Origin of the sequence: Saccharibacillus alkalitolerans (assembly GCF_011090185.1) — a bacterium.
Lineage (GTDB): Bacteria > Bacillota > Bacilli > Paenibacillales > Paenibacillaceae > Saccharibacillus > Saccharibacillus alkalitolerans.
Genome location: NZ_JAAFGS010000010.1, coordinates 53,740 through 111,410, shown reverse-complemented (window position 1 = coordinate 111,410; position 57,671 = coordinate 53,740). Strand labels below are relative to the sequence as shown.

At 56.0% G+C, this 57,671-nt stretch carries 49 protein-coding genes and 1 other annotated feature (1 of these 50 running past the window's edge); of the genes, 42 read left to right on the top strand and 7 right to left on the bottom strand.

Annotation, left to right across the window (positions count from 1 at the left end; all coding sequences use genetic code 11):
- From GYN08_RS20935 to GYN08_RS20890, 10 genes are all read left to right on the top strand, one after another.
- Positions 1 to 818 carry the final stretch of an ATP-dependent DNA helicase gene (locus GYN08_RS20935; RefSeq protein WP_166278759.1) on the top strand. 1,138 nt of this gene lie to the left of the window's left edge, so 818 of the gene's 1,956 nt are visible here — the last part of the coding sequence; the start codon falls outside the window, past its left edge; its stop codon occupies positions 816 to 818.
- Positions 815 to 1,111, top strand: coding sequence for a DUF6509 family protein (locus GYN08_RS20930; RefSeq protein WP_166278756.1), 297 nt, complete (start codon positions 815 to 817; stop codon positions 1,109 to 1,111). The genes GYN08_RS20935 and GYN08_RS20930 overlap by 4 nt, the downstream gene beginning before the upstream one ends.
- A 216-nt stretch (positions 1,112 to 1,327) precedes the next feature.
- Positions 1,328 to 3,730 carry an ABC transporter ATP-binding protein/permease gene (locus GYN08_RS20925; RefSeq protein ID WP_166278753.1) on the top strand — a complete coding sequence of 801 codons (2,403 nt, stop codon included), beginning with the start codon at positions 1,328 to 1,330 and terminating at the stop codon, positions 3,728 to 3,730.
- Positions 3,731 to 4,123: 393 nt separating this feature from the next.
- Positions 4,124 to 4,618, top strand: coding sequence for a MarR family winged helix-turn-helix transcriptional regulator (locus tag GYN08_RS20920; protein WP_166278750.1), 495 nt, complete (start codon positions 4,124 to 4,126; stop codon positions 4,616 to 4,618).
- 106 nt (positions 4,619 to 4,724) lie between these two features.
- Positions 4,725 to 5,678, top strand: coding sequence for a ring-cleaving dioxygenase (locus GYN08_RS20915; RefSeq protein WP_166278747.1), 954 nt, complete (start codon positions 4,725 to 4,727; stop codon positions 5,676 to 5,678).
- 86 nt (positions 5,679 to 5,764) lie between these two features.
- Complete coding sequence (locus GYN08_RS20910) at positions 5,765 to 6,376, top strand: alpha/beta hydrolase (RefSeq protein ID WP_166278744.1); 612 nt, start codon at positions 5,765 to 5,767, stop codon at positions 6,374 to 6,376.
- A gap of 206 nt (positions 6,377 to 6,582) precedes the next feature.
- Entirely contained in the window at positions 6,583 to 7,374 is a 792-nt protein-coding gene (locus GYN08_RS20905; protein ID WP_166278741.1) for a sulfite exporter TauE/SafE family protein, read from the top strand.
- A 131-nt stretch (positions 7,375 to 7,505) separates the two neighbouring features.
- Positions 7,506 to 8,714, top strand: coding sequence for a DNA glycosylase AlkZ-like family protein (locus tag GYN08_RS20900; RefSeq protein WP_166278738.1), 1,209 nt, complete (start codon positions 7,506 to 7,508; stop codon positions 8,712 to 8,714).
- A gap of 128 nt (positions 8,715 to 8,842) precedes the next feature.
- The gene (locus GYN08_RS20895; RefSeq protein WP_166278883.1) at positions 8,843 to 9,811 is read left to right on the top strand and encodes an iron-hydroxamate ABC transporter substrate-binding protein; all 969 of its coding nucleotides are present in this window, start codon (positions 8,843 to 8,845) and stop codon (positions 9,809 to 9,811) included.
- Between the two features lie 301 nt (positions 9,812 to 10,112).
- Positions 10,113 to 11,357 carry an S-layer homology domain-containing protein gene (locus tag GYN08_RS20890; RefSeq protein ID WP_166278735.1) on the top strand — a complete coding sequence of 415 codons (1,245 nt, stop codon included), beginning with the start codon at positions 10,113 to 10,115 and terminating at the stop codon, positions 11,355 to 11,357.
- 98 nt (positions 11,358 to 11,455) lie between these two features.
- Here GYN08_RS20890 and GYN08_RS20885 read toward each other — a convergent pair whose 3' ends face one another.
- Positions 11,456 to 12,175, bottom strand: coding sequence for a YoaK family protein (locus GYN08_RS20885; RefSeq protein WP_166278732.1), 720 nt, complete (start codon positions 12,173 to 12,175; stop codon positions 11,456 to 11,458).
- 257 nt (positions 12,176 to 12,432) lie between these two features.
- Here GYN08_RS20885 and GYN08_RS20880 point away from each other — a divergent pair, with 257 nt between their 5' ends.
- The gene (locus GYN08_RS20880; protein WP_235946423.1) at positions 12,433 to 13,011 is read left to right on the top strand and encodes a class I SAM-dependent methyltransferase; all 579 of its coding nucleotides are present in this window, start codon (positions 12,433 to 12,435) and stop codon (positions 13,009 to 13,011) included.
- A gap of 80 nt (positions 13,012 to 13,091) precedes the next feature.
- Complete coding sequence (locus GYN08_RS20875) at positions 13,092 to 14,072, top strand: aldo/keto reductase (protein WP_166278726.1); 981 nt, start codon at positions 13,092 to 13,094, stop codon at positions 14,070 to 14,072.
- Positions 14,073 to 14,490: 418 nt separating this feature from the next.
- Here GYN08_RS20875 and GYN08_RS20870 read toward each other — a convergent pair whose 3' ends face one another.
- On the bottom strand, positions 14,491 to 15,168 hold the full coding sequence (locus tag GYN08_RS20870; RefSeq protein ID WP_166278723.1) for a DUF559 domain-containing protein: 678 nt from the start codon (positions 15,166 to 15,168) through the stop codon (positions 14,491 to 14,493).
- Positions 15,169 to 15,404: 236 nt separating this feature from the next.
- On the bottom strand, positions 15,405 to 17,567 hold the full coding sequence (locus GYN08_RS20865; protein ID WP_166278720.1) for a 5'-nucleotidase C-terminal domain-containing protein: 2,163 nt from the start codon (positions 17,565 to 17,567) through the stop codon (positions 15,405 to 15,407).
- Between the two features lie 189 nt (positions 17,568 to 17,756).
- Positions 17,757 to 18,004 (top strand) — a binding site (T-box leader).
- 72 nt (positions 18,005 to 18,076) lie between these two features.
- Here GYN08_RS20865 and tyrS point away from each other — a divergent pair.
- From tyrS to GYN08_RS20845, 4 genes are all read left to right on the top strand, one after another.
- On the top strand, positions 18,077 to 19,375 hold the full coding sequence (gene tyrS, locus GYN08_RS20860) for a tyrosine--tRNA ligase (RefSeq protein ID WP_166278717.1): 1,299 nt from the start codon (positions 18,077 to 18,079) through the stop codon (positions 19,373 to 19,375).
- Between the two features lie 376 nt (positions 19,376 to 19,751).
- The gene (locus tag GYN08_RS20855; protein WP_166278714.1) at positions 19,752 to 22,862 is read left to right on the top strand and encodes a glycoside hydrolase family 2 TIM barrel-domain containing protein; all 3,111 of its coding nucleotides are present in this window, start codon (positions 19,752 to 19,754) and stop codon (positions 22,860 to 22,862) included.
- Between the two features lie 188 nt (positions 22,863 to 23,050).
- Positions 23,051 to 24,007 (top strand): cysteine synthase A, encoded by a 957-nt coding sequence (gene cysK, locus GYN08_RS20850; protein ID WP_166278711.1) that lies wholly within the window; start codon positions 23,051 to 23,053, stop codon positions 24,005 to 24,007.
- A 46-nt stretch (positions 24,008 to 24,053) separates the two neighbouring features.
- On the top strand, positions 24,054 to 24,590 hold the full coding sequence (locus GYN08_RS20845; protein WP_166278708.1) for a DinB family protein: 537 nt from the start codon (positions 24,054 to 24,056) through the stop codon (positions 24,588 to 24,590).
- A gap of 139 nt (positions 24,591 to 24,729) precedes the next feature.
- On the opposite strand, the gene GYN08_RS20840 is transcribed toward GYN08_RS20845, so the two are convergent.
- Complete coding sequence (locus GYN08_RS20840; RefSeq protein ID WP_166278705.1) at positions 24,730 to 26,994, bottom strand: sigma-70 family RNA polymerase sigma factor; 2,265 nt, start codon at positions 26,992 to 26,994, stop codon at positions 24,730 to 24,732.
- A 228-nt stretch (positions 26,995 to 27,222) separates the two neighbouring features.
- Here GYN08_RS20840 and GYN08_RS20835 point away from each other — a divergent pair, with 228 nt between their 5' ends.
- From GYN08_RS20835 to GYN08_RS20825, 3 genes are all read left to right on the top strand, one after another.
- Positions 27,223 to 28,242, top strand: coding sequence for an acyltransferase family protein (locus GYN08_RS20835; protein WP_166278702.1), 1,020 nt, complete (start codon positions 27,223 to 27,225; stop codon positions 28,240 to 28,242).
- A gap of 91 nt (positions 28,243 to 28,333) precedes the next feature.
- Positions 28,334 to 29,398 (top strand): LLM class flavin-dependent oxidoreductase, encoded by a 1,065-nt coding sequence (locus GYN08_RS20830; protein ID WP_166278699.1) that lies wholly within the window; start codon positions 28,334 to 28,336, stop codon positions 29,396 to 29,398.
- Between the two features lie 322 nt (positions 29,399 to 29,720).
- A complete protein-coding gene (locus GYN08_RS20825; protein ID WP_166278696.1) occupies positions 29,721 to 29,972 on the top strand; it encodes a YolD-like family protein in 252 nt (83 codons plus the stop codon).
- Positions 29,973 to 30,571: 599 nt separating this feature from the next.
- On the opposite strand, the gene trhO is transcribed toward GYN08_RS20825, so the two are convergent.
- Positions 30,572 to 31,453, bottom strand: coding sequence for an oxygen-dependent tRNA uridine(34) hydroxylase TrhO (trhO, locus tag GYN08_RS20820; protein ID WP_166278693.1), 882 nt, complete (start codon positions 31,451 to 31,453; stop codon positions 30,572 to 30,574).
- A gap of 173 nt (positions 31,454 to 31,626) precedes the next feature.
- Here trhO and GYN08_RS20815 point away from each other — a divergent pair, with 173 nt between their 5' ends.
- The 4 genes from GYN08_RS20815 to GYN08_RS20800 all read left to right on the top strand — a co-directional run bounded on the left by GYN08_RS20815 (position 31,627) and on the right by GYN08_RS20800 (position 38,098).
- Entirely contained in the window at positions 31,627 to 32,649 is a 1,023-nt protein-coding gene (locus tag GYN08_RS20815; protein ID WP_166278690.1) for a UDP-N-acetylmuramate dehydrogenase, read from the top strand.
- A gap of 185 nt (positions 32,650 to 32,834) precedes the next feature.
- Positions 32,835 to 35,681 carry a chitinase N-terminal domain-containing protein gene (locus GYN08_RS20810; protein WP_408015080.1) on the top strand — a complete coding sequence of 949 codons (2,847 nt, stop codon included), beginning with the start codon at positions 32,835 to 32,837 and terminating at the stop codon, positions 35,679 to 35,681.
- Positions 35,682 to 35,825: 144 nt separating this feature from the next.
- Positions 35,826 to 36,794 carry a hypothetical protein gene (locus tag GYN08_RS20805; RefSeq protein WP_166278687.1) on the top strand — a complete coding sequence of 323 codons (969 nt, stop codon included), beginning with the start codon at positions 35,826 to 35,828 and terminating at the stop codon, positions 36,792 to 36,794.
- A gap of 176 nt (positions 36,795 to 36,970) precedes the next feature.
- Entirely contained in the window at positions 36,971 to 38,098 is a 1,128-nt protein-coding gene (locus tag GYN08_RS20800; RefSeq protein ID WP_166278684.1) for a nucleotidyltransferase domain-containing protein, read from the top strand.
- A gap of 186 nt (positions 38,099 to 38,284) precedes the next feature.
- Here GYN08_RS20800 and GYN08_RS20795 read toward each other — a convergent pair whose 3' ends face one another.
- On the bottom strand, positions 38,285 to 39,340 hold the full coding sequence (locus tag GYN08_RS20795) for a LacI family DNA-binding transcriptional regulator (protein ID WP_166278877.1): 1,056 nt from the start codon (positions 39,338 to 39,340) through the stop codon (positions 38,285 to 38,287).
- 271 nt (positions 39,341 to 39,611) lie between these two features.
- Here GYN08_RS20795 and GYN08_RS20790 point away from each other — a divergent pair, with 271 nt between their 5' ends.
- The 12 genes from GYN08_RS20790 to GYN08_RS20735 all read left to right on the top strand — a co-directional run bounded on the left by GYN08_RS20790 (position 39,612) and on the right by GYN08_RS20735 (position 51,678).
- On the top strand, positions 39,612 to 40,661 hold the full coding sequence (locus GYN08_RS20790) for a 2,3-butanediol dehydrogenase (protein ID WP_166278679.1): 1,050 nt from the start codon (positions 39,612 to 39,614) through the stop codon (positions 40,659 to 40,661).
- 234 nt (positions 40,662 to 40,895) lie between these two features.
- A complete protein-coding gene (locus GYN08_RS20785; RefSeq protein ID WP_166278675.1) occupies positions 40,896 to 41,279 on the top strand; it encodes a GntR family transcriptional regulator in 384 nt (127 codons plus the stop codon).
- Positions 41,276 to 42,148 (top strand): ABC transporter ATP-binding protein, encoded by an 873-nt coding sequence (locus tag GYN08_RS20780; protein WP_166278672.1) that lies wholly within the window; start codon positions 41,276 to 41,278, stop codon positions 42,146 to 42,148. The genes GYN08_RS20785 and GYN08_RS20780 overlap by 4 nt, the downstream gene beginning before the upstream one ends.
- Entirely contained in the window at positions 42,141 to 42,779 is a 639-nt protein-coding gene (locus GYN08_RS20775) for an ABC-2 transporter permease (RefSeq protein WP_166278669.1), read from the top strand. The genes GYN08_RS20780 and GYN08_RS20775 overlap by 8 nt, the downstream gene beginning before the upstream one ends.
- 268 nt (positions 42,780 to 43,047) lie before the next feature.
- Complete coding sequence (locus GYN08_RS20770; protein WP_166278666.1) at positions 43,048 to 43,812, top strand: GTP pyrophosphokinase; 765 nt, start codon at positions 43,048 to 43,050, stop codon at positions 43,810 to 43,812.
- A gap of 186 nt (positions 43,813 to 43,998) precedes the next feature.
- Positions 43,999 to 45,651, top strand: a complete 1,653-nt coding sequence (locus tag GYN08_RS20765) for a tetratricopeptide repeat-containing diguanylate cyclase (protein ID WP_166278663.1) — start codon at positions 43,999 to 44,001, stop codon at positions 45,649 to 45,651.
- Positions 45,652 to 45,830: 179 nt separating this feature from the next.
- Complete coding sequence (locus GYN08_RS20760; protein ID WP_166278660.1) at positions 45,831 to 46,562, top strand: response regulator transcription factor; 732 nt, start codon at positions 45,831 to 45,833, stop codon at positions 46,560 to 46,562.
- Entirely contained in the window at positions 46,559 to 48,061 is a 1,503-nt protein-coding gene (locus GYN08_RS20755; RefSeq protein WP_166278657.1) for a sensor histidine kinase, read from the top strand. The genes GYN08_RS20760 and GYN08_RS20755 overlap by 4 nt, the downstream gene beginning before the upstream one ends.
- An 83-nt stretch (positions 48,062 to 48,144) precedes the next feature.
- Complete coding sequence (locus GYN08_RS20750; protein ID WP_166278654.1) at positions 48,145 to 49,350, top strand: TolB family protein; 1,206 nt, start codon at positions 48,145 to 48,147, stop codon at positions 49,348 to 49,350.
- Positions 49,351 to 49,575: 225 nt separating this feature from the next.
- On the top strand, positions 49,576 to 50,223 hold the full coding sequence (locus GYN08_RS20745; RefSeq protein ID WP_166278650.1) for an ATP-binding protein: 648 nt from the start codon (positions 49,576 to 49,578) through the stop codon (positions 50,221 to 50,223).
- Positions 50,224 to 50,250: 27 nt separating this feature from the next.
- Complete coding sequence (locus GYN08_RS20740; protein ID WP_166278647.1) at positions 50,251 to 51,000, top strand: class I SAM-dependent methyltransferase; 750 nt, start codon at positions 50,251 to 50,253, stop codon at positions 50,998 to 51,000.
- A 120-nt stretch (positions 51,001 to 51,120) separates the two neighbouring features.
- Positions 51,121 to 51,678 carry a DUF4303 domain-containing protein gene (locus tag GYN08_RS20735; protein WP_166278644.1) on the top strand — a complete coding sequence of 186 codons (558 nt, stop codon included), beginning with the start codon at positions 51,121 to 51,123 and terminating at the stop codon, positions 51,676 to 51,678.
- A gap of 41 nt (positions 51,679 to 51,719) precedes the next feature.
- Here the strand turns inward: GYN08_RS20735 and GYN08_RS20730 are convergent, their stop codons facing one another.
- A complete protein-coding gene (locus tag GYN08_RS20730) occupies positions 51,720 to 52,088 on the bottom strand; it encodes a hypothetical protein (protein ID WP_166278641.1) in 369 nt (122 codons plus the stop codon).
- A gap of 45 nt (positions 52,089 to 52,133) precedes the next feature.
- Here GYN08_RS20730 and GYN08_RS20725 point away from each other — a divergent pair, with 45 nt between their 5' ends.
- The 7 genes from GYN08_RS20725 (at position 52,134) to GYN08_RS20695 (ending at position 57,450) form a co-directional block, all read left to right on the top strand.
- The gene (locus GYN08_RS20725) at positions 52,134 to 52,484 is read left to right on the top strand and encodes a hypothetical protein (RefSeq protein WP_166278638.1); all 351 of its coding nucleotides are present in this window, start codon (positions 52,134 to 52,136) and stop codon (positions 52,482 to 52,484) included.
- Positions 52,485 to 52,692: 208 nt separating this feature from the next.
- Positions 52,693 to 52,935 carry a hypothetical protein gene (locus GYN08_RS20720; RefSeq protein WP_166278635.1) on the top strand — a complete coding sequence of 81 codons (243 nt, stop codon included), beginning with the start codon at positions 52,693 to 52,695 and terminating at the stop codon, positions 52,933 to 52,935.
- Entirely contained in the window at positions 52,936 to 53,313 is a 378-nt protein-coding gene (locus GYN08_RS20715; RefSeq protein ID WP_166278632.1) for a retropepsin-like aspartic protease, read from the top strand.
- Between the two features lie 194 nt (positions 53,314 to 53,507).
- Positions 53,508 to 54,704 (top strand): STAS-like domain-containing protein, encoded by a 1,197-nt coding sequence (locus tag GYN08_RS20710; protein ID WP_166278629.1) that lies wholly within the window; start codon positions 53,508 to 53,510, stop codon positions 54,702 to 54,704.
- Between the two features lie 185 nt (positions 54,705 to 54,889).
- Complete coding sequence (locus tag GYN08_RS20705) at positions 54,890 to 55,903, top strand: hypothetical protein (protein WP_166278626.1); 1,014 nt, start codon at positions 54,890 to 54,892, stop codon at positions 55,901 to 55,903.
- Between the two features lie 141 nt (positions 55,904 to 56,044).
- Positions 56,045 to 56,875 carry a hypothetical protein gene (locus tag GYN08_RS20700; RefSeq protein WP_166278623.1) on the top strand — a complete coding sequence of 277 codons (831 nt, stop codon included), beginning with the start codon at positions 56,045 to 56,047 and terminating at the stop codon, positions 56,873 to 56,875.
- A 356-nt stretch (positions 56,876 to 57,231) separates the two neighbouring features.
- Complete coding sequence (locus GYN08_RS20695) at positions 57,232 to 57,450, top strand: hypothetical protein (protein WP_166278620.1); 219 nt, start codon at positions 57,232 to 57,234, stop codon at positions 57,448 to 57,450.
- The last annotated feature ends 221 nt before the right edge of the window (positions 57,451 to 57,671 follow it).

The window sequence follows — 57,671 nt, the reverse complement described above, 5'->3', positions numbered from 1 at the left end:
AGATGATGCAGACGGCGCTGGCGCTGTTCAATAATCCGCGCGAGCTGATCTGCTGGACGCAGGACGACAAGGGCGACATGACGCTCGTGCTGATGCCGAAAAAGGTCAAGGAAATTCTGAACGAGCGGGTCTTCGGCAAAAAGATGCCGATCATTTTCTCTTCGGCCACGCTGTCGGCGGACGAGTCGTTCGACTATATCGCGGACAGCCTCGGCGTAAGCGACTACCTGTCGTTCTCTGTCGCATCGCCGTACGATTACGAAGAGAGCATGAAGGCCGCGCTGCATACGGAGGCGTCCGTCGCGGCCAAGGCGGATCACGTGCTTCGCGGACTGCGCCGCCGCGAGGGCGGCACGCTGCTGCTGTTCCCGTCGCGTGAAGCGATGGAAGCGTTCCGCGCCGAGGCCGATTCGCGTGCCGAGTTCGCGGAATTCCCGATGCTGTACGAAGGCGACGCGGAGATCAGCCGGCTCATCTCGGAGTTCCAGAACGGCACGTTCGTCAATCTGTGCGCCGTGACGCTGTGGGAAGGTCTCGACGTGCCGGGCGATTCCCTGAATCACGTCGTGATCTGGGAGCTGCCGTTCCCGCCGAACGATCCGGTATTCGCCGCCAAGCGCAGGGAGTCCGCGGACCCGTTCGGCGAGGTCGATATGCCGTACATGCTGCTGCGTCTGCGTCAGGGCATCGGCCGTCTGATCCGCACGAGCGGAGACAGCGGGCGAGTCGATATCTTCGGCGAAGCTTTACAACAACAGGACGTGCGCGAACGGGTAGGCAGCCTGCTGCCGGCCGGCGCCGCAAAGGAGAATGAATGATGGAATTCACGGAATACACGGTCGAGAAAATTCGCGACGCCTTCGGCATCGTACAGGGCGAGCGCTACGAATTCATGCTCGAATTCGAAGTCGACGAGGAGGACGAGCTGTATACGCCGCAGGGTCTGCTGCTGCGCGTAATCTATGCCGTGAACGGCGAGGAGAAGCGGATCGTCAAGCACGAAATCATCGAGCGCGGCACGCAGAAGGTGCTGGAATTCGATCTCGAGGACGACGAACTGGAAGAAACGGAAGCGTTCTGCGCCGCGCACTACGCGGAAGGCGAAGAGTAATTCCGGTCTGCGGCCGATGACGGGAACTTGACGCGGCGTATTGGCGGGTTGAGACAAATTCGGTTTTTTAAGGGGAGCCTCCGCAGGCTCTCTTTTTTTTGCTTCGAATTTGTCCAAATGAAGGCGAAGGATGAAGACCGTTCCCGAACGTGCTACGATGAAAGTGCACCGGTGCATCAATCCGGCCGGCGCCGCGCAGGGAAAGGAGAACCTCTCATGCTTCGACTCGAACGCATTTCCAAACGGTACACGACGGGGGACTTTACGCAAACCGCGCTGGATAAGGTCAGCTTGACGTTTCGCGAAAGCGAATTCGTCGCGATCCTCGGTCCCAGCGGCTCGGGCAAGACGACCTGCCTGAATCTGATCGGAGGCTTGGACCGCTACGACGAAGGCGATCTTTTAATTAACGGACAATCGACCAAGCGGTTCAAGGACCGCGACTGGGACGCCTATCGCAACAACAGCGTAGGATTCGTGTTCCAAAGTTACAATCTGATTTCGCATATGAGCATCGTGGGCAACGTGGAAATGGGCATGACGCTCAGCGGGATAAGCGCTTCGGTTCGGCGCCGGAAGGCGGAAGAAGTGCTTGAGAGGGTCGGCCTCAAGGAACACATGCACAAAAAGCCGGGACAGCTCTCCGGCGGACAGATGCAGCGGGTGGCGATCGCACGCGCGCTTGCCAACGATCCCGATATCATCCTCGCCGACGAGCCGACCGGCGCGCTGGACACGGCGACGAGCGCGCAAATCATGGATCTGATTCGCGAGATCGCCGGCGACAAGCTTGTCGTCATGGTCACGCACAATCCGGAACTCGCGGAACGATACGCCGACCGGATCGTGCAGTTCCGCGACGGGCAGGTCGTCTCGGACAGCAACCCCCCGGAGACGGGAGGCGAAACGACGGATTACATGCTGAAAAAAACGGCGATGAGCTACCTGACCGCGTTAAAGCTGTCGGGCCGCAACATCGCCACTAAGAAATGGAGAACCGCGCTGACGGCGTTCGCGTCGAGCATCGGCATTATCGGCATCGCTCTGATTCTGTCGCTGTCGAACGGCTTCGACAAGCAGATCAGCAAGTACGAATCCGGCGCGCTGTCCAATTTTCCCGTTACGATCAGCCGCACGGCGGCGAACATCGACTTCACGCAGCCGCCCCCGGGCACGCCGGGCGGCGACGAAGTCCCGCTGCCGGAATTCCCGCAGGACCGGCAGGTATACCCGTACAATCCGGCGATTAACACCGTTCTGCATGCGAACCGTATTACGGACGAGTATTTGGATTACGTGAATGCGATCGATCCGGCGCTGCTGGACGGCATTTCGTTTACGCGGGAAACCAACCTGAACGTGCTCAAGCGTTCGGCGGACGGCGAAGTATCCGGCGTCGATCCCGGCGGGGCGGGATTTGCCTCCTATCCTTCCAAGCCCGCGGGCGTGGGGGGGAGCTATCTGGAGCAGGTGTACGACGTGCTGGCGGGCGGGCTGCCGACGGAGCCGACCGATCTGGTGCTCGTCGTGGACGGGTATAACCGGATCGACGCTTCGGCGCTCGAAGCGCTGGGTTTCGACTTCGGCGCCCCCTCCATCGATTTCGACCGAATCGTCGGCGCGACGTTCAAGTTGGTTCCGAACGATCTGTTTTACCGAAGCGCGGACGGCGGGCTGTTCGAACGGGCCGCCGGGCCGGAATTGGATGCGCTGTACGAGAATCCGAAGTCGGTGACGTTGACCGTATCGGGCATCATTCGGAAAAAGCGGGATTCGCCGATGTCCACCATGGACCCGGGCATCGCGTATTCCGACGAGCTGACCGAACAATTCATCGCCGACGCGCAGTCTTCGGCGGTGGTGCGGGCCCAACGGGATAATCCGGCGGTCAACGTGATCGGGGGACGTCCGTTCAACCGGGCGAATCCGTTTTCCGCATTCGGAGGAACAGGCTTCGGACCTCCGGGTATGGGGGGGCCTTCTTCCGGAAGCGGCGTCGACCCGGCGGACGCGACAACGCTGGACCAGGCCTTATCCGCGCTCGGCGCTTCTTCGCAGCCGGCCTCGGTCTCGCTGTACCCGAAAGATTTCAACGCGAAAGAAGACATTACGGCCTACCTCGACGCCTGGAACGCGGGCAAAGAGACCGAGGATCAGGTGATCTATACCGACTTGGCGGCGACGGTCACCCGCTTATCGAGCGGCATTATGAACGGAATCACGATCGTGCTGATCGCGTTCGCTTCGATCTCGCTGTTCGTGTCGCTGATTATGATCGGCATCATCACCTACATTTCCGTATTGGAACGGACGAAGGAGATCGGAGTGCTGCGGGCGCTCGGCGCGCGGAAGAAGGACATTACCCGCGTGTTCAACGCCGAAACGTTCATCATCGGCGCGGCTTCCGGGCTGCTGGGCATCGCCATCGCGTATCTGCTGACGGTTCCGATCAACGCCGTGCTGAAGTCGATGACCGACCTGTCGGGCGTCGCGGTGCTCGATCCGCTGCATGCGCTGGCCCTCGTGGTGCTCAGCGTCGCGCTGACCGTGCTCGGCGGATTCATCCCGGCCAAGTTCGCGTCGCGCAAAGACCCGGTGGCCGCGCTGCGCAGCGAATAACTTCGGACGAAGAATGCGTCCTCGGGCTGTTTCGTCTTCCGGTTCTTTGGGGAAAAGGCTGTAGAGCAAGCCGGCGCAGGTCGGCTCCATTTTCCCCTGAGGAGGTCAATCATCATGAAGAAGCTGCTGCGTACGGTGGGCACGATCGTGACGGTCATTACGACGGCCAAGCAAGTGATCAATCTGGTACAGGGCATGCGCAAAAAACGCTGAGTCCTCCAGACCGACAAAGTCCCTTTAGGGGCTTTTTTTCTTTTTTCGGGTCGGGGAGAAGAAAAGGTTGACAGGAAGAAGAAAAACAATTATCTTTAATCAAAGAGATTTAAATTAAAATATATTGTCAATCGTTAAAGGAATCCGGATACGGCTGCGTACTTAAGGAGGTGAATTCAAATGGCGGAACACGAAGAAGAACAGCGAAGGAGTGCCCAAGCTCCGGCTGCGGAGACGGCGGACGCCGGACAGGACGAGGCGCTGAAGCTGTTCGTGATTCTCTCGAAAGCCTATAAGAACGTGATGGACCGCGCGGTCAAGGATATGAAAAAGCACGGTTTGTCGCCGTCCGAATTCACGATCCTTGAAGTGCTGTACAACAAGGGACGCTTTCCGCTGCAGCAGATCGGCGAGAAAATTCTGATCACCAGCGGCAGCGTCACCTACAACATCGACAAGCTGGAGAAGAGGGAGCTGCTGCGGCGCGTGCCGAGTCCGAGCGACCGGCGCGTCATTTACGCGGAGATTACGGAGAACGGACGAGAGCTGTTCGACCGGATCTTCCCTGAACATGCCGCGGAAGTGAGGCGGATCATGGGCGGCCTGAGCGCCGAAGAGACGGAAACGGCGGCGGCGCTGTTGAAGAAGCTGGGCAAAGGAGCGGAACGCGGATAGCGTTTCGTCCCCGGCACGGGGTCAAATTTCCGCACGTCTTATACTTTGGATTTAAGAAATTCAAATATGAATCATATAATATTCATGGCGAAAAGGAGCGATCATCATGGCTTTGCAAACGGCAGGGATTCACCATATTACGGCTTTCGCGGGCGACCCGCAGGCCAACGTCGATTTTTACGCGGGAGTGCTGGGGCTTCGCCTGGTAAAAAAAACGATCAACTTCGACGCTCCCGACGTGTATCACCTGTACTTCGGCAACGAAGAAGGCGCGCCTGGCACCATTATTACGTTTTTCCCGTTTTCCGGAGCGCGCCGGGGACGGATCGGCGGCGGGCAGGTCGGATTCACGACTTACGTCATTCCGGTCGGCGCGTCGGCTTTTTGGAAAAAGCGGCTGCGCGGCTACGGCATTTCGGTCACGGAAGCGGAGCGGTTCGGCGAACACTACCTGCAGTTTAAAGATAACGAAGGGCTGCAGCTCGAACTGGTGGAACGCGAGGAGGGCCCGGAATCGGGCTGGTCGTTCGGCGGCGTGCCTGCGAATCAAGCTATCAAGGGCTTCGGCGGCGCTGTGCTGTACAGCGTGAACCCGGAACGTACCGCGCAGGTGCTGGAAACGGTGCTGGGCATGGAAAAAATCGGCGAGTATGCCGGCTTTGTCCGCTTCCGGGCGACCGGCGAGCTGGGCAATCTGATCGACCTGCCGATGTCGGCCGTTCCGCGGGGAGCGGGCGGCGCGGGCACGGTGCACCATATCGCGTGGCGCGCGGCCGATTTCGACGAGCACGACAAGTGGCGCGGCGCCGTGAGCGAAGGCGGGTTCCAACCGACGCCCGTCATCGACCGTCAATATTTCCATGCGGTCTACTTCCGGGAAGAAGGCGGCATTCTGTTCGAAATCGCGACCGATCCGCCGGGATTCGCCGTGGACGAGACGCCGGACGAACTGGGCGAAGGCTTGATGCTGCCGGCCTGGTACGAGGACAAGCGGCGGCAGATCGAAGACGGACTGCTGCCGATCGAGGTCCGTGAGCGTGAGGCAAACGCCGGGCAATAAGAGCAAAACGCGGGCAGCGGGGAGCGCGGTTCCCTGCTGCCGCCGAACATGGCCGGAACGAAAACGATTCGGGAGGAGACGAAAACATGAAGCATATTTTCCGAAAAGGCGCAAACGAGGGGCTGCCTACGGTAGTCGTATTTCACGGAACGGGAGGAACGGAAAACGATCTGATTCCGCTGGCGGAAATGGTCGCTCCGGGAGCTTCGATTCTGTCCATCAAAGGAAACGTGTCGGAAAACGGCATGGCGCGCTTTTTCCGCCGGCTGGCGGAGGGCGTATTCGACGAGGAGGATCTGGTCTTCCGCACTCATGAAATTCGCGACTTCCTGCAGGAAGCGGCGGAACAGCGGGGCTTTGATGCTTCCAATCTCGTCGCGCTCGGCTATTCCAACGGCGCCAATATCGCGGCCAGCCTGATGTTCCACTTCGAAGGCGCGTTCAAGGGCGCGATACTGCACCATCCGATGGTGCCGATGCGCGGCCTCGATCTGCCGAACATGGACGGCGTACGGGTATTCGTCGGCGCGGGACGCAACGACGGTATGGTGCCGGCCGCCAACACGGAAGAGCTGATCGCTCTGCTGGAAGGAGCGGGAGCCGACGTCAAGGCGAACTGGGAGCACTTCGGCCATCAGCTGACGCGGACGGAAGCGGAAGCGGCTCGGCGCTGGTTCGCCGAACATTTTGCGGACTGATTCGTCCGCCTTGAAGGACCCTTCGAATTCGAGGGGTTCTTTTTGCTGCGGCCTTCTAAGCGGTTGGGAAGGGGAGCCTGGTTCGGAGAGCTTGCCCCGCGCCGATCGGGCGGGCTAAACTAGAAGCAGTTTTAGCGGGCAGCATGCATAAGGAACGCGGCTGTATACTTTTCGACTACGGGCAAAAGAAAGGAATCGTTCAATCCATGGAAATCATTCTGCTTATCTCCGTCGGCATGCTCGCTTCGGTCTGCGGCGCGGCGGCGGGACTCGGCGGAGGGTTCATCATCGTGCCGGTGCTGGCGCTGCTGTACGTCATTCCCGTATCGGACATCTCGGGCACGTCGATGGCGGTGCTGTTCGTCAGCGCCATCTCGAGCACGATCGCTTACGCCCGGCAAAAAAGAATCGACTATCGCAGCGGGTTGTCTTTTGCCGTCGCGATGATTCCGGGGTCGATTCTGGGCGCCTGGACGACCGGGATCGTGGGAAATCGGGTGTTTTTCGTCTCGCTGGGGATCTTCCTCGTACTGATGGCGATCTCGATTAATTTTAAGCCGACCGAAAGCCGTTCCGGATTTCTGAAGCCCAACGCAAGCCGCAGCCTGCTGGACGCTTCCGGCATTCGGCACGAGTACTCGTTCAATATGACCTTTGCGGCAGGCGTCGCTTTTTTCGTCGGCTTCTTATCGAGCCTGTTCGGCATCGGCGGAGGTTCGGTTATGGTGCCGACGATGATTTTGTTCCTGGCTTTTCCGCCCCATATCGCGACCGCTACTTCGATGTTTTCCATTTTGGTGTCGGCGTTCGTCGGTACGCTCTCGCACGCTCTGCTCGGTCACGTGATGTGGGATAAATTCATCTGGCTGGCGCTGGGCGCGCTGGCCGGCGGGCAGATCGGCGCGAGAATCGCCTCGAAAATCCCGGCGATCGCCGTCGTGCGCGTCCTGTCGGTCTGCCTGCTGATCGCGGCCGTCCGGCTGATGTTCAAAGGCTGAGCGAAGAGCCTGCCGGCAAAGATAAGCGGACGCCGGGGAGCCGAACCGGACAGGCTGCTGTCCGGGTTGACCTTGTACGATGAATGCGGAACTGCCGGGGAGGCAGGGAACGCGAGAAAGGGGAGCGGAACATGACACAGCGGCGATATTCGTTGACCCGGGAGCAGGCGAGGCGATTTCTGTTCGATTATCACGGTTTGTCGCACGAATTCGACTCGTCGGGCAAAGCGGGCATTCTGGCGTATATCCGAAAGGTCGGCTGCATCCAGTTCGATCCGCTTAATGTGGTCGGGACCAATCCGGAGCTCGTGCTGCAGTCGCGCATCGCGGATTTCGATCGCCGCATGCTGTGGGAGATGCTGTACGAGGAACGGAGCCTGGTCGATTATTGGGACAAAAACATGGCGATCTTCCCGATGGAAGATTGGCCGAATTTCGAGCGTCACCGGCAGAAGCATCAGGCCTGGTTCAACAAAAACCCCGCCGCCGCGACGGCCGTGCTGGAAGAGATCGCGGAGAGGGGACCGCTCTGCTCCGCCGATCTGGAATACGACGAGAAGATCGACTGGGCATGGGGGCCGACGCGGCTGGCCCGGGCCGCGCTCGAAGGTTCTTATTTTGCCGGGCGGCTGGCGCTTCATCGCAAAGCCTCGGGCCGCAAATATTACGACCTGGCCGAACGGATCGTGCCCGAAAAGTTATACGGCCTGCCGGACCCGTTCGTCGGCGACGCGGCGTATAACGAATGGGTTCTGCTGCGGCGGATCGGCAGCGTAGGGCTGCTCTGGAACCGTCCGAGCGACGCGCTGCTCATGACGGGCATGAAGGCCGCGCAGCGCACGGCCGCCTTCGGCGCGCTGCTCTCGCGCGGCGAGATCCTGATCGCGGATGTCGAAGGTCTCGGACATCCGCTGTATCTTCGCGCGGCGGACGCCGCGCTGCTCGAGGCATCGCTGGCGGCGGGGCCGCTCGCCGCGGAAGGAGAGAAGCGTGCGGCGGCGCGTCCGATGCGCGCCTGCGTGCTGGCGCCGCTGGACAATCTGCTCTGGGATCGCAGGCTGATCCTGGAACTGTATGGGTTCGACTACCGCTGGGAAGTCTACAAGCCGGCCTCGGAGCGCAAATACGGCTACTACGTGCTGCCCGTCGCGGCCGACGGGCGCTTCGTCGCCCGGTTCGAGCCGGAGAAGCAGCGCGGATCGGAGCCGCTGGTCCTCAAACATTGGTGGTGGGAGGACGGCGAAGGTGCCGACCCGGCCGTGCGAGGCAGCGTGGAGCGGGCGCTGCGCCGGTTCGCGGCTTCGCTCGGCACGACGTTCGAAGGGGAGCTGCCTGGATGAGGCGGCTTCTTTTTTTTTGCTCTCAAGTTGACATTGACGCTCCGGCAGGCTACACTTCAGGTGGATATGATAATGATTATCAACGGCGAATACATAAAAGGCCGAAATCGCGGGGGGATATTGAAATGATGAAAAAGAAATCGTATTTGGCCGCAGCCTGTCTGCTGCTGTTCATGCTCGTGCTGAGCGCCTGCGGAGGAGCGGCGGGCAGCGACGCGAAAACGGCTTCGCCGGAAACGGGGACCGAGGCGGCTGCCGGCGGCGCGGAAGAAGCGGCTTCGGGCACCGTGACTTACGAATCGGAGAGCGGGCCGGTCCAAGTTCCCGCCAATCCGACCCGGATCGTGGCGCTGACGAACGCGCCGAACGTGCTGTCGCTGGGCGTGACGCCGGTCGGCGTCGATCAATGGACGGGCAACAATCCGCTGTTTACGGAGAAGCTCAAGGGCGTGACGGTCGTAACGGAAGAAGATCCGGAAAGCGTAGCCGCTTTGGCGCCGGACCTGATCATTGCCGGATCGACGACGAAGAATCTCGATCAGTTGAACAAAATCGCGCCGACGGTCGTCTACACCTGGGGCAAGCTGAATTATTTGGATCAGCAGGTCGCGGTCGGCAAGCTGCTGGGCAAGGAAGCCGAAGCCCAGGCGTGGGTCGACGATTTCACGAAAAGAGCGTCCGAGATCGGCGGCAGGATCAAAGCCGAGTACGGCGACGACGTGACGGTATCCGTTATGGAAGTCGACGGCAAAAGCGCGTACGTCATGGGCGACAGTTGGGCGCGCGGAACGGAAATCCTGTATCAAGCCATGGGCTTGAAAATGCCGGACAAAGTCAAGGAAGCCGTGACGTCGGAAGGATACTATTCGCTCTCGCTCGAAGTGCTGCCGGAATACATGGGCGATTTTATCGCGGTCAGCCGCAAGCTGGACGCTTCCAACGAGATCATGGGTTCGGAAGTCTGGAAGCAGATTCCGGCCGTGAAGGAAGGGCATGTGATCGAATTCGAATCGAGAGCGTCTTCCTACAGCGATCCGACGACGCTCGAAAACCTGCTCGGCATTTTCGAAAAGGGATTCCTGGGCGATTCGAAATAAAAGATTCAGGTTCGGGGGAAAAACCGAACCGTCTAAATTCGGCGGACGGGCGCAATCGAAAGGCGCGCGGCGAATACGCGAAAGCATCCAAAAACCGGAAACCAAGGTCCGATCGACGGACCTTGGTTTCCGGTTTTTTACTGCGCGACTTTACAAACAAATCCTACTTTTTGTCTGCAAAGAAGGTATAATCAAAAATTGGGGACGGCAGCTTGCTTCGGTTCGGACGGCAGATTCAGATGCGTCTAATCGGGATAGGCTGCGGAATTTCGAATGATGAAGAATCGGAGGAGTGGAACGTATGGGGAAAAAGATCGCCAAGTGGGCAGGAATCGCTCTGGCGGCAGTATTGACGACCGGCGTGATCGGGGGAGCAGGAGCAAAAGCGGAAGGGAATTCTTCGAATTCATTCCGGGATATTCAACCCAATCATTGGGCAGCCGGCGAAATCGACAAAGGGGTAGCCAGAGGATACGTTGCGGGTTATACGAACGGCACCTTCAAGCCGGATGTGAACGTCACGCGGGCAGAGTTCGTCAAAATGGTCGTGTCGGCGCTGAATCTGCAAGTACATACGGAGTCGGGAAAATGGTATGAACCTTATGTGATCGCGGCCGGCGAGCAAGGCTTGTATAAGGCCGAGGACTTCGCGAATACCGACAGCAGTTGGAACGAAATCCTGACTCGCGAAGAAATGGCGCGGATCGCAAACCGAGCGATCGGCCAAAAAGAGAATGAAAAAGAACATCCGTGGATGTATATGCCCAAACACAAATCGATGTACACCGCGACCAAAAACGGATTGCTGACCGGCGTAGGAAAAGGCGAGATTGCACCGGACGGAGCCACGACGAGAGCGCAAGCTGTCGTCGTCATCGAGCGTATTCTCGCGGCGAACGCCGGAGAAAAGCTGCCGGTCGACAAGTACGCGGTCAGCAGCGCCGAAGTGTACTGGCACGGAACGAATATATTCACGGTGATGCCGGAGATCTTTTACAAGCCGGAGGAGAGGCTCGGAAGTAACGGCAGAAACGAATCGGCGGACTATTGGTACGAAGACAGAATGACGATCAATTCGAAAGACGGACTGTATCAGGGAAAGCTGGATGCCTTGATCGCAATCGACCTTGCCGATCCGAATGATCCGAACTTAAAGCTGCTTCCGCCTATCGAGGAATTGAAATGGTCCAACAATAGGCATAATCAAGACCCCAAAGATTTTATGGTCAAGGATCAGAAGGATAGTTACATTTTGTATTTCAAAACGCATACCGTTTACAACAAAAATCCCAAGGCTTATTCGACTACCAGCCCTCCACATCTTTCGGTGTCTGGCTTCGAAAGCCCGGATCGTGACGCATTTTATTATAAAAATGAATTAAACGCACTCACTTGGATTTATCATAAAAAGGATTCCGACCTTTCTGCCTACATCATCCCAAAAGGCAGATATCAAAAAAGAGACACGATCATCATCGATCTGGCAACGCCTGCGTTCAGTAACTATGGATACAGCAGCAATCGAATACTGCACTTATGGTTTTAAAGAAACACGTTTCCCCAAAAACGATGGGCGATAAGCCTTATCGTGGTTCCCGATAAGAAAAGCCGAGTTCATGCGAACTCGGCTTTTGATCGTTCTTATTATTCCGTATACGGATTTCCGTTCTCGTCAAGCCCGCGGAACAGGTTCAAAGCAACGATCAAAATGACGACCATGGCGAAGATCGGCATCCAGATCGCGCTGAAAGGACGGTGGATTTCCGCGACGCCGGCGACCAAAGCGCCGAAGCAGTAAATGGCGACCGACGCACAGCGGAGCCGGGTTTCGCCGCTGATTGTGCCGGATTCCCGTTTTCTTGCGAATTTTTTGCGAAAAAAGACGACGAAGTCTTCGATCGCGCTCGCCAAGTTATTGGTCAGAACCGTCGTGGAAATGCCGGCAACGCCGAGCTTTCGCGCCGCGGTCGTCTGCATGCCCATCGCGCTGCTGAGCAGCATGATCAGGACGTGAAGAAGGGTCTCGGTCATGACCGGGCCGCAAATCGCCGCGAAAATCGAATAAAGCCCTAATTGAATAAACAGGATCAGCGTGATTCGCGCCGGCCAAAAGCCTTTGGCTTTGTCGCCGCTCAGCAGAAAAGCCGCCGCCGCGTTGCCTGCGATAAAGCCGATGCAGGCGAGCCCCGCCCGAAGCAAAGACAGCTCGGCCACATTCGCGAACGACATGCCGAGAATGACGATGTTGCCGGTCATGTTCGCCGTAAACACCTGGCCCAAGTGGATGTATCCGATCACGTCGACGATACCGGCCGACAGGCACAGCAGCAAAACAATGCCGCCGCGCCAAGTTTTGGCGTGCAAAGCATTCATTCCTTTCCTATGAACTCACCTCTCCGATTTTCGCAAGAAAGCAGTCGGAATTCAAGAAAATACAAAAAAGAAATTATAAAAGTCGCTGTCTTTCCTTAACCGCCTTCTTCGGGTCAAAAGAGGCAGGGGGCGATAAAAAGGTTATGATGTAAAGGTAGGCCCGTCGTCTGCGGCAGGCGGCATGAAGACTGCCCTGCTGGAAGGACAGACGGTTTCGAAAAAGGATGCATTCGGAGAGGAGGGCCGTCTTGCACGAACTTTACCTGATTTTAAGTTGGACGTTGGCGGCGGTCGTTCTGCTGCTTCTGCTGCTGATCGTGATCGCCAGCGTGCGCAACGGCATCACGCCGATGCCGACGAGCCGCCCGGTTCGGCGCATGGTCATGCGCGAAATCGGGATGTTGGCGAACCGCAGCGAGATCGTCGAAGCCGGTTCGGGATTTGGCACGCTCGCGCTCAACCTGGCGAGGCGGTTTCCGATGTGCCGGGTGACCGGCGTCGAAAATTCGCTCGTACCGCTGCTGGCTGCCCGCCTGCTCGGCCGAATCAATCGGATGGGACCTTCGCGCCTCGCTTTTCGGCGCGGCGATCTGTTCCGCTATCCGTACGAAGAAGCGGATCTGGTCGTCTGCTATTTGCACCCGGCGGCGATGCGCCGCCTGGGCCCCGTCCTGCAGGAAAAGGCAAAAGAAGGCGCGCGGATCGTCAGCGTATTTTTCGCGTTCGACGATTGGGAACCGGATTCCGTATTGGTCTGCGGCGACCTGTACCGGACGAAAGTCTACGTGTACAGCGTGCGCCGGCATCCGCTCGACCTGCGAGTCTGAACGGCCGACGAGACGCGCGGCGCACTCTGCGCAGACCGGAAGAGATCCTCATTTTTCAACAAAAAGGAGCGAATTCAAACATGGACTACGTCAAGTTGGGACAAACGGGGTTGGACGTCTCCAGATTGTGTCTGGGCTGCATGAGCTACGGCATTCCGGACCGCGGCAATCACGCATGGACGCTGGGCGAAGAGGAAAGCCGGCCGTTCATCCGAAAAGCGCTGGAGCTGGGCATCAACTTTTTCGATACGGCCAACGTCTATTCGGACGGGACGAGCGAGGAGATCGTCGGACGCGCGCTTAGAGACTTCGCGAACCGCGACGAGGTCGTGGTGGCGACGAAGGTGCACGGCGCGATGCGTCCCGGACCGAACGGCGGCGGGCTGTCGCGCAAAGCGATCATGACGGAAATCGACCACAGCCTGCGCCGCCTGGGCATGGACTATGTCGATCTGTACCAGATCCACCGCTGGGACCCGAACACGCCGATCGAAGAAACGATGGAGGCGCTGCACGACGTGGTCAAAGCGGGCAAAGCGCGTTATATCGGCGCTTCGTCGATGTTCGCCTGGCAGTTCCTGAAAGCGCAGCATACGGCGGAACGCCATGGCTGGACGAAGTTCGTCAGCATGCAGAATTACGTCAATCTGCTGTACCGAGAAGAAGAACGGGAGATGCTGCCGCTGTGCGAAGCGGAAGGCGTGGGCGTCATCCCTTGGAGCCCGCTGGCGCGCGGGCGTCTGACGCGGGACTGGGAGGAGAGCAGCAGACGTTCGGAAAACGACGCTTTCGGCCGGACCCTGTACGACAAGACGGAGGAAGCGGATCGCCGGGTGGTCGAGGTCGTGGCGCAGGTCGCGCGGGAACGCGGCGTGCCGCGCGCGCAGATCGCGCTCGCCTGGGTGCTGCAGAAGAGCGCCGTGACGGCCCCGATCGTCGGCGCGACGAAGGAGCATCATTTGGAAGACGCGGCCGCCGCGCTGTCGATCAAGCTGTCGGACGAGGAAGTGCGGCGGCTGGAAGAACCTTATGTGCCGCATTCGGTGATCGGCCATAGTTGAAGGCTTGAGGGATTGACGGCTTGAGGCCAGGCAGTCCGCTCCGGGCCTATATGCGCGGATACAACCGGTCAAATCGGAAAAAGGATCAAGCGATCAAACGACCGGATCGGAAAATAGGAAAGAGGCGGAGAACCGCCTCTTTTTTGCATGCTCAGCGGGACGTGACGCGGAAAAACGGGATTAAAACGAAAAAGGCTATGGGTGGAAAAAATAAGCGCAAAAATCCTCTTATTTCCGTGTCTTTTTCGCTCTATAGGGAAATAAGGCCAATAATCCTCTTAATCTGTTTGTTTTTCGATGATTTTTTCGATTTCTTCGAAATTAAGGGGAATTATGCTCTTATTTTTTGCGAAGAGTGAAACAGTCGGGAATAAGGGGATTTTCGGCTTTATTTTGAAGCGATTCGGAAAGCTCGCAGTCAAAGGTAAGCGGATGAGGCATTTTTCATCGCGTATTTCACAATTCTTTTGCCCGAAGCGCCGGTTTGCTCTTCGAATGCTTGTTTCTTGCATAAATTTTGCAGCAAGTCCGTGGCGGTTCGACGATCGAGCCCCAAATGGCGAACTACGTCGATCGGACGAATCGCCCGCCCCAGCGTGCAGGCCAGCCGGATGATCTCCCGTTCGGCAATCGTAGCTTTTGGGGAAGAGGAGCGGGCGGGATCGAGCGCGGCGTACCGACCCAGCACCATTCTCAGCAGCGTGACGCACAGCTCCGGGTGTTGGGCGACGTCGTCGTAAGCGAACGAAATGACCTGGAAGCCCATGGCGGTCAGGAACGTTTCGCGGTTCATCTCCCGGCAGAATTTGCGGCGGTCCATGTCCTGGACATGCGGGCCGAAGCCTTTGATCTCGATGACGAGCATGACGTGGGGCGTGATCCAGGCGAAATCGCAGAAGTACCGCAGCCCCCGCCAATCGGTCACTTCGTATTCGGGATGCAGACAATCGAAATTGTGCCGCAGCGGCCACCAGACGTTCCGGCAGAACAACTGCTCGGCTTCGCGGTGGCCCCGCTGCAGGCGGTCCCGGCGTTCGCCGGTGCGGCCGTTCAGATGTTGATCGAGGAACAGCCGGTGCGCCGATTCGAAATCCATAACGCAAGCCTCCTTGATTGTGGTTTGTAGGGTCATCGCGCTCGGATCTTCCGATTTCGGCAAAAAAAGAACGTCCCGTCTCTATTCCCAGGGGAGGGGAACAGAGCGGGACGTTCTTCGTCGCCGTTCGAAAGAGGCTTTACGCTTGACGATATTGTAAAACAAGAGTCGAGCGTAAAGCAATCTTGCCGAGCGTCATGTCAAAGCGATGGTTCGCAAACCGACGATTCTCCGAATTACGAACCCGAAGCCGCCAGCGCCAGTTCGATGATGGAATCGGCATCGCTGGACAGAACGGTGTCTTTCGGCAGGAAGCTGCCCGGCGTACCCGGAGTCAGAATACCGGCCTGCACAAGCTGGGCGACCGGAGTTTTGGCGTAAGGGGCAACGTTCGAAGCATCGTCGAACGCGCTCAGCACGGAATTCGCGTTGACGGTCGGAAGCTGCTGCTTCAGCGCGCTTGCGAGAATCGCCGCCATTTCTTCGCGGGTAATCGAACGGTCCGGGTTGAACTTGCCACCGCCGATGCCTTTGATGTAGCCGGCGTTGAGCGCTTCGGCGATTGCGTCGGCGTAAGGAGCGTCGCTCTTCACGTCGGTGAAGGTACTGCTCGAAGCAGATACGGCGTTCAGGCCGAGCGCTTCAACCAGTTTGGATACGAAGTTCGCGCGCGAGATAAAGTCGGACGAAGGAATCGAAGGCGTCGAAGGTGCCGTTGCCGGGCCGTCGGCATCCGGTTTTTCCGATCCTGCGGCCGGCGTGTTGACGATGCGGCCTTCGGTTTTCGCCGTGATCTTGCCGCCTTTGAACGTGTCGACGACGTATTTGTAGAACACGTCGAGGTCGATCGGACCGGCAAGGGAATCCTTGGCTTCGGTCAGGACTTTATAGTTGTCGCCGCCTGCCGCCATGAAGTTGTTCACGACTGCCGTGTAAGTCTTGGCCGGATCGATCGGCGTGCCGTCAGCCGTCGTCAGCGAAGTGATACGTTCCGCAGCCGGCTTGTTCATGTCGGCGCTGTATTTCAGGCCGGAAATTTGCAGCGTTTTGGTGTTCGGCGTGCCGTCGGCATTGGTGCCCCACTGCTGCAGCAGCAGCTTCTTCACCTGGTCGCCGGTCAGCGTAAGCTTCACCAGCGTATTGCCGAACGGTTGGATTTTGGCGAGATCGGCAAACGTCACGTCGCCTTTAGGCAGGTCGGCGCGGATGCCGCCCGGGTTCATGAACGCGAAGTCCGCCGGAGCGGCCTTGTCTCCGAAATCCGCCGTGCGCATCGCGTCCGCGATCAGGTTGCCCAGAGCCGCTTCATTGTTGTAAGCGTCCGTGCGGGTAACGGAACCGTCGGTCGTGCCGACCGGCTTGGTCAGTTCCGGATGCTTTTCCAGATACTTTTTGATCAGGGCGACGCTGTCCGCGTCAGGCTTCACGCCTTCTTGGAACGTGGTCGTGATCGTGGCGGATTTCTCCGTCACGTCGCCCGTTTTCGGATCGATCAGCAGCTTGATGTCTTCGAACGCCGTGCCGTACGAGTAAGCTTGAACGATCAGCTTGCCGTTGACTTCGCCGTTCGCCAAGGCATGGTTGTCGCCGGCTACGATGACGTCGACCGGGGAGTTGGCAGGGAGCGCTTTGGCCAGGTCGGCCGCTTCGCCCGTCGTTGCGCCTTCCTTGGTGGAAGCGGGGTCATGAGCCAGAACGATAATCGTTTCCACGCCCTTGTCCTGCAGTTCTTTCGCGTATTTGTTGACGGCGGCCACTTCTTCTTCGGCGCTCAGGAAACGGACGCCGGCCGTGCCCGAAGGCGCGACTTTGGAAGGCGTGGACTTGGTCACGAGGCCGATAAAGCCGATCTTGACGCCGCCGACTTCCTTGATGACGTAAGGGTCGATCAGCGGTTTGTTCGTCGCGGTTTCGATGACGTTGGCATTCACGTAATCGAAATTCACGCCTTTATGCGTCACTTTGCCTTCTTTGGGATCGAGACCGCCCTTAAGCTGCGCTTTGAGCGCGGCGATGCCGTGGTCGAACTCGTGGTTGCCCAGCGAGCCCACGTCGAAGCCCATCATGTTCATCCATTCGAGCGTCGGCTCGTCGCGTTCGAGCGAGGAGATCGGTGCCGAAGCGCCGACGGAGTCGCCGTTATGGAAGAGGAGGGAATGTTCGTACTTGGCTTGCGCTTGTTTCAGATATGTAGCGAGAACGGGAGCGGTACCGGCCGGTTTGTCGCTCACGATCGAAGTCGTATCCAGTTGTCCGTGCAGGTCGTTGATGCCGAGCAGGTGGACCTCCACGTCGCCTTCCGCCGCCGAAGCGATATTTGCCGCACCCAGTACCTGAGCCGACAGCAGAGCCGCAGCCGCGAGGCCGACGCTCGGTTTTCTCCAATTTTTCCAGTTCATAAACTTGCATTCCTCCTAAAATATAATGAATCCCGTCACATTGTATCACAGGGATTTTTTTGAAATCAAAGGTTGTGTAAACTGTGTGTAAAATATATTTTAAATCGTTTTCGAGAAAACAGGGTTTGACAGGTTTCGCCCGATCGTGTTATAAAGTGAATCAACAAGCGCCCGGCCTGCGGAGCGCCATATGAAGCGTCGAAGGGAATCCAGTAGCGTTCGAATCCGTATTTTCAGAGAGCCGCCGGCAGGTGCGAGGGGGCAGACGGGCGAACGCGAATTACGTCCCGGAGCTTTCCACCTCGAAACCGCGACCGCGGAAGGGGCGGGACGGAGCCGTCCACGTTATCGGGCGTCAAAGTGGGAATCGCGCCGCCGCTCCGAATGCCGGCGCCTTTCCAATTAGGGTGGTACCGCGATTAAGACTCGTCCCTGCAGAAATGCAGCAGGCCGGGTCTTTTTTATTTTTCCGCTTTTTATTTTCCCATATTCCGAAGGAGGAACTGACCATGAGTAACGAACACGCCCCGATCGAAGCCAACGCCCTGCTGGACGATCTGGAGTATAGAGGACTGATTTACCAGGTGACGCACCGCGAAGAACTGCAGAAGAAGCTGAACGAAGAGAGCGTCACGTTCTACAACGGTTTCGATCCGACGGCGGACAGCCTGCATATCGGCCATCTGCTGCCGGTGCTGACGATGCGCCGCTTCCAGCTCGCCGGACACCGTCCGATCGCCCTGGTGGGCGGCGGCACCGGCATGATCGGCGACCCGAGCGGCCGTTCGACGGAACGCTCGCTGAATACGGCCGACACGGTCGCGGACTGGACGCGCAAGCTGCAGAACCAGCTGTCGCGCTTCCTGGATTTCGGTACGGGCGAAGCGAAAGTGCCGGCGAAGATGGTCAGCAACTACGATTGGCTCGGTCCGATCACGATGATCGACTTCCTGCGCGACGTCGGCAAAAACTTCACCGTCAACTACATGCTGGCCAAAGATTCCGTCGATTCGCGCCTCGCGAACGGCATCTCGTTTACCGAGTTCTCGTACATGATCCTTCAAGCGTACGATTTCCAGCGTCTGCATGAAGACGAGGGCTGCTCGCTGCAGCTCGGCGGAAGCGACCAGTGGGGCAATATCACCGCAGGCCTCGACCTCATCGGCAAAAACGGCGGCGGCGACGCCTTCGGCATGACGATGCCGCTCGTGACGAAGAGCGACGGCAAGAAGTTCGGCAAGTCCGAATCCGGCGCCGTGTGGCTCGACCGCAGCAAGACGAGCGCGTACACGTTCTACCAGTTCTGGATCAACACGGACGACGCGGACGTGATCAAGTTCTTGAAATACTTCACCTTCCTGAGCCGCGAGGAGATCGAGGCGCTCGAAGCGCAGCATCTCGAAGCTCCGGAAAAACGGACCGCGCAGCGCGAGCTGGCCCGCCGCGTGACTACGCTCGTGCACGGCGAAGAAGCGGTCGTCAGCGCGGAAAAAATCACCGCGGCGCTGTTCTCCGGCAGCTTCGCGGAACTGAACGAAGCCGACCTGTCGGAAGCGCTGGCGGACATGCCGAGCGTCTCCGTCGCGGCTTCCTCCGAGCCTCTGCTGATCGACCTGCTGGTCGAAGCCGGCGCCGCTCCGTCGAAAGGACAGGCGCGCAAAGACATCCAGAGCGGAGCCGTCTCCGTCAACGGCGAGAAGCGCACGTCGATCGAGACGACGATCGGCACCGAAGACCGCCTGCACGGCACGACCCTCGTGCTGCGGCGCGGCAAAAAGAATTACTACGTCGTCAAATTCGAAGACTGATTCGACGGTGCTCACTTAAATAGGGAAGAAAGCGGGCAAGGCGCTGCGGTGCCTGCCCGTTTTTTTTGTTTTCCGACCCGGAAAGCGACCGTACGACCGTTTTTCGAAATCCATAAAAAAATTACCGAAATCTATATTTTGTACAAGATAAAAGTTCCTTTCTTTATAAGAAACATCGCTTGTTTTCCTTTTACTTATATAACAATAAGGAAAAAAGGAAGCGCTTCCGGCCGGCGATTGCGTTTTCGGAAGAAAGCGCTTATCCCGTCTTCGAAAGGAGCCTTTTCTTTTTCCTCGGCAACAGTGTACACTAAACTTAAGGCACAGCTTCAGTCATCGAGACAGAGCTTTCATTTTGCAGGCGAGGTGAAGAGAGATGTTCAAAAAATACAAGTACGTCGCTCCCGAGAACGGATATCCCGAATGGAACAATAATCCCGAAATTTTTCAATTGAACCGCCTGGATGCGCATGCGACCCTGGTTCCGTACGCGAATGCGGAAGAAGCGCTTCGCGAAACGAACGGTTCCAGCCGAGTGCTGCCGCTCAACGGCATCTGGAAATTCCATCATGTCGACAAGCCGGCCGATCGTCCCCAAACTTTTTATGAAACCGGTTACGACACGTCGGACTGGGCAGACATTCCCGTTCCTGCCCATTGGCAGCTGCACGGTTACGATTATCCGCAGTATACGAATGTCCGCTATCCGTGGGAAGAGCGGGAGAAGATCGAGCCGCCGTTCGCGCCGACCGAATTCAACCCCGTCGGCTCTTACGTTCGGACGTTCACCGTTCCGGAAGAATGGGAAGACCATCCGGTCTATATCAGCTTCCAGGGCGTCGAATCGTGCTTCTACATATGGGTGAACGGCGATTTGGTCGGCTACAGCGAAGACACGTTTACGCCGGCCGAGTTCCTGCTGACTCCGTATTTGCAAAAAGGCGAAAATAAGTTGGCCGTGCAGGTGTACCGCTGGTGCGACGCAAGCTGGCTCGAGGACCAGGATTTCTGGCGCATGAGCGGCATTTTCCGCGACGTCTATCTGTATGCCAAGCCGAAAGTACAGATCGCGGACGTGCAGGTTACGGCAGAACTCGATGAAAGCTTCGAAAACGGACATCTTCAAATCGGCGTTCAGGTCGGCAACCCGCTCGGCAAGAAGGCGGGCGTCTACACGCTCGAAGCGCGTCTGCTGGACGCTTCCGGACGGGACGCTTCCGCGCGCATGACCGATAGCGTGGATGTCGCCAAAGACACCCTGTATGCCGCGCATCTCTCGGCTTCCGTGCCGAAGCCGGCGCTTTGGTCGGCCGAAACGCCGAATCTGTATACGCTCGTACTGGCGCTTTCGGACGAAAACGGCGAAGTCGAAGCGGTGAAATTCCGCGTCGGATTCCGCCACTTCGCGATTCAGGACGGCGTGATGAAAATCAACGGCAAACGGATCGTGTTCAAAGGCGTCAACCGTCACGAGTTCAGCGCCGACCGCGGACGCGCCGTGACCGAAGAGGACATGATCGCCGATATCAAACTGATGAAGGCGCATAACATCAACGCGGTGCGCACGTCCCATTATCCGAACCAGCCTCGCTGGTACGAGCTGTGCGACGAATACGGATTGTACGTCATCGACGAAACCAACCTCGAAACGCATGGAAGCTGGGAGTACGGGCAGACGGAAGAAGCCGTGCGTACCGTGCCGGGCAGCAAGCCGCACTGGCGCGCCAACGTGCTCGACCGTGCGAACTCCATGTACCAGCGGGACAAAAACCATCCGTCGATCGTGATCTGGTCGCTCGGCAACGAATCATGGGGCGGCGAGAACTTCCTGCATATGGCCAACTTCTTCCGGGCGGTCGACAAGACCCGTCTCGTGCATTACGAGGGCACGTTCCACGCGCGCGAATGGGATGCGGCTTCGGACATCGAGAGCCACATGTACACGTCTCCGCAAAACGTGGAGAAGTACGCGCTGGAAAATCCGAAAAAGCCGTTTATTCTGTGCGAATACAGCCATGCCATGGGCAACTCCTGCGGGAACCTGTTCAAATACACGGATCTGACCTATAAATATCCGGTGCTGCAGGGCGGCTTCATCTGGGACTGGATCGACCAGGCGATTCGCACCAAGACGGCCGACGGAACCGAGTATCTGGCTTACGGCGGCGACTTCGGCGATACGCCTAACGACGGCACGTTCTGCGGCAACGGCCTGATCTTCGCCGATCGGACGGTGACGCCGAAACTGCTGGAAGTGAAAGCCTGCTACCAGAACGTGCGCTTCGAAGCGGTCGACCTGACAAACGGGCGGGTGCGTCTGCACAACGATTTCCTGTTTACCGATCTGAACCGTTATAAGCTGGTCTGGGAAACGGCGCGCGAAGGCGAAGTGATCGAACGCGGCACGCTGCCGATTCAGCTGGCTCCGGGCGAGTCCGGCGAGATAGCCGTTCCGTTCGCGATGCTCGGAACGGAAGGCGAACACACGCTTACGCTGTCGCTTGCGGAATCGGAAGACCGTTTCTGGGCAAACGGCGGACACGAAATCGCATTCGGGCAGTTCGTGCTTCCGGCTTATCGGTCCGCGCACGCTTCGAAAGCGAAGACCGCTTCGGAGCATGCTTCGTATCAGACGGAAGACAGCGGCACGTCGCTCACCGTAACGGGAGAAGGATTCGCCGTCGTATTCGACAAACAAAGCGGGGATTTGTGCTCGTTCGTCTGGCAGGGCCGTGAATTGCTGTTGGCCGCGGCGCGTCCGAATTTCTGGCGGGCGCTGACCGACAACGACCGCGGTAGCAAGCTTGACGAGCGCAGCGGCATTTGGCGCGAAGCGGGCAAAAAGCGAGAGCTGCGCAGCCTGGACGTATCCGGCTCCGAAGACGGCTTCGTTTTCAAAGCGCTGCTGACGATTCCGACTGTACCGGCTTCGGAAGCCGAAGTCGTATACGAGGCGAAAGCTTCGGGAGAAGTCGCCGTATCGCTGACCCTGACGCCGGGCGCCGGCCTGCCGGAAATTCCGGAGATCGGCATGCTGCTGGAACTGAACGGCGATCTGGACCGGCTGAGATGGTACGGCCGCGGGCCGCACGAGAACTATTGGGACCGACATGCGAGCGCCCGACTGGGATTGTACTCGGGGCTCGTATCCGAGCAGTTGACGCCGTACCTGCGGCCGCAGGAGTCCGGAAACAAAACGGGCGTGCGCTGGGCGGAGCTTACGGACGCGGACGGTATCGGCTTACGGGTGGAAGGGACGCCGGAAGTGGAACTGAACGCTCTGCCGTACACGCCCGAGACGCTGGAGGCCTGCGATCACGGCTACAAGCTTCCGAAGTCCGACCGGACGGTGCTTCGCGTCAACCACCGGCAGATGGGCGTCGGCGGGGACGACAGCTGGCAGGCGAAGACGCACGACGAATTCACGCTTCCGGCGGACCGGACCTACGCCTACCGCTTTACCCTTCGCGGCGTTTCGCCGCAGTAAAGACGCGAGTCCGTGACCCGTACGGGAAAATGAGGTAAACTCTTAAAAGAAGAAAACGCGCGGCGACAAAGGAACGGCCTTCGGGCCGTTCTTTCCTGCGTTGAAGCTTCGGTCGGGACGCGGCGCGACCGGAGCCGGAATGCGCCTGCGCCGCGGCAGATAAAAAATAAGGAAAGAAGGGGTCCGCAATGAGAAGCAAGCTTGGCCCCCGCGAGGCCGGTCCGGCTTCCCGGGTATACGGCAGCGTCGCCGACCTGATCGGCGAGACGCCGCTGGTTCGTCTGGGCCGCACGGCACCTGCGGACGCGGCGGACATTTACGTGAAGTTGGAGTATTTCAATCCGTCCGGAAGCGTGAAAGACCGGGCGGCCCGGGGATTGATCGAAGCGGCTGAGAGGGAAGGGAAGCTCCGCCCGGGCAGCACGATCATCGAGCCGACGAGCGGCAATACGGGAATCGGGCTGGCGATGATCGCCGCCGCCCGCGGATACCGGGCGATTCTGATCATGCCGGACAATATGTCGCGCGAGCGGATCAATCTGCTCAAGGCCTACGGCGCCGAAGTCGTCCTGACGCCGAGCGCGGAACGGATGCCCGGGGCGATTGCCAAAGCGGCGGAACTGCAGGCCTCGATTCCCGGAAGTTTCATTCCGCAGCAGTTCGAGAACAAGGCTAATCCCGACGCGCATCGAGGCACGACGGCGATGGAGATTCTGGAGCAGACCGGAGGCGCGCTCGACGCGTTCGTCGCCACGGCGGGAACCGGCGGCACGATTACCGGCACCGGCGAGACGCTGAAAGCGGCCCTGCCGGGGCTGCACGTCGCGGTGGTGGAGCCCGAAGGCTCGCCGGTGCTGTCCGGCGGAGCGCCGGGACCGCATAAGCTGGTCGGCACCAGCCCCGGCTTCGTCCCTTCGATTTTGAATACGGGCGTCTACGACGAAATCATCCGGATCAAGGACGACGAAGCGCTGAGCGCGATGCGAGATTTGGCACGGCTCGAAGGCATGCTGCTCGGACCTTCTTCGGGAGCGTCGGTGTATGCCGCCATGCAGGTCGCGAAGCGGCTGGGTCCGGGAAAGACGGTCGTCTGCATCGCGCCGGACACCGGAGAGCGGTACTTGAGCATGGGCGTGTTCGGTTGAAAGGGCAGCAATCCGCGGAGGTCCGTATAAAGAGGAGGCAGGAAGCATGAGCGAAAAAACGTTGGAGATCCGGGCTCTGCCGGGTTATCCGGAAGAAATCGGCCGGCAGCTGTGGATGATGGAAGACGTCCGCCGCGATCTGCTGCAGGGGCTGCGGAATGTGACCCGGGAAGAACTCGATACCCCGCTGGACGGAAACGTCACCACGATCGGAGCGCTGCTGTATCATATCGCGGACGTGGAGACGGGATGGCTGCATTTCGACATGTTTCTCCGTAAAAAGCTGGACCCCGAGATCGAGCCCTGGTTTGCGGCGCCGACAAGAAACGAAACGGGGGAAATCTGGTGCCCGCCGGGAGAAAGCCCGGAACGGCATTTTGAACGTCTTGCCGTCGTCCGCCGCGACTTCCTGGACAAGCTCCGAACGGTCGATAAGGAAGACTGGCGCCGAATCCGCAGCCTGCCGGGCGAGTACGACGTAACGCCCGAATGGATCGTCTATCATCTGATCGAGCACGAAGCGCATCACCGCGGACAGATTTTCCGAATCCTCGGCACGCTGCGCAGACAGGAAGAGAAGTAGGAACGGGCGAATAGGGTGCGGTCTTTTGTCCGGGAATGAATAAGGCGACTTCATCGCGAAAGCAAAAAAACAGCCTGTTCCCTCGGGAACAGGCTGTTTGCGCGGTCGGATAAACCAGCGGATCGCTTGAGCGCCGCCGCTATCTTTTTTCCGTAATGACGGTTCCTTGATGGGCTTCGATCATTCTAATGCTTCGGCCGCCGGAAGAGCTGACCGGCTGATAGCGGGGAAGATACCGTTCTTCTCCGGACGGATCGTTATAATCGATTTCCCATTCGAGCCGCAGATCCAGCGCATCGAGCAGCAGACGCTTTCCTTCTTCGGGGGAAAAGGCAGGAATCGGCGAGAGCATTTCAAGTTCCGGCACTCGGAGTCCGGCGCCCATATAATGGTTCACCCGCCCGGTTGTCCGGTTGACTCCGATGCTTACATGGTTCAAGAAGCCGGGGACGCCGTCTTTGCAGACGGAAAAGCTGAAAACGGCATTTCGGTTTCGGGCGGTTTCGGGCGCTTCGTCTTCTTCCGAATCGCCCGGCTCGGGTCTTTGCGGCGTCTCTTCGCGGGTGTCCTGCCGATCGTCGAGCCGCAGATAGGGGAGAAGCTCCGGATCGGCCGCATGCAGCAGTTCGAGGGCAATGTCGAGACAGGCGCGGTTGTCCAGCCACTGTTCCCCGCGCTCTTCGCGGAAATCCATCACGCCCGACAGCCGGCCCGATTCGCGATCGATCCGCACTTTGATCGTATTCTCGCTGCGTTCCCGCATGTATCGCTCAAGGGTATACGGACTTTGCGGTTCGGAGGCGTTTTCCGCGGCGGATCCGTTTTGTGCCTTTTCGGTTTGACTTTTTTCACTGTCTGCAGGAGCTGCTTTTTTTGCGTAGACGATCCCTCGCTCGCTGCCCATGTCGGCTTCCCGCAGCACCTCGTATTCGTCTTCGCGGACGCCGAGCAGCTCAAGCGGGCTTCGGGGCTCGGCGGGAAAAGTTCCGTTTCGGGCGCGGTTCCGAAATTCTTCGATCGGTTCTTTCGCTCCCGCGCAGGGATCGTAATCGTCCGGTTCCTCCGGCTCTTCTTCCACGCGGTCCGGCCCCTGCCGGAGCGCCGTCCTCGCGATCAAATACGGCTCGGGCATGTAAACGAGATGAAGCCGGTCGTCTCCTTCCGCATAGACGGAATCGTGCAGAACGTTGAAATAAAGCTTCATCTCCAGCTCCTCCGCCATTTCTCCCAGCACTTCATCGGGAGTGAGCAGATCGTCCGGCAGCGAAGGTTCCGGCTTGCGCCCGAAATATTTGAAAGCCGTCACAAAGCCCGACCGATGCAGATCGATCCAGTAGCCCGAGCGGGGCAAAGGCATGCCGGCGGCGTACTGGCTGACCGTGACAAAGAGGCGGTCTCCGCGGTCTTCCGTCCGGGGTTCGCCGAACCGCTCGGGCGCTTCCGGATAATGGTCCCGCACGAAACGCTCCCCGATCGCCAGCAGCTCTTCGGGCTCCAAATATGCCGCGCGTTCCGATTCTTCGTATAATTCCGGATCGACCGCGTAATCGACGAGATCGCCGTCCGGCGTCAGCGTAACGGATACGCCCGTATCGGTGCCCGGCTTCGTCCAGATGAACAGCAGCTCGCTTACAGCATCTTGTTGACGGAAAACGTCCTCGATAAACGGTTCCAGTCCGTTGTCCGCGAAGGCGGAATTCCGCTGCGCCAGTTCCTGCGCCCGGCTTCTGAGATCGTGCAGCAGCCCGGCCATTTCCGTTTCCATGTCCATATCCCTCCGCATTTCGTAGTCGGCTTGAGCCGCCTGTTTCTTTTTGCCGAGACGATCCCGATTGGCGACGTCGTCCGTTTTTCGCGCGAGCCGGCGATCCTCGATTTCGTCCCGATAATGTTCGCGCAGCAGATTCAATCCTTTGTTCTGGTACGTTTTGACGGTTCCCACCGGCAGCTCCAGCAGTTCCGCGATATCCGTTAACTTGAGGTCGTGCATATACTTGAGCAAAATGACGCGGCGGTACTTGGTCGGCAGATCATGGATCGCCTGCAGCAGGTCGAGCCGTCGGTCGTTTTCCTCGTGCACGGCGGGCAGCCGCTCGGCGGCATCGCCGGACGGAACCGTACGGCGCCCGCGCTGCAGCAGGTTCAGCGACGCGTTGATGACGATCCGCGTGAGCCAGGTTCGGAAGTATTTCGGTTCCCGGATCGAAGTCACGGCGGCAAAGGCGCGGCAGACCGCTTCCTGAACCGCGTCTTCGGCATCGACGGGATTGCGGACGTAATAGCCTGCGACCCGCAGCAGCTGCGGACGCTCCGCGCCGATCAGCTCGGCGAAAGCCGAAGCGTTTCCTTCGGCCGCCAGGCAAACGAGTTCGTCAAAAGCAGGGGAATCCGGGGAAGAATTCATCGGTTATCACTCCTTGTTGAAGCAGCATTCACGGATTGGACAGACGAAGAGCAGAAAAAGTTTTGGTTTTTTCATTATATCCCACAAAGATTGTCCGGGAGTCCGCTGCCGATGCGCTCGCGCGGAAAACGGTTCACGACCGAAAACGACGGGTATATGGACCCCAAGCAAGGAAAGCCGGACAGGCGCACCAGGGGCGCCGCCGAATCTGGCGAAGGAGAGGATTCCATGGCAAAGCGTGACGCTTATTTCGACAACATGAAGTTTCTGCTGATCGCGCTGGTCGTGATCGGGCATTTGATCGAGCCGCTGAGCGGGCAGGAGGCGTTTCGTCCGCTGTATCTGCTCATTTATTCGTTCCATATTCCGCTGTTCGTCCTGATCTCGGGATTTTTCTGCAAAAAGATCACGAGCGCCGATTACCGGATCAAGGTGATCGGTTCGTTGGTGGTGCCCTACTTGATTTTCGAGAGTCTGTATTCGCTGTTCGATTATTTCGTGATGGGCGCGGAGCGGCTGCGTTTCTCGTATTTCACGCCGTACTGGCTGATGTGGTTCATTTTCAGCATGATCATCTGGAAAATGCTGCTGCCGTACGCCGTCAAAATCCGCTGGGCGCTGCCGATTTCGTTCGGAATCGCCATTTGGGCGGGATACGCCGCGGACGCGGAGCATTACGCCAGCATTTCGCGCACGATCGTCTTCTTCCCGTTTTTCCTGGCCGGTTATTATTTGGACAAAGCGGATATCGATAAGCTGCGCACGCCGCTGACGAAATGGGCGGCGGCAGCGGTGCTGGGCGCGGGCGCTCTCGTTATGATAAACTACGGAAGCGTCATCCGTCCCGAATGGTTCTACGGCAGCCTGCCGTACCGGGCGCTCGATCATCCGGAATGGACGGCGGGAATCTACCGGATCGGCGCTTATGCGGCGGCGGCGCTGATCGGAGGAGCGGTCATGATCGTCATGACGGGCCGAACCATCCCGCTGGTGTCGGCGCTGGGACGCAATACGCTGTACGCTTATCTGCTGCACGGATTCGTCGTCAAAGGGATGATCGCGGCCGGTTTCTACGAAACGTACGGCGAAGCGGCCTGGACCTGGCTGCTGATTCCGGCAGGCGTTCTGCTGACGGCCGGCCTGTCGTCCGAATTCGTCCGCACGCGCTTCGGCTGGCTGCTGGAACCGAAATTGAACCGGCTGTTCAAACGGCAGACCCCGGACGGGGGAGCGGAGGCGGGGCGCTAAGGAGCACCGGGAACGAAACTCGATTTTCGCCGACGCCCGGCTTCCGTTTATTTTGAATAAAGTAATTTGAGTGAAGTAAGGAGAGATGATCATGAGCGAATCGCAGCAACCGATAGAAGGCGGTCAAGGAACCGCGCCGAAGAAAATAGGGGATATTCCGATCTCCGTGCTCGACCTGTCCCAAATTCTCGAAGGACATACCGCGGCGGACGCGTTCCGCAATAGTTTGGATCTTGCCCGTCACGCGGAAAAATGGGGATACAACCGCTACTGGGTAGCGGAGCATCATAACATGCCGGGCGTCGCCAGTTCGGCGACGTCCGTCGTGATCGGCTACTTGGCCGCCGGAACGTCGTCCATTCGCGTCGGCGCCGGCGGCGTCATGCTGCCGAATCACGCGCCGCTCGTCATCGCGGAGCAGTTCGGCACGCTGGAATCGATGTATCCCGGCCGGATCGATCTTGGACTCGGCCGCGCTCCGGGCAGCGACCGCCGAACTTCGCTCGCCCTGCGCCGCGACATCAACAGCGGAGAAGACTTCCCTGCCCTGCTGGAAGAACTGCGGGGCTACTTCGACGCTTCCAAGACTTCGTATCACGCGCCCCTTCGCGCCGTGCCTGGAGAAGGGTTGGATATTCCGATCTGGCTGCTGGGGTCCAGCGATTTCAGCGCGCGGCTGGCCGCTTATCAAGGACTGCCGTTTTCGTTCGCTGGCCATTTCTCGCCGGATTATCTCGACCGTGCGCTGGACGTGTACCGCAGCGCGTTCCGCCCTTCGGAGACGCTCGCGGAGCCTTACGTGATGCTGGGCGTATCGCTGATCGCCGCGGATACGCAGGAACGCGCGGAATTCCTCTCGACGACCATGCAGCAGCAGGTGATCGCGCTGACCCGAGGCCGCCCCGGCAAAATCCAGCCTCCGGCCGACCTGTCCTCGCAGCTCGATCCGCTGGAACTCTCCGCCGTGCGCAAACGGATGGAATCCGCGATCGTCGGCGACCGGGCAGCGGTCGAGCGCCGTCTGCACGAACTGATGGAGCGCACGCGGGCCGACGAACTGATCGTGACCAGCGGCATTTACGACCATGCGGAGCGTCTGCATTCTTACGAGATTTTGGCGGACATCGCCATTCCGGCAGGGAAAGCCGCCCGTTAAAAGAGAACGCAGAGCGGCGTCGGCCTTATCGGCAAAGACCGGGAGCTCCGATTTTCGACGCGAACTTTTAACAAATGCGATTTTCCGCTTTTTGATCGACCTTTATGCCTTGACCGGTTCCGCAGGACGTGCTTTTTCGTCTCGCAGTCCGTTCAAGGCTTTTTCGTGATGCCGTGACCCAGCGAATATGCGTGATCGGCGGCTCGCCCCGAATACGAACGCCTGTGCGTAATTTCTTTCGATAATTTCGTTTTTTTACGCGACCTGGGCAGGTAATAATGTTATAATGAAGAAATCACGCGTAACGCAAGGAGGAAGCGGTTTGGCAAAAGGCAAAGTGGCAAAACGGCCGACCCGCGACGAGTTTGTTCTGGAAGAAATAGGGAATCAACTGACTGAGGCCTACCAGGAGAAATCCGTTGTGGAATTGACGGTCTGGGGAGTGGAAGAAGCGGTACGGGGAATGATCGTCAAGATGGACCCGAGAACCGGAAGAGTGCACGTCGAGCGAGAAGAAGAAACGCAGAAAGTTCCATTCATGGACATTATGGCCGTGAACTATCCGCGCGACTGAGAGCCGGTGGCTCGATTTGCAGGCGTTCTGCACCGCGGAAGAACAGGCTTGATGAAATACAAAAAAGCTCTGCCCGAGCATTCTCGGATAGAGCCTTTTTTCTGATTAGGCATGTCAGACCCGTGTCGGGCAGCGCCCACACTACGGTCTTCCCGTGCCGGGCAAAGCCCGCACCACGTTTTTCCGTGTCGGGCGAAGCCCACACCATGGCCTTCCGTGTCGGGCGAAGCCCACACCACGGTCTTTCCGTGTCGGGCAAAGTCCACACCGCCGCATTTCCGCGGCCGGGCGGTCGCCGCGCTTCCCATGCAAGCCGGAGGCGCATAAAGACTCAAGCCGGATTCAAAAGGCTTGAGGGTTTTTTCTACCCTTATCCCAAGGCGAGGCGGCGTGCGGATGCAGCGGAGGGGCGGGGGAAGCTTGAGAAGCGGAGCGTTCGCCTTTAAAATCGGATTTCCCACCCTAGACCTTGTCTAATCAAATGGAAGGAAATCCGATTTTGACAGCGATCGAAAGGTCCCCCGCCCCGCAGCGTCACCCAACCGCCACCCGTCACCCAACCGCCACCCGTCACCCAACCGCCGCCCGTCCCGCAGCCGTCACACCGCCGCTACCGACTCTTTGCACTCGTCGGAGCAGTAATGGCTGTGCTCGTCCGAGCAGGCATCGCACACCAGATGCTGCAGGTTGCAGACCGGGCAGTTGACGTAAACGTCCGTCGGCTCGTCGCAGTGATAGCATTTTCCGACGACGCTCGGGTCCACATGGTTGATCGGCACCGAGATTCGCTCGTCGAATACATAACATTTGCCGTCGAACAGGTCGCCCTGCACTTCCGGATCTTTGCCGTAAGTCACGATGCCGCCTTCGAGCTGAGCCACGTTATCGAAGCCTTCGTCCAGCATGAATCCGGTCAGCTTCTCGCAGCGGATGCCGCCCGTGCAGTAGGTCAGAATCGTTTTGTCTTTGTGTTCGGCCATGTTTTTGCGGATCCATTCCGGGAAATCGCGGAACGAATCGATATCCGGGCGGATAGCGCCGCGGAAGTGGCCGAGGTCGTATTCGTAATCGGTACGTCCGTCGAGCACGATCACGTCGTCGCGCAGCAGATGCTCGTGGAACTCTTTCGGAGACAGGCGTTTGCCGAACTTCACGTTCGGATCGAGCTCTTTTTCGTAACGGAACGTCACGAGCTCTTCCTTATGGCGCACGAAAATTTTCTTGAACGCATGGCCTTCGGATTCGTCGATCTTGAATACGGTATCCGCGAAGCGCTCGTCCGCCAGCAGATCCTTCATATATTGCTCCGTCTGCTCGTAAGTGCCGGACAGCGTGCCGTTGATGCCTTCGCTTGCGATCAGAATGCGTCCCTTGACGCCGAGGTCTTTGCAGTACTGCAGATGGCGGGCCGTGAATTCGGCCGGATCGTCGATTCGAACGAATTTATAAAAAAGCAAAATGCGGTAAGGCTGTTTTTCCATTATATGATCACCACGGATTTCATTGATTTTTGCCGCCGCTTCCTGTAGGATGCTTGCGTGCAACTTAAAATTTTAGTCTTTTTATCGGCATTCGTCAATTGATTCGTTTGTTGACCGGTTGAAAAAACGGACGAATTTAACTATAGAAGACATGAAGAGGAGAGTTACGAAATATGACTTCGCAAAACCAATCGTTTGACCGCCTATGCCGCAGCGGCGTGGAACTGTCCGCTTATTCGACATACGAAATCGGAGGCGCCGCCCGGCATCTGGCGCTTCCGCGCTCGATCGAGGAGATGGCGGTCATGCTGGAAGGGGCCAAGACGAAAGGGCTGAATCCCTTCCTGTTCGGAATGGGGTCCAACACGCTGTTTCCCGACCGGCCGGACGACGAGATGCTGTTTTTCTCGCTGAAAGAACACATCGAATTCAAGCTGCTTCCCGGCCGGCTGTTCGTGTCCGCGGGCACGCCGATGACGCTGCTGGCGCTGTTCGGCCTTTATACGGGCATCGGCGCGTTCGATTTTACCTTCCTGCTGCCGGGAACGCTCGGAGCGGGCGTCTATATGAACGCCAAATATTTCAGCCATCAGATCAGCGACGTGCTGGAGACGGCTTACGTCATCGATAAAGAACATCCCGAGCGCGGCATCCTTTCCGTTCCGCTGAGCCAGTGCGAATACGGCTACAAAACGTCGATCTTCATGCGCAGACCGTGGATCGTCGTAGGCGCGGATCTTAAGCTGCCGGTCGACCCGAAGCTGACGCCGGAAGAGACGGAGGAGCTGTTCGCGCGGCTGAAAGCGAAAAACTTGCCGACTTCGGTGCTGCCCGACTATTTCCGTCATTATGCCGGCGAGCTGAATGCGGCGGCCAAGCAGGGGTTCGAAGTGCGCCAGGAGCTGCTCGACGTGATTACGGACCGCGGCGGCAAGTACCATTTCGATTATCCTTCGTGCGGGTCGGTGTTCAAAAACAACTACACGATCGGCGAGCCGATGGGCAAGCTTGTGGATCGTTTGGGACTGCGCGGAACCGTGCGGGGAGGCGCGATGATCTCGGATCATCACGGCAACATCATTCAGAACCGCGGCGGGGCGAAAGCAAGCGACGTGACGGACCTGGTTCAATTGGTACAGGAAAAGGTCGAAGCGGAGTTCGGGTTCCTACCTGAGCCGGAATTAATTATTGTCTGATTTTTGGGACGAAAGAACCGAAATTCGCATTTTGCGGGAATTTTACACTTTTTCTCACATATTTTACGAAACGATGAACTTTCCTGTGTGGGCACGTGCTAGAATGAGGCGCGGACGGCTTGATACCAAAATCTTGCGGTTCGTAAAAATGTTCTCAAACACAGATCCAATCAGGAGGCGGTTAAGTGGGAAAATTTTCGCTGTTTAAGTCCAAAGGGATGAAGGCGGTCCTGGCACTCTCCGTCGTGGCGACGATGGAGGCGGGATTGCTGTCCGCGGTTCCGGCGTCGGCCGAAACGGCAAGCGACCCGGCCCCGTTCATCGCGGCGAAAGTGGTCAACGACAACGCGGGCAAAAAGGTTCTGTTCGACAATACACACGGTCAAACGGCTGGTGCGGCGGATTGGGTCATCGACGGCGGCTTCTCCGATTTCGGGAACGGAATCGCGGGCGAAGGGTATGATGTCAAAGAACTGCGCAAAACGACGCCGATTACATATGCGGATTTGGCGGATTACGACGTCTTCGTCGTGGCCGAGCCGAACATTCCGTTCAAGGCGAGCGAGCAGGCCGCGATGCTGCAGTACGTGCAGCAGGGCGGAAGCATTTTCTTCATCGGCGACCATTACAACGCGGATCGCAACAAGAACCGCTGGGACGGTTCCGAATCGATCAACGGTTACCGCCGCGGCGCCTGGGAAGATCCGACCAAGGGCATGAGCGCGGAGGAGAAAAACTCGGCGGCTATGCAGGGAGTCGAAAGCTCCGACTGGCTGGGCGAGAACTTCGGCGTGCGCTTCCGCTATAACGCGCTGGGCGATATCAACGCCACGAATATCGTCGCGCCGGATCAGTCGTTCGGAATCACGGAAGGCGTGAAGAGCGTGGCCATGCACGCGGGCTCGACGCTGGCGATCATGGACCCGACCAAAGCCAAAGGCATCGTCTACCTGCCGAAGACCAACGCGGCCTGGGGCAATGCCGTAGACCAAGGCGTTTACAACGGCGGCGGCATCGAAGAAGGCCCTTACGTGGCCGTATCGAAAGTCGGTCTGGGCAAAGCGGCGTTCATCGGCGATTCCTCGCCGGTCGAAGACGCTTCGCCGAAGTACCTGCGCGAAGAAACGGGCAGCAAAAAAACGACGTACGACGGCTTCAAGGAAGTCGACGACGCGGCGCTGCTGCTCAATACGATCGACTGGCTCGCGGAGCAGGAAAACTACACGAGCCTGAATCAGGTTGAGAATCTGACGCTTGACCAGCCGACGGCGCTGCTGCCGTTCGAAGCTCCGGAAGCTTCGACCGAACCGCAGTCGGAGCCGTGGTCCGCTCCGGCGGCCGGCTACAAATGGTGGGACCCGTCGACGTTCAAATCGGGCTCTTACGGTTCGTCCGTCACGGTTACCCAGCCGGAATACAGCCTGATCCATCAGGATCAGCTGCCGAACGCGCAGGAGTTCCAAGTCCGCGTGCGCATCGGCAACCTGGCGCCTAACGCGACGGCCTCCGGCTACAGCGCCGGCATCTATGTCGCGGGCGGCACGCAGGTGGCCATGGTTCAGAATCCGGACGGCACATGGCCGACTTCTTACGGTTACAGCCAGGCGTTCAGCGTAACGGCCGATGCCAAAGGCGTCGCCTACAAAGACCTGAACGTCCGCATCAAGCCGGGAACGTCGGGCGCGGCAAGCCTGCGTCTGCGCCAGAACGGAACGAATCTGCTGACCAAGAGCGTCACGCTGGCCAACGTGCCGGCGCAGCCGCTTCCCGCGATCGAAGAGCCGGGCAGCAGCATTCCCGAGCTGAGCACGATCGCGGCGGCCCGCAGCCAGGCGGAAGGCACTGTCGTTACGCTGGAAGGCGTCGTTACGACGGAACCGGGCGCCTTCGGCGGCCAGGCCTTCTATCTGCAGGACGCGACGGGCGGCATCTACGTGTATCAGAGCGAGAGCGGCTTCCGTCAGGGAGACAAGATTCGCGTGACGGCGCCTCTGGCGCTGTACAACACGGAGCTTGAGCTGACGACTCCGGTGGCGATCGAGAAAACGGGTACGGCCGAGCTGCCGCAGCCGGCGGTCGCCGAGACGGTAACGGACGCCAACCAGGGTCAGCTGATTCAACTGAAAAACGTAACGGTATCGAATGTCGTGTCGGCGACGCCGGCAGGCACGTTCGAATTCGACGCCGTGTCGGAAACCGGCACGACGACGCATGTTCGCGTGGACGGACGCACGGGCCTGACGCAGGATCAATTCGCTTACGGCGAAGGCGACAAGCTGGACGTTACGGGCGTGGCGGCCATTTTCCGCGGCGCATTCCAGCTGAAGCCTCGCGGAGCTTCGGACATCGTTCCGGCCGCGGTAACGGAAGAGCCTCCGGGCGAAGAAGAACCGCCAGTCGAGGAGCCGACGGAAGGTCCCGCCACGGACGCTCCGGCCAAGCCGGTTCTGACGGACGATAACGGACAAGACAACGGGCTCAGAGACGGAAGCTACAATGTCACCATGAATCTGTGGTGGGGCAACAACGCCACTTCGTACAAGCTGTACGAAGAAGGCAAGGTGATCGCCGAAGGAACGCTCAAAGACGCTTCTCCGAACGCTCAGCAGTTCAGCGTTCCGGTCGTCGGCAAAAGCAACGGAACGTACAATTACGTCGTGGAACTGACGAATCGGTTCGGCACGACGAAAAGCCAGCAGCTCAAAGTCAAAGTGACCGATGCTTCGCCAGGCCAAGCGGTTCTGTCGCACGACAACTGGGACGGCGACGGCAGCTACCAGGTCACGATGAATCTGTGGTGGGGAACGAACGCCACGTCGTACGAACTGTACGAAAACGGCAAGCTGATCGATACGCAGGCCCTGACGGCCGCGACGCCGGGAGCTCAGCGCGCAGTGACGAATGTGACGGGCAAAGAACCGGGCATTTACGCGTACAAAGCCGTGCTGAAAAACGCGGCGGGCGAGACGGATACATCGGTGCTTCGCGTAAAAGTCGACACGCTCAAGCAGCAGCAGAAAAAAGCTTCGTAAGGAAGCTTCGCATGCAGGCCGGCGTTTCGAAGTTTGACGATCAACATGAAAAAGCGTCTTCCGAAGCCGTTCGGAAGACGCTTTTTTTCGCTGCCGTCTTCTTCGGGTAATGGGGACATACAGGCCATACAAGGAGGAGATCATATGAGCAGAACTAGCCACAACCTTTACGAATCCCGACGCCGCTTCCCGAACAGACGCGCTTCCGCGCGCAGTCTGATGAAGCTCGGTCCGGCCGCGCTCGCGGCCGCCCTGGCGCTCGGCGGCTGCTCGAGCTCCGCCGACCGTGCGCCGGATGAAGCGAACGCGCCGGCCGACGCGGCCGCGGAAGACGGCGGAGCCGGTACGGTTCCCGGCACCGGCCCGGCAACGGCATCCGGCGGAGAAAACGGGGCTTTGGCAGGGGAGACGGAGGAGAACGGACAGCCGAACGAAGGAGAAGCCGCCGCGGATTCCCCCGACGCCAACCTGCCGGATACGGAAGGCGTCGTCGATCAGGTTCGCGCTCAGCTCAAGCTGCCGAACGCCGCGCTGCCGACGGAATTCGAGATCGCCGACGGCCATTACTTGAGCGCCTCTATCGAGAAGAACGAAGATACCGCGTTCAACGTCGTGTTTTACGAAACGGACAAAGCCGTACCGGTCGACGACGAGTCGTTGGCTCCGACCGGCGAGACGCCGATCGCGGCGATCGTCAGCGCCGAGACGCACGAAGATCCGCCGAGCTCGGAAGAAATCTTTTTCCCTGCGCCCGATATGGACAATATTCCTTCCGAGATGGCGGTCGACCTGGGACACGGCGTCCAGGGGATGCAGGAGGGAGCCGCCGGTACCCAATACCTGACCTGGAAAGAAGGCCGTTGGGTGCTTCAAATCCGTTCCTTGAGCGCGGACGAGATGGATCAGCCGGACATCGCGAAAAAAATGGTCGATTACTTGGAAGATCACGCGCTTCCGGCGCCTGACGACGCGGGACGGATCAGCGCCCATTATCAGCAGGGAGGCGACAGCGTGCAGAATATCGTGGCATGGAACAAAGGAGACGTCGTATATCAAATCGAGACCCAGAAGGTGCCGCTTGAAGCATTGGCCATGACCGTATCGGTCAAATAAGCGGCTGAGGCATAAAGACGCGAAAAGGAAAGTTTGAGCATCCGAATGCGATAGCCGGGAGAAGCGGGCAGCCGCTTCTCTTTTCGGGGTGCTCCTTTGCTGCGGAAGCCCCGGGGATGCTACTATGGGGAAAAGCCCGCCGCTTTCGGGCGGGCGGATAACGGGGGACAGCAGGCATGGACAAATTCAACGTATTCGACGTTTCTTCGGCGCTGATCGAGCGGGTTCGCCGGGATTATGCGGAGGACGTCGCGATCGCCGCGTATTACGGTTCTTACCTCGACGGTACGGCGACGGATCGTTCCGATCTGGATTTTTTCTTTATTCCCGCCAAACCGGAGGGATACCAGGCGGGGTTATCGTTTATCCTGAACGGAATCAGCTTCGACTTCTGGCCGGTGAGTTGGGAGAGGGCGGAGAAGATGGCTCGTCTGGAAGACGGCCAAGCGGGCATTCTGGCCGACTGCAAACTGCTGTACGTCCGCTCGGACGAAGACTTGGAACGGTTCAACAACCTGAAGCTGCAGCTGAAGGATATTCGATCGTTCGAGGGCGAAGAAGCTTTTCTCGGCCGGGCAGAAGAGAAACTAAACGGGATCTATCCCGTGCTGCATGAGCTGCGCCGGGCGGGAACAGCGAAGCCGCTGTCCGGGTATCGGCTGCGGGCGTTCGAAGTCATGGCGCCTTTGTTCGAAGCGATCGCGCTGCTGAACCGGACCTATCTCCGCAAAGGCTGGGGCAAAAACCTGACCCAGCTGTACGATCTGCCGATCCGTCCGAACGATCTGGAGCCGACGGTCGGCACGATTCTGCGCAGCGCGGATACGCGGGAGATCGTCGAAGGATGCGAGCGGTTGGCCGACGCCGTAAAGCTTTTGATTAGCGAGCGCCGGCGTTCGCTGCAGCCGCCGACGGCGGATTACGCGAAGCGGGGCGCCGGTTTTTTCGAAGAATTCAAAGGTCTGCTGGACAAAGTGCAAACGGCCTGCGAGCGGCAGGATTACGAGCTGGCCTTTTTTGCGGCGGTTCATGCGGAAAGCGAGCTGAACGGCTTCCTTGTCTTTTGCGAGACGGGCCGGTGGGGCTCCGGGGAAGAAGCCGCCCGCGAAGGACGAAAGATTGCCGAACAGGCCAAGCTGCCCGCTCTGGTGCCGCTGCTCGATCCGGCCAACCTGATTCCGCTGCAGTCGGCCGCGCATTGGCTGGAAATTTCGCTGGAACGGTATTTGAACGAAAAAGGCGTCGAAATCCGGAAGTTCGGCAGCCTCCCCGAATTTCGCCGTTTCCTGCTCGGGGAGGAATAAGTCCGGGAACAAGCCTGAGGGCGGAGCGTCTTCGCCGGTCCGGCGCCCCGGTTTCAAGAACGCGGATATGGGGGAATTCCTGCCTTGACCTGCACGAAAAGCACCGCTTCGCACACGGAAAACTCCGTTCGAAGCGGTGCTTTTGCGTTGGACGGATTAGAGGGACGGCAAGACGGCCAGGGGGGCTTAAGAGTTCCCGCCTTGCATCGGGGATCGCTTGACCGCAACGCTCGACTCGCGCACGATCAGCCGGGGCTCGAACTGCACTTTTTCGTACGGCTCCCGGCTCTGCTCGCGGATGCGCTTGAGCAGCAGCTCGGCCGCCAGACGCGCCACTTCGCTGCCCATGATCGAGACGGAGCTGATCTGCGGGCTGCTGATCGTGGTCCATTGATTGTTGTCGACGCCGACGACGGCCACGTCTTCGGGAACGTTCACGCCAAGTTCCTTGAAGCGGTTGACCAGGCCGATCGCCACCATATCGTTGACCGCGTAGACGGCATCGGGCATGCGGGCCAAGCCGTGAAAATAATCGGCGGCGCGGATGCCCGTCTGGAGCGAGAAGTCGTCGCCGAAGTAAACGAGCGAGGCGTCGACTCTGTCCAGCGCGCGCTCGTAAGCGAGATATCGGTCCTCGATGACGTCTTTTTGCGTGCCTGCGTAAGCGATCCGGCTGCGGCCGATCTGCTTCAGATGGTCCATGACCAGCCGGCCTTCGAGCATCGACAGGCAGACGACGTCCGCCCGGAGAGAATCGTCGAGCTGCTTGCCGTAGTTGATGACCGAGATCGGCAGGCCGGCTTTGTTGATGAGGTCGGGCAGCGTTTTGGGGTAAGCCAGCGGCATGATGATCAATCCGTCCACATGCAGCTTTTTGATGTCCCGCACCACTTCCAGCTCGGCCCGGGCATTTCCCGCCGTATTGATCTGCACAACCCGGTATCCGTGCGCTTTGGCGGCCTGCTCGACGGCCCAGGCAATATCGGGAATGATCGCGTTGCGGATATCCGGCACGGCAAGCGCGATTTGATTGGTCAGCCGGATCTTGAGACTCTGGGCCGAAGTGTTGGGCACGAAGCCGAGCTCCTCGATCGTTCGCAGGACGCGCGCGCGCGTCTTGGCGCTGATCCCTTCGGCGTTGTTGATCGCTCGGGAGACGGTGGCGATGCCGACGCCCGCGTGCCGGGCCACGTCTTCGATCGTTACTTTCTTTGCTGTCACAGTTATTACCTCGCTTATCATCATGATCGGAATCGTTTCCGGTCTGTTCAAGAAAGTGGGGAATGAGTCTCTTTATTATACCATCCCGATTGCCTGCAAGTCGGAAATTCCGGCTCATATCCTTTTGAACGCTCTTTACTTAAGATGTGCGTGGGAAAAGAACGGAATTTCGCAAGGATATTTTAGCTTGTTTGGTTTGACAGTGTGTCGGAATTGTGACATATTTAATTCCGGAAACGTTTCCGAAAAAACGGAACGTTAATGTCTATATAACCGAAGGAGATGACCGGCAATGAAAGCATTGAGATGGCACGGCCCGAAAGATCTGCGTCTGGAACATATCGAGGAGCCGACGGCGCTGCCCGGAAAAGTGAAAATCAAAGTGGAATGGTGCGGCATCTGCGGCAGCGATCTGCACGAATATACGGCAGGACCGATTTTCATTCCGGCAGGCGATCCTCATCCGATTACCGGCGAATCCGCTCCGGTCGTCATGGGACATGAGTTTTCGGGCCGAGTCGTGGAGGCGGGCGAAGGCGTTACGCGCGTTCAAGCCGGCGACCGCGTCGTCGTGGAACCGATCTACGCCTGCGGAAAATGCGAAGCCTGCCGGAAAGGCAGATACAATCTGTGCGAAAACATGGGCTTTTTGGGCTTGGCCGGCGGCGGAGGCGGATTCTCCGAATACGTGACTGCCGAAGAATATATGGTGCACAAGATCCCGGACAGCCTGTCTTATGAGCAGGGCGCGCTCGTCGAACCTTCCGCGGTGGCGCTGCATGCCGTGCGCCAGAGCAAGCTTAAAGTCGGAGACAAAGCGGCCGTCTTCGGCGCCGGCCCGATCGGCCTGTTGGTGATCGAAGCGCTGAAAGCGTCGGGAGCCGCGGAAATCTACGCCGTGGAACTGTCGCCGGAGCGCAAAGCGAAAGCGGCCGAGCTGGGCGCGATCGTGCTCGATCCGAAAGAATTCGACGTTGTGGCGGAACTGCATGCCCGCACGAACGGCGGCGTGGACGTCGCCTACGAAGTTACGGGCGTTCCGCCCGTGCTGACGCAGGCGCTGGAATCGACCAATATCGGCGGCGAGCTGATGATCGTCAGCATTTTCGAAAAAGAAGCGCCGATCATGCCGAACCGCATCGTCATGAAAGAACGGAGCGTGAACGGCATTATCGGCTACCGCGACGTGTTCCCGGCCGTCATCAGCCTGATGGAACAGGGCTACTTCCCGGCCGAGAAGCTCGTCACGAAGCGTATCGAGCTGGATCAGGTGCTGGAAGAAGGGTTCGAGACGCTGCTGAAAGAGAAAAACCAGGTCAAAATCCTCGTTAAAGCAGAGTAAGCCGTCAGCCCTTTTGCGCAGTCGCAGACTACGCAATACTCGTTCGACTTTGAAACCGCGGAATTCGTTCCGCGGTTTTTTGCTGTGTCCGATTTTTGAAATCCGCGGCTTTTTACCGAAAACGCGACAAAACGGTTTGACAGAGATAGGATTAATGTATATATTGAACATATACAAAGTGATCTATTATTCCGCGACGGATCATTCGATTCGATGCGGCGCAGGAGGCGAGACATGAACATTTTGATTTCCAATTCGTCCGGGGAACCGATTTATGCCCAGATCGTCTCGCAGATCCGGCAGTTGATCCTGAACGGGGAATTGGAACCCGGAACTCCGCTCCCTTCGATCCGTCAGCTGGCGAAGGATCTGCAGATCAGCGTGATTACCACCAAACGGGCTTACGAAGAACTGGAGCGCGAAAGACTGATCGATTCGATGGTGGGCAGGGGATCGTTCGTCTCGGGCGTCAACCGGGAATTTTTGCGGGAGCGCCGTTTGAAGGCGCTCGAGGAGAAATTGGCGGAAGCGGCGGCCGAGAGCCGCATGCTGGGACTGGACAAGCGCGAGCTGTTCGAGCTGCTCGAAACGGTATACGAGGAGGATGAGCAAGCATGAATGCGGTAAAAGTCGAGGAAGTGAGCAAAAGCTACGGCGGATTTCGATTGGACGGGGTCAGCTTTGCGGTGCGCAAAGGATTTATCACCGGCCTCATCGGACCTAACGGTTCGGGCAAAAGCACGCTGATTCGGATGATGATGCAGATGTCGCGGCCCGACGGGGGACAGATCGAGCTTTTCGGGCAGCGATTGGATCGGGACGCGGCACAGCTGCGGGAGCGGATCGGCTACGTATCGGACGAGAATTACTTTTACGAACATTTGACGTTGAAAAAAATGACGAAGATTATCGCGCCGTTTTATAAAAATTGGGACAGCGAACTGTTCGGAAATTATTTGCACCGCTTCGAACTGCCGGAAAACAAAAAAATCAAAGAACTGTCGAAAGGGATGAAGATGAAGTTCTCTCTGGCGGTGGCTTTGTCGCATGCCGCGGAACTGCTGGTCATGGACGAGCCGACTTCGGGCCTTGATCCGGTATTTCGCAGGGAACTGCTGGATCTGCTGACCGAACAGATGCAGGACGAGGAGCGCACGATTTTGTTTTCCAGCCATATCACAAGCGATCTTGACCGGATTGCCGATTATCTCGTATTCGTCAACAGAGGCAAGCTTGTGTTCGAGGAGAGCAAAGACGAAGTGCTGGAGCGGCATGTATTGGTGAAAGGCGGAACGGAACTGCTGGATGCCGACGTCCGGACGCTTTTTCTGGGCCTTCGGGAAACGGGTGTAGGGTTCGAAGGATTGATGAGCGACCGGGAACGCGCCGAGCGGACATTCGGGAATATGGCTTTGATCGAGCGTCCGACGCTGGAAGAAATCGTGTACTTTACGGCCAAAAGGGAAGGAGTGCGGGTTCATGCTTAGCGTCGTGTATTTGATTCGCAAAGATATTCTGTTGGTTTACCGGTATATGCTGCTCCTGCTTCCGTTTTTCCTGTACATGGCGTGGGCGCAGATCGGAACGCTGCTCGTCTATGTAACCGTTCCGGCCATCTTCATGCTGATTACGTCGTGCACGTTCGATATGCAAAACACGAATCCGCGCTTCACCGCCAGCCTGCCGGTCAGCAGGACGCAGGTCGTGCTGTCGAAGTACGCCAGCCTGGCGCCGTTTACGCTGATCGGCCTTTTGTTCGCCGCCGTCCTCCAAGGAGGAGCGGCTTTGCTGAACCTGGATGCGGGTTCGTTTCGGCTGACGGAAATCGCTTTGGTGATTGCCATCAATGTGGCGGTCGCGTCCCTGTACCTGCCTCTTTACTTCTGGCTCGGTCCCAAGGGGATGCAGATCGTTCGTCTCGTTTTTATCATGATCGTGGCGATCGGAAGCAGCACGCTGGGCGCTCTGTCGCAGCGTTCCGATCTTCTGCAGCGATGGCTCGGCGGCAGCGTGCAGGGAGCCGGGATGATATGGGGCACGGTCTGCCTGGCGCTCGTCGTCTTGCTCGGTGCATCCGTGTTCTTGTCGCTGAAATTGTATGCCAAACAGGATATTTGAACGAAAAACGCGCCGTTTCGCAATTTGTAAAACTGCAGGGTAACCTCTATACTTAAAGTGACCGATATTCAAGGTATACGCAAACTCGCCTGCTTGTCACGAGGACCGGATTCGGAAGCTTCGGCGGGACAAAAACCCTGAAACTCAGGAGGAAACCGAGGCGGGGGCCGACTCTTCGTTTGCGTCAATACCGCAGCCGACGAATATTTGACGGGTGACGGACTTCCCGGTCCGGCGCCCCCTGCAGAGAGGAACGGAAACGAATTTCATGGAAAACAACGCTTTGGATTTGAATGAACGAATCGTGCCGATGGAGCAGCTTAAGTCGTTTCGCGAAGAAGTGACGCGCTTTATGATGACGTACAAGTTTGCGCTCGACGAGATGGAGACCAAAATCGACATTTTGAAGCAGGAGTTCCAGACGCTGCACGATTACAGCCCGATCGAACATACGAAATCGCGCTTGAAATCGCCGGAAAGCATCGTCAATAAGCTGCTGCGCAAGCAGCATGATATTTCCTTGGAGTCCATCAAGCGAAATATCCGAGACATAGCGGGACTCCGCATTACCTGCTCGTTTATCTCCGACATTTATAAGGTCCGCGAGATGCTGCAGCAGCAGGACGATCTCAAGGTACTGGAGATCAAAGATTATATCGCCAATCCCAAGCCCAACGGATATCGCAGCCTCCATCTTCTGATCGAAGTGCCGGTGTTCCTGTCCGACCGGACGGAGCATGTATGCGTCGAGCTTCAGATCCGCACGATCGCGATGGATTTTTGGGCAAGCCTCGAGCATAAGATTTTTTACAAATACAATCAGGACGTGCCCGAAGAGCTGCTGGCCGAGCTCAAGGCGGCCTCCGATTCCGCCAGCTCGCTCGATCTGCAGATGGAACGTCTTCAGCACGAAGTGCAGGCGATTAAGGATGCGCACGATGCGGAAGGAGGGGAGCTGCTGAAGACCATTCATATTAACGGACAGCAGTTCCGCCTGCCGGGAACGCTGCTGGACATATTGGCTCAGCGCTGACTATGAAAAGGACCGGGGAGGAAGCATCCTTCATTCGGTCTTTTTTCCTATATTCTAGGCTAAACTATGGATAAAACCATTGATTTTAACGCCAAGTAACTTTAGTATATGGTATACTTAGGAATTTTGTGCGGGGAACTCCGCGGTTATTCGTACGGAAATTGCTGCTGTCATGGGGGGAGAACCTTGCCGGATCAACATGTATATAAGAAGGGCGCACAATTCAAACAGCCGGATTGGAGCGCGCTTGCCCGCAAATTTGACTCGGGCGGCTGCACGCCGGAAGATTTTGCCCGGGTGCTCGACCTGCTGGAAATTCTGCCTTACCGTGATATCAACGCGGCGATCGTTCCGGTTCAGCAGGCGCTCAGCGCCGCAGCGCGGATCGGCAGGGAAGACCTGATTCAACGCACGCGGCTTATTCATGCCGACGTGCTGGGGCGCCAAGCTCAGATCGCGGAAAGCGGACGCATGATCCGGGAGATCAACGCGTGGGCCGCCGAGAACGACGAAGCGCATGTCTTGGCCAGAAGCCACCGGCTGCTGGGGAGTTTCTTCCGCCGCTTGGGCGATGACGACAGCTCGCTGGAGCATTCGCTGCGCGGCCTTAAGCATCTGCCCTCCGGCGTCGCCCCCGCGACCCGCGCGGACCATCTGATGATGCTGGCGCTGGCGCTGGACGAAGCGGGTTCTTACGAAGACGCGAAGCAGCGTTTCGACGAAGTGCTGGAGATCGCGAACGCGACCGGAGACGTGCAGTTCGAGCTGTTCGCGCTGAACAATATGGCGTTCACGTATTACGATTTGGGCGATCTGGAGAAGGCCGCCGAGCTGATTGCCCAGATCCGGCAGCTGTCCGAAAAGCACGGGTTTCCGCTGATCGCGATGCAGCTCGATACGATCGCGAAGGGCGAGATCCTGCTGGGACACCCGGAGGAAGCCGAGCGTACGCTGCTGCCCGTCATCACCGAGCCTTCCGAACGCCGTCTCAGCGAGCTGGCCTCGCTGCCGGAATGCATGCTGACCGTCGCGCAGGCTCAATTGATGCAGGGCAAGCTGGACGAAGCGCAGGCCATGCTCGACGAAGCCCGCCATCTGTGCGACGATCACGGATTATCCCGGTTGTCCGTACAGGTCCGGCTGCGACAATCGGAGCTGCATGCCGCGGCGGGACGCTACAAGGAAGCTTACGAGGAGCATCTGCTGTATCATGCCGAGGCCGAAGCGCTGCGCTCGGCGGAGCGCGAAGCCAAAGCCCGCATCTTCCAGGCCGTATTCGAAGCGGAGGAAGCGCGAAAAAGCAGCGAGCATTTCCGGGAAATGGCGCTGCGCGATCCGCTGACCGGTCTGCGGAACCGACGTTTTATCGACGGCTATTTGGATGATCTGCTGACGGAATCCCAAGTGAACGGCGAGCCGCTGACGCTGGCGATTATCGATCTCGATTCCTTTAAGCGGATCAACGATACGCTGTCGCACGTCGTCGGCGATACGGTGCTCATCAACATAGCCAAGATTTTGTCGGTGGCCGCGGCGGAACCGGCTGTGGTGGCAAGAATGGGCGGGGAAGAATTTATTGCCGTGTTCCCCCGTACCGACGAGAAGCAGGGGCGGGAGCTGGCGGAGCGGATGTGCCGGGCGATCCGCAGCGCCGATTGGAGTCCGATCACCGGCGCTCTTCCCGTAACGGCGAGCATAGGGGTACATACGGTGCACGGCGCCCCGATCAGCCGAACGGAACTGCTGGCCGTCGCGGACCGCAGGCTTTACGTCGCGAAGCGCTCGGGTAAGGATCGGGTCGTGGCCGACGACGTCTGCGAGCCGCACGAAAAATTTTGATCATTCGATTGCACAGCCGCAGCGGGCGCAGGAGCGTCCGCTGCGGCTGTTTGGCTTCCCTTTTCGCGAAAAAAGACGCTTCGTCATCGCGGGCTCGGGCGTTCGGAAAAGGCGTTTTGGCGTTTGGCGCGGGATGTTGTTTAATGAAAGAGAGAATCAGGCAGACGGGAGGAGCCGGAATGGGCAAAAAAGTATTGGTCGTGGACGACGAGCCGGGAATCCGCAGCGCGCTTGTCTATGCGCTGAAACGGGAAGGCTACGAGACCGAGACGGCCGCCGACGGCGAAGAGGCGCTGCGCAAGGTGGAGTCGTTCGCTCCTTCGGTAGTCGTGCTCGACGTGATGATGCCGAAAATGGACGGTTACGAAGTCGCCCGGCGGCTGCAAAGCCGCAGCGGAATCGGCATCATTCTGCTCACTGTCAAGAATGATATCGTGGACAAGATCGTCGGGTTGGAGCTCGGCGCGGACGATTATATGACCAAGCCGTTCGAGATTCGCGAGGTGCTCGCCCGGGTGAAAGCGCTGATGCGCCGGTTGGACAAAAGCGGGGACGGCGAACCCGCCGAAGCTGCGTCCGCCGCGGAAGAGGCGCGCGATCGGATCGAACTGGGCCCGCTGCGCATCCGCCTTTCGCATCGCTCGGCCGAACTGAACGGCTCGGAGCTGGAACTGACGCCGAAGGAATTCGACCTGCTGGCGCTGCTGATATCGAGACCGGCCCGCGTATTCACGCGCGACGATCTGCTCGACCGGGTATGGAGCATGGACTATGTCGGCGGCACGCGCACGGTGGACATCCATGTGCAGCGGCTGCGCAAGAAGTTGGGCGAAGAGCATCAAGGCCTGCTGCAGACGGTATACGGGGTCGGTTACAAAGCGATGGCTCCGGCCGGCGGAGATCCCCGATGAAAGTCGGCATCCGGCTGAAATTCACGCTGTTTCTGGCGGTTCTGCTCGTCCTGAGCATCGGGCTGCTGAGCGTGCTGGTACTGCGCGGCATTCGGGACAATCAGGCGGCGCAGATCGAAGACGTGCTGGCTCGGCAGACGCAGCTGGCCAATCTGCGGCTGCGCCAGGAATATTATACCGAGACGCCGCAGGTCGACGCTTCTGTCTTCTATAACCGGGAAGGGGTACGGCTGGCGAGCGAGCTGGCCGATCTGACCGGGATGCCGGTGACGCTGTACGCCGAAGGCCGCGTGCCGCTGGGATCTTCCGTCCGTTCGGCGCCCGGCGAGCGGCGAGAGCTGACGGCCGCCGAGAAGGAGTCGCTGGATTACGCGCTGACGGGGCGCATCGCTTATTTCCGGCAGGGAGAGAAGGCGGACCGCCTGCTGTATTTCGCGCCGGTGGAAGGGCCGGAGGGACAGATCGGAGCGATACGCTTCGATTATCCGATCGGCAGCTATCTGACCTTTTACGCCGCCATTCGCCGCTTGTTTCTGCTTGTCGGCGGAGCGGTGGCGCTGGCGGCTTTTTTGCTGGGCTATCTGTATTACAGCCGTTTCGCGGCCGCGATCCTCAAGCTTAAAGCTTCCGCAGATTCGATCCGCCGAGGCCGCTTCCTGAGCGAAGAGCCGCTCAAGCGCCGGGACGAACTGGGTGAGCTCGGACGAGGCATCGCCTACATGAGCGGCGAAATTCAGGGCAATATCGCGCGCCTCGAAGACGAGCGGAGCAAGCTGGCGCAGGCCGTCGAACGGCTTCAGGCGCTGGAGAACCAGCAGAAACGTTACATCGGGAACATCAGCCACGAATTCAAAACGCCGCTGACCACGATCAAAGCCTATACGGAACTGCTGGAGATGTACGGCGACGATCCGCAGCTTCTGGAGGAGGCGCGCGGGAGCATAAGCAAGGAAGCGCAGCGGCTGTACGAGATGGTCGAAAAGGTGCTGCGGCTCTCCGCGCTGGAGCGCTACGATTTCGAGCTCGAGGCGTCGGAGCTGGAGGTAATCGCGGCGGTGAACGACGCGGCCGGGCGGATGAAGGGGAAGGCCGAGCAGTTCGGCGTCTCGCTCGAAGTCGACGTGTTGCCGGCCGTCATCTGGTGCGATCCCGAAAGCTTCATGCACGTCTTTACAAATTTGCTGGACAACGCGATCAAGTACAACCGTCCGGGCGGCCGGGTGCGGATCGAAGGCGGGCCGGAAGGCGGCGGAACGCGGCTGCGCGTCATCAATACGGGGCTGTCGATCCCGGAGGAGTCGCGAAGCCGGATTTTCGAGCCTTTTTACACGGTGAGCAAAGACCGGGCTCGGCTGACGGGAGGTAGCGGGCTCGGCTTGTCGCTCGTAAAGCGCCTGATGGAAGCGCAGGGCGGGAATATCCGTCTGCTGGAACGGCAGGAAGAAGAGACGGCGTTCGAGCTGGACTTTCCGGCACCGCCGCAGCGCCTGACGCGATAAGAATCGCAAGCGGCGGTTTTGAAATAAGTTGGACGTAATTCCCGGTTATGATGGAGAGAAGCATAAAGGGGAGGACGATTCAGATGAACACCGAAACGAAAAAAAACGGCGTCAAAAAAGTCCGGTGCGCGTCCGCGCTGCTGGGAGGCCTGCTTGCGATCGGGCTGCTGGGCGGATGCGAAGACGAAGGCGCCGTTCAGGTCAAAGGCGGTGCGGAACCGGAGACAACCCCGGCGCCGAGCGCCTCTCAAGCTTCGACAGCCCCGTCCGTCACGGTCAAAGATAACCCGAACCAATCGGTCTACTCCGGCCTCAAGCTGGAAAAAATCGACGAAATGCAGCATACGTTGGGCGGCATCTGGCTGGACGATAATCATATTGTGGTGAGAAAGCCCGATCCGAATGCGGAAAAAGTATGGATCGGCGAGACGCAGATGCAGCCGTACAGCTTGTACATTCGCGACTTGACCGCCGGAGAAGACGAGCTGCTGCACGGAGGAGACGGCAAAAGTTGGGGAGCGCCGCTGCTGTCGCCGGACGGAAAAACTCTGTTTTTGATCAATGACAGCGGTCTGGACGGCATCCCCTACCTGCTGGACATGGACAGCCGCAAGCTGACCCGGATCAAAGGCGCGGCAGGCGGAGAGAGCGTCTCGTCGCTCGATGCGGGCTGGCTGGATCGCGAACACGTCGTTTACGCCAAACAAGGAGATGCGGGTCTATACATGGCGGATCTGGCGGGAACGGAGACGCGCATCGCCCAAGCGGACGGAAAAATGATCCTCGCCGGTTCGCTGAAAGCCGCATCCGATGGACGCATCTATTACGGGCTGTCGGACACGGATTGGGGCATGTACGTTTACGATAGGCAGACAGGAATCCACTCGTTAATCGGCAGCCCGATCACCGCCCTGGTGCCGTCGCCGGACGATACCCGGCTTGCCGTCGTGAGACGGGTCGGCGACGCGAAGGAAGAACTTCAGCTCGCGGAGCCGGGCGGCAAAGAAATCAAGACGCTGGCGGAAGACAAAGGCTTTTTCGGAATGGGCTGGTCGCCGGACGGCAAAAGCCTGGCTTATACGATCTATTCCGGCGGGGGATCGGATAAAGCGGGCTTCTATATCGCGGACGCTTCCACCGGCGAGTCGTTTCTGCTCTCTCCGGATCTGGCGGACGCGGGCGATCAGATGAAATGGAGCCCGTCGGGGAATAAAATCATGGCGACGAAGTCGGAACGGGTAAACGGGAAACTCGATTCGACGACGACGATCGTTACCGTTTCGTGGTAAGAACGCGAATTGCGCAAGTTCCGCCATATGCGGCGCTTCCTTCGCCCTGCGTCGGCAGCAGTGCGGACGCGCGAAGCGGCCCGGCCTCTTTTGAGGCCGGGCTTTTGCCGTTCCCGACGACAAACTTTGAGATTCCGTTTTCCTTGCCGGCTAATCAGAGATATACTGGAAGTCGAGGCGCTTTGCGGAAAGCGAAGCAGGCGAACGGAAAGGAGGCAGCTCAATATGACGATCATCAGCATCGAAGGGGCGAGCGCGGCGGGCAAAACGACGACTTCGAGCGCGCTTGCCCGGCAAACGGGAGCGCTGCATATCCAGGAAGTTGCGGCCTGCTGGAATAAACCCGAGCCGGAATATCCGGAATGGTTTTTCGAGCGTCAGGCCGATCGGTGGAGCCTGGCCGCGGAGAGGGACCGGGACGGACTCGCGATCATCGACATCGATTTGTTCCAGCCGTTTTGGTATAACTGGTCGTTTGATTTTACGCTGTTCGGCGGACAGAGTCTGGACTTCGTCGAGCGCTTTTACCGGCCTCTGCTTGAGCGGAGAGCAATCGGATTTCCCGACAAGTATTTCCTGCTCTCCGCGGCCGAACCCGACTTAAGACAGCGAAAGGCCAATGACGCCACCCGTTTAAGAAGAGGTTTCGAATTGAATTTGACATTCATCGAACCGCAGAAGCGATACTTTCAAGCGTTGAACGCATTTTGTCCGGGCCTCGTAAGCTTCATCGATTCGGTCGACGTCGAGAGCAACGTAACGAAGATCACCAGCGAACTGCCGAGCGGCGAAAGCCGGCATCGATACTCGGCAGAATTATTCGATCATATGGTGAATTGGCTGAGGGAGAACCCCGCGTCCGCCGCTGACTGAACATCATCTATTCCGACGGAGGTTATGATGACGAACATATCCGAGATTCACGAAACGAACCGACTTTACTGGGACACCCGGGGCAGCGAATTTTTGGAACCGGTCGTGCTGCCTTTTTACGGATCTTTTATTACGGAAGAAAAGTACCGGCTGTTCGGCGACGTGACCGGCAAAAAGATGCTGGAAATCGGCTGCGGCAACGGCCGGTCGCTGCTGTATCAGGCGGGGCGGCAGGCTTCCGAGCTGTGGGGTCTGGACCTTTCGGCAGGACAGCTGGAAAAGGCAAAGCAGAATCTGGCCGAGCGCGGACAGTCTGCCAAGCTGATCTGCTCGCCTATGGAACAAGACTGCGGCATTCCCGCGAACTATTTCGACTTTGTGTATTCGATCTACGCGATAGGCTGGACCACGGATCTCGAAGGGACTTTTGCGCGAATCGCTTCGTATCTAAAAAAAGACGGCCTGTTCATTTTCAGCTGGTCCCATCCCATACATCGAACAGCGGCTGAAGAGGGAGACAGACTCGTTTTGAACAAAAGTTACTTCGACGACGCTTGGTATCCGGTAGCTCCCGAGTTCTGTCAGGGCGAGCTGAAGTTATCCGACCGTCCGATCTCGGCTTACGTCAATGCGCTGGCCAAAGCAGGCTTCGCAATCGAGCAGATGATCGAAGAAAACGACCCGGACATCCTGCGGCAGGCGGACGGCAGCGGCGGCCTCGCGCTTCGAGCCAAAACCATTCCCGTTACTTTCGTGATCAAAGCCCGCAAACAATGAACGGAATCGGTCCGCGGCCGTTAAGCGGGGGAGGCGAAGGAATAAAACAAGCAACGGACAGTCTCGGTTCTGAAGTCCGAAGGACGAAACCGGGAGGTTCATTGACGGAGGCAGGAAAGAATGACGTTTGCGTTCGAAGAGTGGAAAGAAGAATTGACAGAAGCGCTGCGCGCCGACTTTAAGGCACTGTCCAAGCGGATCGCGGGAGAGACGCTGTACGCGGCTGCGCTCGTCACCGACAGCCACGCGGGCTCGGTCTACCTGGGCGTCCATACGGAAGAAGCGCTGCGGCGGCGGATCGACTATTGCAAAAACGAAGTCGGAATCGACACGCCTTCTATCGCTGCCGCACTGCGCTGGACGCCGGACGAATGGGAATACAGCGACGGGGACCTGGCAGAAGGCAAAATGCCGCAGGTCAGCCGGCGTCTATTCGATCGGGAAGATTACAGCATAGAGTCCCAGGCCGCCTTCTACGAAACGGCATCGGAAGCGCTGCGGCGGCTGGACGACGAAGAGCTGTTCGGCACCGGCGCCGCGCGGGAGGCCGTAACGCTGTTCCTGTCCGTAACGGACGACGACCGGACGGACGAGGTGGAGAACTACTCGGCGAAGCTGCTGAATCCGGAAGCGGTTTATCGGCGGTTTCTCGGCAGATTTGACGGGATCGGGGGATAAAGGCCCTTCGCTTGAGCCCGTTATAAATGCACTGGCGAAATTTATTCACCCGCCGCTTCAAGTCGGGTAAAAGCAGGAATCGGCAGAAGCCTCTGACGGAATAAGGTGACAAGGCCGCTTAAGAGCGGAAGTGTCACCGAGCGCCCGAAGAGGCTTTTTTTACTGAAAAAGGCAGGGCAGGAACGATGGTAAGACTTGGCGAAGTTTATATGGAGCAGCAAACACTTTTCGCCGGAGCAGCGTTTATAAAGACAGACTGCTCCAGGAGGTGAAAGTTCGGGAATACCTCGATAAGTGAGGGAAATACGAATTTCGTAATTTGAGCAGGATATAAGGGGATTTACGAAGTTCGGGAATAAGACGTTATAGGAAATCAGCGCAATCATATTCAAAGAATCGTAATAATCCAAAGACACTCTAACCTTCTTCAAATTTATGAAAGAACGAGGGATTATATGTCCGATTTTCTTTTATATGATTATTTAATGATTTATTCCGATGAGAAATATACAAAGAAAATAAAAGCGATTGAAATCGAGAAATTCTTCATTGAAATATTAGAGTTTAATAAAATAAGCAATTTGAAGTTTTCCAAAATGATTAATGATGAATTGATAATAGCTACTGGTCTTTTAGCTGAATCAGAAGGTAGTTATGCTTTTTATACGCTAGAAGGAATAAAAGAGATTAACTTAATAGAAATAGATATACCCCAAAAGATGAATATAGAAATAGAGGAGTCAATTTTAGAAATTGCAAATGCAATAGCAAGTAAATTCTCATGGATAGTAGATGAACGAAGATAATAAATGATTTTAGTGGGCTAAATCGAGGAAGGCGCTGACATCCTATAACATAATATTCACGCTACGGACATTCGTCCTTGATCCGGCATTCGCCGGACACTCGACATGCGTCGAGTCGTGAATACAGGAACGTTAAGTGAAATTCCAGTGAGAGTTGTAGGCTTATGAAATGGTATAATATAACCATCAAAAGACAGGAGGGACAACGATGAAATGGCAAGAAGTACAACAGATTTTTCCGAACCAATTCGTAAAGTTTGAAGTTCTTCATTCTGAAGAAAACGATAATCAAGAAATCATTGATGATGTGGCCGTGATTGGCCCGATCAGCGATGAAGAAGCTACGCGCGAATTATTGAATAGTAAGGATAAGACGCTGGTTTATCATACTTCCAAAGATCAAATCGTTGTGAAAGTACGGAAAAATATAGGATTAAGGAGAAGTCTTTAAATGAATATTGAATATAGAGACGGACTGTTATTTACGGAAATAACAGTCCATTTTAATAAGCAAAAGAAAGTGATATCGAATATTGTGATCGATACCGGAGCTAGTCACAGTTTGATTTCACAAGATGAAGTGGATGAGATAGGAATACAAGTGAGTATGGACGATGAAATCATAACTAGCTACGGAATTGGAGGTAAAGAGCATGCATTTAGTAAGAAGATCGAGGGCATACAGGTAGGAGATTTTATTTTAAAAGATGTATACATAGACTTCACTTCATTTAAATATCACAACATAAACGGACTTTTGGGGATTGATGTACTGACTGAAGGAAAATTTAATATTGATCTAAAGGCATTTAAGTTACTTCGTTCATAAGAGATAAAGAACATAAGAAATTGAGTGAGTGATTCGATGAAGGCTGGAACATCACTTAACAATATATTCACGCTGCGGGCGTTCGCCCTGGGTCCGGCATTCGCCGGACACCCAGCATACGCTGGGTCGTGAATACAGGAACGTTATAAGAAATCAGCACAAATCTCAACAATTTAAATCAAGGAGGAAATAAATTGTATACTATTTCGATACCTCAAATGAATCACCCAAGACATGTAAGTTCGTTTTTAAGACAAATAATTAATAATAAAGGTAAAGAAGTTTACGTTGATTTGTCTAAGGTTCAATCGGCATTTCCGAATGTATGTGTTCCAATCAGTGGGATGATTCAGTATTACCAAGAAGAGGGGATCACTTTTAAATTTAGCGATGTATATCCGGACTACTTAAATCAAGCTCACTTCTTTAAACCTTTAGCTGTTAAAGAGAATATTATTCAATTGAAAAGAAAATGTTTGGATCAAATCTGGATGTTCTCAAGTTCCGAAGATGTAAATGAAATTGTAAACGCATTTGTTAATGAAATATCGCAATCCATAGTATGTGAACAAGGAGTAGTAGATGGACTAACTTGGTGTATAAATGAAGTAATGGATAATGTATTGCAACATTCCAAAGTGACTGATGGATTTATCATGGGTCAAATTCATAAAAACACTAAGCATATTGCTATTTGTATTTTCGATTATGGACAAGGGATATTCAACTCTTTGTATAATACAAAATATTCAACAAGGAATGCAGGCGATGCAATCACTCAAGCAATAAAGGAAGGAATTACTAGGGACAAGAAAATAGGACAAGGCAATGGGCTATGGGGATTGCATAATATTGTGCAATCAAATTCTGGTCAATTATTCATTACTTCTGATAAAGCATCTTATATGCTTAGAAAAAATCAAATAGATATATTCACAAAGGTTCCTAAAATTTCTCAAGAAAAAGGTTGTACAATAGTAGATTTTCAAATTGATACTGATAAAACAATTTCTGTAGTTGATTCATTAGGAGGATATAATCAGCCTATCAATCTTCATATAGAAAATTTAGAAGATGATAATGGAAATCTAAACTACAAACTATCTGAAAAATCTTCAGGCACAGGTACAAGACAATCAGGTGAGAGAATTAGGATAGAAATTCTCAATATATATAATGAAACCTCTAAACCAATTATTATTAACTTTGATGGAATTTCAGTCATATCGTCTTCTTTTGCAGACGAGCTAGTTGGCAAATTAGTTATTCATTTTGGATTTTATAATTTCACTCAAATAATTAGGATGAGAAATACGAATTCGGTCATACAAGCGATAATTGATAGGTCCGTAAAACAAAGAATTAGTGAAAGTATAGGAAAGGATTTTTGATAGGTAGCAACATAGAAAAGATTAAACAATTTTATTGCTTTTTCAAAGAGGTTGCTGACATCTTATAACATAATATTCACGCTGCGGACATTCGTCCTTGATCCGGCATTCGCCGGATACCCGACATACGTCGGGTCGTGAATACGGGAACGTTAGGCGAAATTATTTAATATCGAGGAGAAAATATGAAGACCATACAAGATTTTTTTACTTTAGTACATCAGAGTGACATAATTGCATATTTATTTGGTATAACTTTAGGAATATTAACACTAGTTGGATTTGCTGCAGTTTTTGTATCAATTAATAGTCAGCATAAAGCTCAAAAAGCAAGGGAAACGTATTGGGAATTAGCTTCATTTCCATATTCTTTTTCAAATTATAAAGATGAGAATATAGGTAAGTTAATATTTCAGAAAGTGAATTTATACAATAATATAATTACTCCTGCTGACAAAAATACTACGAAAATAATTGATTGGATTAGACATTCATTACTTTCAGTTTCTATAGTTTGGTCAATTTTTTTGCTTATACTAGCTGCAAACCTACACCTTATAGAGTACATATTAATTTTTGTTCCAACAGTTTTAATTATAAGTTTGTTTTATTTCTTCACTCGTTATTTGAATAATTTGAAAAATATAAAAAAAGTTGCGGGATTATTCTCGATTGAAGAAATATTTGATGTTGGTAACATTTCATGCGACATACCAACGCCTAGTCTCGCAGCAATATCGTCAAGATTAAGAATAGCTAGAGAAGAAAAAAATTTATATTCTATTTCTGTAGGGTTTCCAGTTCCGTTTAATAACTTTGTAGTAAGGCCGATAATTACAGGAGTGAATGAAGTCACGGACAATTGGAATGAAAATTTTAAATTTATTAATGATACTGATTCAGAAAAAATTACTTTTATTGATTCGAAAGATACTACATGGTGGTTAGGAAGTCCTTTATACTGGCACGAAATCGAAAAAATTTCTTTACCTGAAGATATAAATGAATTGAATATACAATTGGACTATAACTCTAGAAAAGGTCTAACAATGGTATTTTTTAGATCTATACCTGTTCGCGAACTATTGAATTTAGATAGGATTACGAAATATAGTACTTTGCCTGATGGTATACAAGAACAGTTTTCTTTAAATTTTGATAAAGGAAGAAGACCAACAGAAAATGTACAAGATAATTAAAGAATAAATAACTTCGCCTAACATAATATTCACGCTGCGGGCATACGCCCTTGATCCGGCATTCGCCGGACACTCGACATACGTCGAGTCGTGAATACAGGAACGTTATGCGAAACCCTAAAGTCAGAAGGAGATACATAAATGAGTCAACTAGATGAAATGTTAGATTGGATAAATGCCAATAGTGCGTTAGTAGGGATTATAAATTCAGGAGTAACAGTTATCATTACCTTTTTTACTTTGGTGGTTACAATCATTTACGTGGTTGCAACTTGGAGGTTAGTTCATTCTCCGTACAAATCTTTTATCAAACCTGCAAATGTTCAAGTCGGTAAGCATATGAATATTTGGTTTTTTACTTTGGAGAATTATGGACCAGGGGTTGCAGTAAACGTGGAAGTAAAAACTAAGCAAGAAATTACAATTCGGAAAGAAAGTAATAAGAGGGAGGTATTTATATACGAAAAGGTAGTAAAACTTAACGGCTTAACTGAAATAGCAATTAATGAAAGGAAGAGTTATCAATTGATAGGTGTACCGAAATCTCCAATTGAAGTGTATATTACTTGGAGCTCGATAACAGGTAAACATTATAAATCATTTTGGACAGTAAACGATTCAGGAGGAATCGGATACTCGAACGTGAAGCCTTTAAGATTTTTTTGGAGAGCTTGCAATAGATTTAAATACATTATTTTCTGGCCGAGCAATACATATAAGAAGATAGAGCATTTAGAGCACAAGTATACTATATATTTGATACTTCTTAGACTTAGTAAAGAAGGAAAACTCTCATATGATTATATTTCAGACGAACTTAATAAAAACGACAATGAAACAAAACAGCTTTTAAATTTAATGCAGAAGAAAAAATATATATCATATGACGGGCAGGATGCCCAAATATTAAAGGAAGGAGAAATACGCTTAGAGAAATTAACTCAAAAATATCACGAGAAAGTAGAAAATTAAACAAGAAAGCAAGGCATCGCATAACATAATATTCACGCTGCGGACATTCGTCCTTGGTCCGGCAGTCGCCGGACACCCGACATACGTCGAGTCGTGAATACAGGAACGTTATATGCAACCCCTGAATTATATAATAAGCAGAAAATAATTTTCACAAAAAGTATAATCCGATTTTTGTTACCTTGCGTTACTCAATTCATACAAAAATATGTGATAGCTAGGCATATTCGAAACAAGTAACGTTACTTTTTTTATTTAGATAGAAACGAAGAATAGCGTATGACGAAACTAACTAAGGTATTAAAGCGTATAGATTAGATAAAATGTTTTGAATAATTTTCAAAAGGGAGAGAAGTATGGCAGAGAAAATTATAGTATTTATTTTTTTCATTCCTCTACTTGCTGTATTAGTATGGAGCTTTTTTGATCCAAGAGAGAGTTTATTATTAGGGAAAAGATGGATGTTTAATGAAGAACCAGAACCATCAGAAGGAGCGATTCGTTATATCAAAGTTGCTTCGGCAATTAGTATTGTTGTATTAATTCTTTTATTTATTTTAATAATATTTTTATAATGCGGAAATTAAATAAGAGCAGAGGGAACCCGAATAAATAGGGTTCCTTAAATTTTGTGAATTCTCAATAACAAAATTTAATTCTAATACATTAAAAATTGAAATAATCTGCTAAAGACGGAAACGTGAAAAATGACAAAACTTAAATAGCGTAGTTAAAAGCTTTAGTGGAATCGAAGAAGACAGGGGCAGCATATAAACCAGCTAATCAAAGTCAAGCC

Bases quoted from the DNA above. Each gene is read 5' to 3' on its own strand.
- GYN08_RS20920 (WP_166278750.1), top strand. From the start codon at position 4,124: ATGGCGGAACACGAAGAAGAACAGCGAAGGAGTGCCCAAGCTCCGGCT.
- GYN08_RS20830 (WP_166278699.1), top strand. From the start codon at position 28,334: ATGAGCGAATCGCAGCAACCGATAGAAGGCGGTCAAGGAACCGCGCCG.
- GYN08_RS20870 (WP_166278723.1), bottom strand. From the start codon at position 15,168: ATGGATTTCGAATCGGCGCACCGGCTGTTCCTCGATCAACATCTGAAC.
- GYN08_RS20720 (WP_166278635.1), top strand. From the start codon at position 52,693: ATGAAATGGCAAGAAGTACAACAGATTTTTCCGAACCAATTCGTAAAG.
- GYN08_RS20715 (WP_166278632.1), top strand. From the start codon at position 52,936: ATGAATATTGAATATAGAGACGGACTGTTATTTACGGAAATAACAGTC.
- GYN08_RS20780 (WP_166278672.1), top strand. From the start codon at position 41,276: ATGAATGCGGTAAAAGTCGAGGAAGTGAGCAAAAGCTACGGCGGATTT.
- GYN08_RS20845 (WP_166278708.1), top strand. From the start codon at position 24,054: ATGAGCGAAAAAACGTTGGAGATCCGGGCTCTGCCGGGTTATCCGGAA.
- GYN08_RS20865 (WP_166278720.1), bottom strand. From the start codon at position 17,567: ATGAACTGGAAAAATTGGAGAAAACCGAGCGTCGGCCTCGCGGCTGCG.
- GYN08_RS20775 (WP_166278669.1), top strand. From the start codon at position 42,141: ATGCTTAGCGTCGTGTATTTGATTCGCAAAGATATTCTGTTGGTTTAC.
- GYN08_RS20795 (WP_166278877.1), bottom strand. From the start codon at position 39,340: ATGATAAGCGAGGTAATAACTGTGACAGCAAAGAAAGTAACGATCGAA.
- GYN08_RS20735 (WP_166278644.1), top strand. From the start codon at position 51,121: ATGACGTTTGCGTTCGAAGAGTGGAAAGAAGAATTGACAGAAGCGCTG.
- GYN08_RS20930 (WP_166278756.1), top strand. From the start codon at position 815: ATGATGGAATTCACGGAATACACGGTCGAGAAAATTCGCGACGCCTTC.
- GYN08_RS20750 (WP_166278654.1), top strand. From the start codon at position 48,145: ATGAACACCGAAACGAAAAAAAACGGCGTCAAAAAAGTCCGGTGCGCG.
- GYN08_RS20805 (WP_166278687.1), top strand. From the start codon at position 35,826: ATGAGCAGAACTAGCCACAACCTTTACGAATCCCGACGCCGCTTCCCG.
- GYN08_RS20910 (WP_166278744.1), top strand. From the start codon at position 5,765: ATGAAGCATATTTTCCGAAAAGGCGCAAACGAGGGGCTGCCTACGGTA.
- GYN08_RS20895 (WP_166278883.1), top strand. From the start codon at position 8,843: ATGAAAAAGAAATCGTATTTGGCCGCAGCCTGTCTGCTGCTGTTCATG.
- GYN08_RS20755 (WP_166278657.1), top strand. From the start codon at position 46,559: ATGAAAGTCGGCATCCGGCTGAAATTCACGCTGTTTCTGGCGGTTCTG.
- GYN08_RS20890 (WP_166278735.1), top strand. From the start codon at position 10,113: ATGGGGAAAAAGATCGCCAAGTGGGCAGGAATCGCTCTGGCGGCAGTA.
- GYN08_RS20855 (WP_166278714.1), top strand. From the start codon at position 19,752: ATGTTCAAAAAATACAAGTACGTCGCTCCCGAGAACGGATATCCCGAA.
- GYN08_RS20725 (WP_166278638.1), top strand. From the start codon at position 52,134: ATGTCCGATTTTCTTTTATATGATTATTTAATGATTTATTCCGATGAG.
- GYN08_RS20785 (WP_166278675.1), top strand. From the start codon at position 40,896: ATGAACATTTTGATTTCCAATTCGTCCGGGGAACCGATTTATGCCCAG.
- GYN08_RS20760 (WP_166278660.1), top strand. From the start codon at position 45,831: ATGGGCAAAAAAGTATTGGTCGTGGACGACGAGCCGGGAATCCGCAGC.
- GYN08_RS20700 (WP_166278623.1), top strand. From the start codon at position 56,045: ATGAGTCAACTAGATGAAATGTTAGATTGGATAAATGCCAATAGTGCG.
- GYN08_RS20705 (WP_166278626.1), top strand. From the start codon at position 54,890: ATGAAGACCATACAAGATTTTTTTACTTTAGTACATCAGAGTGACATA.
- GYN08_RS20745 (WP_166278650.1), top strand. From the start codon at position 49,576: ATGACGATCATCAGCATCGAAGGGGCGAGCGCGGCGGGCAAAACGACG.
- GYN08_RS20835 (WP_166278702.1), top strand. From the start codon at position 27,223: ATGGCAAAGCGTGACGCTTATTTCGACAACATGAAGTTTCTGCTGATC.
- GYN08_RS20915 (WP_166278747.1), top strand. From the start codon at position 4,725: ATGGCTTTGCAAACGGCAGGGATTCACCATATTACGGCTTTCGCGGGC.
- GYN08_RS20740 (WP_166278647.1), top strand. From the start codon at position 50,251: ATGACGAACATATCCGAGATTCACGAAACGAACCGACTTTACTGGGAC.
- GYN08_RS20875 (WP_166278726.1), top strand. From the start codon at position 13,092: ATGGACTACGTCAAGTTGGGACAAACGGGGTTGGACGTCTCCAGATTG.
- cysK (WP_166278711.1), top strand. From the start codon at position 23,051: ATGAGAAGCAAGCTTGGCCCCCGCGAGGCCGGTCCGGCTTCCCGGGTA.
- GYN08_RS20840 (WP_166278705.1), bottom strand. From the start codon at position 26,994: ATGAATTCTTCCCCGGATTCCCCTGCTTTTGACGAACTCGTTTGCCTG.
- GYN08_RS20800 (WP_166278684.1), top strand. From the start codon at position 36,971: ATGGACAAATTCAACGTATTCGACGTTTCTTCGGCGCTGATCGAGCGG.
- tyrS (WP_166278717.1), top strand. From the start codon at position 18,077: ATGAGTAACGAACACGCCCCGATCGAAGCCAACGCCCTGCTGGACGAT.
- GYN08_RS20900 (WP_166278738.1), top strand. From the start codon at position 7,506: ATGACACAGCGGCGATATTCGTTGACCCGGGAGCAGGCGAGGCGATTT.
- GYN08_RS20695 (WP_166278620.1), top strand. From the start codon at position 57,232: ATGGCAGAGAAAATTATAGTATTTATTTTTTTCATTCCTCTACTTGCT.
- GYN08_RS20925 (WP_166278753.1), top strand. From the start codon at position 1,328: ATGCTTCGACTCGAACGCATTTCCAAACGGTACACGACGGGGGACTTT.
- trhO (WP_166278693.1), bottom strand. From the start codon at position 31,453: ATGGAAAAACAGCCTTACCGCATTTTGCTTTTTTATAAATTCGTTCGA.
- GYN08_RS20905 (WP_166278741.1), top strand. From the start codon at position 6,583: ATGGAAATCATTCTGCTTATCTCCGTCGGCATGCTCGCTTCGGTCTGC.
- GYN08_RS20770 (WP_166278666.1), top strand. From the start codon at position 43,048: ATGGAAAACAACGCTTTGGATTTGAATGAACGAATCGTGCCGATGGAG.
- GYN08_RS20815 (WP_166278690.1), top strand. From the start codon at position 31,627: ATGACTTCGCAAAACCAATCGTTTGACCGCCTATGCCGCAGCGGCGTG.
- GYN08_RS20790 (WP_166278679.1), top strand. From the start codon at position 39,612: ATGAAAGCATTGAGATGGCACGGCCCGAAAGATCTGCGTCTGGAACAT.